This is a genomic window from Pseudoalteromonas sp. SG44-1 (assembly GCF_014164315.1).
GTDB lineage: Bacteria > Pseudomonadota > Gammaproteobacteria > Enterobacterales > Alteromonadaceae > Pseudoalteromonas > Pseudoalteromonas rhizosphaerae.
In genome coordinates this window covers 115,344-164,946 of sequence record NZ_JACJEW010000005.1, presented here as the reverse complement: position 1 = coordinate 164,946, position 49,603 = coordinate 115,344, and the positions used below count along the sequence as shown (strand labels likewise).

50 protein-coding genes (1 of these 50 running past the window's edge) are annotated in these 49,603 nt (G+C 40.2%); 26 read left to right on the top strand and 24 right to left on the bottom strand.

Annotated features, from left to right (window positions below; genetic code table 11):
• The first annotated feature begins 147 nt into the window (after nt 1-147).
• Nucleotides 148-702 carry a cytochrome b gene (locus tag H5187_RS04120; RefSeq protein WP_149981004.1) on the top strand — a complete coding sequence of 185 codons (555 nt, stop codon included), beginning with the start codon at nt 148-150 and terminating at the stop codon, nt 700-702.
• Between the two features lie 3 nt (nt 703-705).
• The gene (locus tag H5187_RS04115; RefSeq protein WP_145233661.1) at nt 706-1,284 is read left to right on the top strand and encodes a YceI family protein; all 579 of its coding nucleotides are present in this window, start codon (nt 706-708) and stop codon (nt 1,282-1,284) included.
• Nucleotides 1,285-1,303: 19 nt separating this feature from the next.
• Here the strand turns inward: H5187_RS04115 and H5187_RS04110 are convergent, their stop codons facing one another.
• A complete protein-coding gene (locus tag H5187_RS04110) occupies nt 1,304-2,191 on the bottom strand; it encodes a TIGR02285 family protein (RefSeq protein ID WP_182717919.1) in 888 nt (295 codons plus the stop codon).
• Nucleotides 2,192-2,317: 126 nt separating this feature from the next.
• Nucleotides 2,318-2,461, bottom strand: a complete 144-nt coding sequence (locus H5187_RS04105; protein ID WP_182717921.1) for a hypothetical protein — start codon at nt 2,459-2,461, stop codon at nt 2,318-2,320.
• A 449-nt stretch (nt 2,462-2,910) separates the two neighbouring features.
• Here H5187_RS04105 and H5187_RS04100 point away from each other — a divergent pair, with 449 nt between their 5' ends.
• The 5 genes from H5187_RS04100 to H5187_RS04080 all read left to right on the top strand — a co-directional run bounded on the left by H5187_RS04100 (nt 2,911) and on the right by H5187_RS04080 (nt 11,853).
• The gene (locus H5187_RS04100; RefSeq protein WP_149981006.1) at nt 2,911-3,462 is read left to right on the top strand and encodes a dienelactone hydrolase family protein; all 552 of its coding nucleotides are present in this window, start codon (nt 2,911-2,913) and stop codon (nt 3,460-3,462) included.
• Nucleotides 3,463-3,530: 68 nt separating this feature from the next.
• Nucleotides 3,531-4,487 (top strand): acetoacetate decarboxylase family protein, encoded by a 957-nt coding sequence (locus H5187_RS04095; RefSeq protein WP_182717918.1) that lies wholly within the window; start codon nt 3,531-3,533, stop codon nt 4,485-4,487.
• A gap of 9 nt (nt 4,488-4,496) precedes the next feature.
• A complete protein-coding gene (locus tag H5187_RS04090; protein WP_182797563.1) occupies nt 4,497-6,743 on the top strand; it encodes an NAD(P)-binding protein in 2,247 nt (748 codons plus the stop codon).
• Nucleotides 6,744-6,849: 106 nt separating this feature from the next.
• Nucleotides 6,850-9,120: a TonB-dependent receptor gene (locus H5187_RS04085; protein ID WP_182797562.1), complete on the top strand. Its 2,271-nt coding sequence runs from the start codon at nt 6,850-6,852 to the stop codon at nt 9,118-9,120.
• Between the two features lie 30 nt (nt 9,121-9,150).
• Entirely contained in the window at nt 9,151-11,853 is a 2,703-nt protein-coding gene (locus tag H5187_RS04080) for a 7TM diverse intracellular signaling domain-containing protein (RefSeq protein WP_182797561.1), read from the top strand.
• On the opposite strand, the gene H5187_RS04075 is transcribed toward H5187_RS04080, so the two are convergent.
• Nucleotides 11,842-12,654, bottom strand: a complete 813-nt coding sequence (locus H5187_RS04075; protein WP_149981011.1) for a hypothetical protein — start codon at nt 12,652-12,654, stop codon at nt 11,842-11,844. The genes H5187_RS04080 and H5187_RS04075 overlap by 12 nt on opposite strands.
• A 167-nt stretch (nt 12,655-12,821) precedes the next feature.
• On the opposite strand from H5187_RS04075, the gene icd reads away from it, so the two are divergent.
• Entirely contained in the window at nt 12,822-14,081 is a 1,260-nt protein-coding gene (gene icd / locus H5187_RS04070) for an NADP-dependent isocitrate dehydrogenase (protein WP_182739228.1), read from the top strand.
• A gap of 1 nt (nt 14,082) precedes the next feature.
• On the opposite strand, the gene H5187_RS04065 is transcribed toward icd, so the two are convergent.
• Nucleotides 14,083-14,532 (bottom strand): hypothetical protein, encoded by a 450-nt coding sequence (locus tag H5187_RS04065; RefSeq protein WP_149981184.1) that lies wholly within the window; start codon nt 14,530-14,532, stop codon nt 14,083-14,085.
• Nucleotides 14,533-14,681: 149 nt separating this feature from the next.
• Nucleotides 14,682-15,629 carry a LysR family transcriptional regulator gene (locus H5187_RS04060; protein WP_145233680.1) on the bottom strand — a complete coding sequence of 316 codons (948 nt, stop codon included), beginning with the start codon at nt 15,627-15,629 and terminating at the stop codon, nt 14,682-14,684.
• Nucleotides 15,630-15,733: 104 nt separating this feature from the next.
• Between H5187_RS04060 and aceK the strand changes: the two genes are divergently transcribed.
• From aceK to H5187_RS04040, 4 genes are all read left to right on the top strand, one after another.
• Nucleotides 15,734-17,521 (top strand): bifunctional isocitrate dehydrogenase kinase/phosphatase, encoded by a 1,788-nt coding sequence (gene aceK / locus H5187_RS04055; RefSeq protein WP_149981013.1) that lies wholly within the window; start codon nt 15,734-15,736, stop codon nt 17,519-17,521.
• A gap of 82 nt (nt 17,522-17,603) precedes the next feature.
• Complete coding sequence (locus H5187_RS04050) at nt 17,604-17,996, top strand: hypothetical protein (protein WP_182717912.1); 393 nt, start codon at nt 17,604-17,606, stop codon at nt 17,994-17,996.
• A gap of 21 nt (nt 17,997-18,017) precedes the next feature.
• The gene (locus H5187_RS04045) at nt 18,018-18,980 is read left to right on the top strand and encodes a zinc-binding dehydrogenase (protein ID WP_182717911.1); all 963 of its coding nucleotides are present in this window, start codon (nt 18,018-18,020) and stop codon (nt 18,978-18,980) included.
• A gap of 62 nt (nt 18,981-19,042) precedes the next feature.
• Nucleotides 19,043-19,297: a DUF2999 family protein gene (locus H5187_RS04040; protein ID WP_149981015.1), complete on the top strand. Its 255-nt coding sequence runs from the start codon at nt 19,043-19,045 to the stop codon at nt 19,295-19,297.
• A 54-nt stretch (nt 19,298-19,351) separates the two neighbouring features.
• Here the strand turns inward: H5187_RS04040 and H5187_RS04035 are convergent, their stop codons facing one another.
• The gene (locus H5187_RS04035; RefSeq protein ID WP_257325865.1) at nt 19,352-20,077 is read right to left on the bottom strand and encodes a flagellar brake protein; all 726 of its coding nucleotides are present in this window, start codon (nt 20,075-20,077) and stop codon (nt 19,352-19,354) included.
• Between the two features lie 163 nt (nt 20,078-20,240).
• Here H5187_RS04035 and lepB point away from each other — a divergent pair, with 163 nt between their 5' ends.
• The 3 genes from lepB (at nt 20,241) to H5187_RS04020 (ending at nt 22,172) form a co-directional block, all read left to right on the top strand.
• Nucleotides 20,241-20,891, top strand: coding sequence for a signal peptidase I (lepB, locus tag H5187_RS04030; RefSeq protein WP_182717909.1), 651 nt, complete (start codon nt 20,241-20,243; stop codon nt 20,889-20,891).
• 347 nt (nt 20,892-21,238) lie between these two features.
• Nucleotides 21,239-21,667 carry a hypothetical protein gene (locus H5187_RS04025; protein ID WP_182717908.1) on the top strand — a complete coding sequence of 143 codons (429 nt, stop codon included), beginning with the start codon at nt 21,239-21,241 and terminating at the stop codon, nt 21,665-21,667.
• Nucleotides 21,668-21,782: 115 nt separating this feature from the next.
• A complete protein-coding gene (locus H5187_RS04020; protein ID WP_182739230.1) occupies nt 21,783-22,172 on the top strand; it encodes a hypothetical protein in 390 nt (129 codons plus the stop codon).
• Between the two features lie 133 nt (nt 22,173-22,305).
• On the opposite strand, the gene metG is transcribed toward H5187_RS04020, so the two are convergent.
• Complete coding sequence (gene metG / locus H5187_RS04015; protein WP_149981018.1) at nt 22,306-24,330, bottom strand: methionine--tRNA ligase; 2,025 nt, start codon at nt 24,328-24,330, stop codon at nt 22,306-22,308.
• A gap of 176 nt (nt 24,331-24,506) precedes the next feature.
• On the opposite strand from metG, the gene apbC reads away from it, so the two are divergent.
• From apbC to H5187_RS25025, 3 genes are all read left to right on the top strand, one after another.
• Nucleotides 24,507-25,586, top strand: coding sequence for an iron-sulfur cluster carrier protein ApbC (gene apbC / locus H5187_RS04010; protein ID WP_182717906.1), 1,080 nt, complete (start codon nt 24,507-24,509; stop codon nt 25,584-25,586).
• A gap of 3 nt (nt 25,587-25,589) precedes the next feature.
• Complete coding sequence (gene dcd / locus H5187_RS04005; RefSeq protein ID WP_145233702.1) at nt 25,590-26,177, top strand: dCTP deaminase; 588 nt, start codon at nt 25,590-25,592, stop codon at nt 26,175-26,177.
• A gap of 217 nt (nt 26,178-26,394) precedes the next feature.
• Nucleotides 26,395-28,914, top strand: a complete 2,520-nt coding sequence (locus H5187_RS25025; protein ID WP_182794438.1) for a bifunctional diguanylate cyclase/phosphodiesterase — start codon at nt 26,395-26,397, stop codon at nt 28,912-28,914.
• Here the strand turns inward: H5187_RS25025 and H5187_RS03995 are convergent.
• Nucleotides 28,865-29,644: a CLCA_X family protein gene (locus tag H5187_RS03995; RefSeq protein ID WP_182717904.1), complete on the bottom strand. Its 780-nt coding sequence runs from the start codon at nt 29,642-29,644 to the stop codon at nt 28,865-28,867. The two genes, H5187_RS25025 and H5187_RS03995, sit on opposite strands and share 50 nt — an antisense overlap.
• A complete protein-coding gene (locus tag H5187_RS03990) occupies nt 29,641-30,246 on the bottom strand; it encodes a tRNA-uridine aminocarboxypropyltransferase (protein WP_182783626.1) in 606 nt (201 codons plus the stop codon). The genes H5187_RS03995 and H5187_RS03990 overlap by 4 nt, the downstream gene beginning before the upstream one ends.
• A gap of 150 nt (nt 30,247-30,396) precedes the next feature.
• Here H5187_RS03990 and H5187_RS03985 point away from each other — a divergent pair, with 150 nt between their 5' ends.
• Together H5187_RS03985 and H5187_RS03980 are read left to right on the top strand one after the other, a co-directional pair.
• Complete coding sequence (locus H5187_RS03985; protein ID WP_145233710.1) at nt 30,397-30,741, top strand: Hpt domain-containing protein; 345 nt, start codon at nt 30,397-30,399, stop codon at nt 30,739-30,741.
• Nucleotides 30,742-30,847: 106 nt separating this feature from the next.
• Nucleotides 30,848-32,065: a pyridoxal phosphate-dependent aminotransferase gene (locus H5187_RS03980; protein WP_145233714.1), complete on the top strand. Its 1,218-nt coding sequence runs from the start codon at nt 30,848-30,850 to the stop codon at nt 32,063-32,065.
• 71 nt (nt 32,066-32,136) lie between these two features.
• Here the strand turns inward: H5187_RS03980 and H5187_RS03975 are convergent, their stop codons facing one another.
• From H5187_RS03975 to H5187_RS03960, 4 genes are read right to left on the bottom strand one after another with little or no spacing between them, the layout of a single operon-like run.
• Entirely contained in the window at nt 32,137-32,604 is a 468-nt protein-coding gene (locus H5187_RS03975; RefSeq protein ID WP_149981188.1) for a glycine zipper 2TM domain-containing protein, read from the bottom strand.
• Nucleotides 32,605-32,624: 20 nt separating this feature from the next.
• The gene (lpoB, locus tag H5187_RS03970) at nt 32,625-33,260 is read right to left on the bottom strand and encodes a penicillin-binding protein activator LpoB (protein ID WP_145233716.1); all 636 of its coding nucleotides are present in this window, start codon (nt 33,258-33,260) and stop codon (nt 32,625-32,627) included.
• A gap of 11 nt (nt 33,261-33,271) precedes the next feature.
• The gene (locus H5187_RS03965; protein WP_145233718.1) at nt 33,272-33,697 is read right to left on the bottom strand and encodes a YcfL family protein; all 426 of its coding nucleotides are present in this window, start codon (nt 33,695-33,697) and stop codon (nt 33,272-33,274) included.
• Between the two features lie 8 nt (nt 33,698-33,705).
• Nucleotides 33,706-35,070, bottom strand: coding sequence for a tetratricopeptide repeat protein (locus H5187_RS03960; protein WP_182739234.1), 1,365 nt, complete (start codon nt 35,068-35,070; stop codon nt 33,706-33,708).
• Between the two features lie 341 nt (nt 35,071-35,411).
• On the opposite strand from H5187_RS03960, the gene H5187_RS03955 reads away from it, so the two are divergent.
• The gene (locus H5187_RS03955) at nt 35,412-36,293 is read left to right on the top strand and encodes a DMT family transporter (RefSeq protein ID WP_182739235.1); all 882 of its coding nucleotides are present in this window, start codon (nt 35,412-35,414) and stop codon (nt 36,291-36,293) included.
• On the opposite strand, the gene H5187_RS03950 is transcribed toward H5187_RS03955, so the two are convergent.
• From H5187_RS03950 to H5187_RS03920, 7 genes are all read right to left on the bottom strand, one after another.
• Entirely contained in the window at nt 36,274-36,975 is a 702-nt protein-coding gene (locus H5187_RS03950; protein ID WP_182717898.1) for a M15 family metallopeptidase, read from the bottom strand. The genes H5187_RS03955 and H5187_RS03950 overlap by 20 nt on opposite strands.
• Nucleotides 36,972-38,102 (bottom strand): succinyl-diaminopimelate desuccinylase, encoded by a 1,131-nt coding sequence (gene dapE / locus H5187_RS03945; protein WP_182717897.1) that lies wholly within the window; start codon nt 38,100-38,102, stop codon nt 36,972-36,974. The genes H5187_RS03950 and dapE overlap by 4 nt, the downstream gene beginning before the upstream one ends.
• Nucleotides 38,099-38,446, bottom strand: a complete 348-nt coding sequence (locus H5187_RS03940) for an ArsC family reductase (protein ID WP_182717896.1) — start codon at nt 38,444-38,446, stop codon at nt 38,099-38,101. The genes dapE and H5187_RS03940 overlap by 4 nt, the downstream gene beginning before the upstream one ends.
• Nucleotides 38,447-38,451: 5 nt before the next feature.
• The gene (locus tag H5187_RS03935) at nt 38,452-38,946 is read right to left on the bottom strand and encodes a PTS glucose transporter subunit IIA (protein WP_145233732.1); all 495 of its coding nucleotides are present in this window, start codon (nt 38,944-38,946) and stop codon (nt 38,452-38,454) included.
• On the bottom strand, nt 38,946-39,344 hold the full coding sequence (locus H5187_RS03930; RefSeq protein ID WP_145233734.1) for an ACT domain-containing protein: 399 nt from the start codon (nt 39,342-39,344) through the stop codon (nt 38,946-38,948). Before H5187_RS03930 ends, H5187_RS03935 begins: the two co-directional genes overlap by 1 nt.
• A 224-nt stretch (nt 39,345-39,568) precedes the next feature.
• Entirely contained in the window at nt 39,569-41,719 is a 2,151-nt protein-coding gene (pta, locus tag H5187_RS03925) for a phosphate acetyltransferase (RefSeq protein ID WP_182759802.1), read from the bottom strand.
• 2 nt (nt 41,720-41,721) lie between these two features.
• Nucleotides 41,722-42,933 (bottom strand): acetate kinase, encoded by a 1,212-nt coding sequence (locus tag H5187_RS03920; RefSeq protein ID WP_182794439.1) that lies wholly within the window; start codon nt 42,931-42,933, stop codon nt 41,722-41,724.
• A 318-nt stretch (nt 42,934-43,251) separates the two neighbouring features.
• Here H5187_RS03920 and yfbV point away from each other — a divergent pair, with 318 nt between their 5' ends.
• Nucleotides 43,252-43,698: a terminus macrodomain insulation protein YfbV gene (gene yfbV / locus H5187_RS03915; protein WP_145234096.1), complete on the top strand. Its 447-nt coding sequence runs from the start codon at nt 43,252-43,254 to the stop codon at nt 43,696-43,698.
• On the opposite strand, the gene rlmA is transcribed toward yfbV, so the two are convergent.
• The 3 genes from rlmA to xthA are packed head-to-tail and all read right to left on the bottom strand — an operon-like array spanning nt 43,679 to nt 45,971.
• A complete protein-coding gene (rlmA, locus tag H5187_RS03910) occupies nt 43,679-44,491 on the bottom strand; it encodes a 23S rRNA (guanine(745)-N(1))-methyltransferase (protein ID WP_182794440.1) in 813 nt (270 codons plus the stop codon). The genes yfbV and rlmA overlap by 20 nt on opposite strands.
• Nucleotides 44,488-45,135: an energy-coupling factor ABC transporter permease gene (locus H5187_RS03905; RefSeq protein WP_182730992.1), complete on the bottom strand. Its 648-nt coding sequence runs from the start codon at nt 45,133-45,135 to the stop codon at nt 44,488-44,490. Before H5187_RS03905 ends, rlmA begins: the two co-directional genes overlap by 4 nt.
• A 29-nt stretch (nt 45,136-45,164) precedes the next feature.
• A complete protein-coding gene (xthA, locus tag H5187_RS03900; RefSeq protein ID WP_182734793.1) occupies nt 45,165-45,971 on the bottom strand; it encodes an exodeoxyribonuclease III in 807 nt (268 codons plus the stop codon).
• Between the two features lie 248 nt (nt 45,972-46,219).
• On the opposite strand from xthA, the gene H5187_RS03895 reads away from it, so the two are divergent.
• From H5187_RS03895 to rluB, 3 genes are all read left to right on the top strand, one after another.
• Entirely contained in the window at nt 46,220-46,651 is a 432-nt protein-coding gene (locus H5187_RS03895) for an exonuclease III (RefSeq protein WP_145233745.1), read from the top strand.
• Between the two features lie 169 nt (nt 46,652-46,820).
• On the top strand, nt 46,821-47,411 hold the full coding sequence (gene scpB / locus H5187_RS03890; RefSeq protein WP_149981032.1) for an SMC-Scp complex subunit ScpB: 591 nt from the start codon (nt 46,821-46,823) through the stop codon (nt 47,409-47,411).
• Complete coding sequence (gene rluB, locus H5187_RS03885; protein WP_145233749.1) at nt 47,408-48,277, top strand: 23S rRNA pseudouridine(2605) synthase RluB; 870 nt, start codon at nt 47,408-47,410, stop codon at nt 48,275-48,277. The genes scpB and rluB overlap by 4 nt, the downstream gene beginning before the upstream one ends.
• Nucleotides 48,278-48,498: 221 nt before the next feature.
• On the opposite strand, the gene H5187_RS03880 is transcribed toward rluB, so the two are convergent.
• Nucleotides 48,499-49,245 (bottom strand): YciK family oxidoreductase, encoded by a 747-nt coding sequence (locus tag H5187_RS03880; RefSeq protein ID WP_182734863.1) that lies wholly within the window; start codon nt 49,243-49,245, stop codon nt 48,499-48,501.
• A gap of 250 nt (nt 49,246-49,495) precedes the next feature.
• Between H5187_RS03880 and H5187_RS03875 the strand changes: the two genes are divergently transcribed.
• Nucleotides 49,496-49,603 carry the start of a VolA/Pla-1 family phospholipase gene (locus H5187_RS03875; RefSeq protein WP_182794441.1) on the top strand. The gene runs 2,364 nt beyond the window's last position, so 108 of the gene's 2,472 nt are visible here — the first part of the coding sequence; its start codon is at nt 49,496-49,498; its stop codon lies beyond the right edge, outside the window.

Here is a 49,603-nt window from a genome sequence, read left to right as displayed (position 1 = left end):
TGCTAACTTGCTAACTTGCTAACTTGCTAACTTGCTAAATTTAATCTTACTTGTGCATATACGCACATAACTTGTTTGTTATTAGCTATTTTCTTCTATCTAGGTACGCGCTATTCTGATGTCATTCGATAATGGAATTAATAACACATGCTTAAAAATACAAAATCTTCGTACGGTGTGGTTGCCATTTTATTACATTGGTTAATGGCGGTAATGGTGATTGGCTTATTTGGCCTTGGCTTGTACATGGTTGAACTTACTTATTACGATAGTTGGTATAAAGGTTCTTTGGATTTACATAAAAGCGTAGGGATCACCTTAGTTGCTTTATTAATTTTTAGATTTGCTTGGCGTGCATTGGGCACGCAGCCTGAGCCAGTAGCGGGCAGCAGTAAAGCGTTAAATAATGTAGCGCATACAGTACATATATTTTTATATCTACTGCTTAGCGTCATTGTGATTTCAGGGTATTTGATTTCTACTGCGGATGGTCGTGCAATTGAGGTGTTTACCTTATTTAGTATTCCCGCAATTGATTTTTCAGTAGCTAATCAAGCAGATATTGCAGGTAAAGTTCACTACTATGTGGCGTGTAGCCTCATAGGATTAGTGGTTTTACATGCTCTTGGGGCGTTAAAACATCACTTTATCGATAAAGATAAAACCTTAGTTAGAATGATAAAACCACAAAAGGATGATTAATAAATGAAAAAAATATTACTTTCAGCTGCAGTAGCAGCAACATTGTTTGGTGCTAATACTGCACACGCTGCAGATTATGTTATTGACACTCAAGGTGCCCATGCATTTGTAAACTTTAAAATTAAGCATTTAGGTTATAGCTGGTTACACGGTCGTTTTAATACTTTTGACGGCGGCTTTAGCTACGATGCAGCTAACCCAGACGCATCACAGATCATGGTTAATATTGATACTAAAAGTATCGATTCGAACCATGCTGAACGTGATAAGCATTTACGTGGTAAAGAGTTTTTAAATGTTGATAAGTTTCCAACAGCGACCTTCAAAAGTACGTCAATTAAGTTTGATGAAGAGGGTGATGAAGCTGATGTAACAGGTGAGTTTACCCTTCATGGTGTAACAAAAACGATTACCTTTGAAATCGATAAAATTGGTGAAGGTAAAGATCCATGGGGTGGTTACCGAGTTGGCTTTGAAGGTGAAACCAGTTTAAAGCTTGCTGATTTTGGTATTGATTACAACCTAGGTCCTGCATCTACACATGTTGATATTGGTTTGTATATTGAAGGTGTGCGTAAGTAAAACCTAACCTGAATTCAGGTTAAATAAATATGCTAATATTGATAAACGCCTCACTCAGTTGGGGCGTTTTTGTTTGCTTGTAACGTTGCTCTAGTAACGGTTTTAAATTATCTGGTAACCAACGTAATAACACTTCGTGGTAGGCTGGTTGTTGTTTTATTTCTTTCAGTGCTGCATTAAGCACTTCAACTTGCGCGATACCTTGCTCGGTATTAGTACAGCCAATATAGCCATAACTCAGATCGGGAGCTTCAGTCAGAGGCAATTGCATTAACTGATCTTCAAACCCCATCGATTTTGCTAAATAGTAATGCTCGCTTGGGTAGCCCAATAAAATATCAATGCGCTTTTTCTTTAACATGTAAGTCAAACTGGCAAGGGTATCGCGACCAGGTCGAATAATTATCGATGCGTCGGCACTATTATTAATTACTGCATCAATAGCATTACCGTATGATCGGCTCATAGAAATCCCCAGTGCAAGTTGGTATTGATTGAGTAGGGTTTTCAATGATGCAGGTGTACTTGTTTCAAGCTTGAGATGTTGCACAAGCTCTTGGTGAATAGCAATAGAAGGCGATAAGCCAACCGTCGAAGTCTGTTCACTAAAGCTGATGTGTTGTTTGCGGTGCGGGCTTTGGTATAGCGAGAGCATGCAGTAAGTATGATTTGGGTTAGACAGCTCCTGTATTGTGCGACTTGATGGAAAAATAGTACGGTTGAATGTATAGCTAGGAAGCTGTTGTTCTAATAAGGCGATAACACCTTCATCGCGGCCTGTTCCTGCGTATTGATCGTTAAAAATATAATAAGGGGCAAAGTCAGTGACTATCCAATCAATTGTTTTAGCATGCAAAGGAGTGCTAATTAACAATGATAAAAAAGCATAACGAAAGGCATAATGCATTAATTCAACCACAGATAAATTATTAATATACTAAGTGTAGCAGCTGTTAAATAGTTAGCTTAAAAAAAGCAAAACGCCAGCATTAGCTGGCGTCATTTAAATTGCGAGGAAGCAAATCAGTATCGATTAATTGGCTTTTAACCATTTAACAAATTGACGTGCGTCACTTGCTTTTGTAAATAAGGTATTTTTTAAACCTTGTGTATCAGAAAAAATAACACGTTGTTTATTTACTGAAATTGATTGCACTGGATGTGCGATTTGGATCATAGATCCGTTGTAACTATAAGACATAATAAAACTCACTTTTTTCTTGTTATCTTTAATGTGCGCTAATTTCTTTATTAGCTTTCAAAGCACAATTAGATAGACCGTGTTGTGTTTAGCTTCATTACAGTGTTGACGATCTTTATGACATTTATGCGACTATTTAAAAATATGCCGTAGTCTGAATTGGGGTTCTCGCCGTACAATAACTTAGCTCTATAATATACGTTTTGCGGGGATTACTGGATCAGGGTAAAGAGGTTAACCGCGAGGCTTTTTTAGGACCAAGAGGACAATTTACCCCAGAAATTTTATTTACGCAAGCATTATTTTAACTTTATTCTAGCCATTGTATTTTAACTGCTGTATTTTAATTAGCTAATCTGAAAAAGGCGTTTAGCGGTATTTTAACTGTTGTGCGGTAATTTAACTGTAAATAATAAGATTTGGCTATGGAATACATTATCGTTAGTGATATTTTTGGTAAAACCGCTCATTTGAGTCACTTTGCACGGCAATTTAACGCTAAAAGCATAATTGTCGATCCGTACGATGGGCAATTGCAGCCAGTGATTGATGAGCAATTACAGTATGATTTATTTATCACTGAGTGTGGTCACGATAACTATTTCAACAAGCTTAATACCATTCTTAGTAGAGTAACTAAACCAACTACGGTAATCGGTTTTAGTGCTGGTGGAGCCGCTGCGTGGCGAAGCCAAGCAACTGTGAAAAATTCACAGATAAAAAGATTAGTGGCATTTTATCCAAATCAAGTTCGTCATTATTTAGATTTGTCTGCCAGCGTGGCCTGCGAGTTTATTTTTGCGAAGCAAGAAGTGCACTTTGATATTCATCCTGTGCTCGCTTGTTTAGAGCAGCAAATCAAAGTGCAATGCCAGCGTGCAGACTACGGTCATGGGTTTATGAATCCCTTGTCAAAAGGCTTCGATAGCTTTGGTTATCAACAATATAGCCAATACTTGCTCACTGAAAATAATTAACTGAAATTACTACCTTGTAAAAAATCTTGGCTATACTTATTTTTTATCCAATAAAATAATTATAAATCATGACCGTACAACTACCTCCTTATAGTCACTTTTTATCAAACCCTGTTGCAAAGCCACCATGTCGAATGACTAATGCAAATATGTATGGTTTTTTTGCAAAAATAGATCAGGATAAAGTTCAACAGTATATCGATACAACGCTTAATATTGTTGCAACGGATGAGTTATATTTTAAAGGCATAGGCGAATATGCATTATTAACTTTTACCGACATAGAAAAAATTGCCTCATTAACGCCGCCTTTTAGTGAGCACGGTTGGATGCAAGAGACTGATATTATTATTTGGTTACCAGTTGCAAAGGTAGAAAAGCAAGGCAATGATGAAGATATTACTCATCTTTATTGGTATCCGGCGTTTATTTGCGTAAATAATGTTTATGCATTAATAAACGGCAGAGAAACATGGGGTTACAATAAATATTTATGTGATTACCAGATGCCCAGTTCGGTAAGTGATATAACCGACTTTTCAGTTTCATTGGATTGTTTTAAGCATTTTTCGCCAACGTCAAAATTACAATCACAGCATTTATTTTCAGTCACCAAAAACGTCAAGACGCAAAGCGATGGCTTATTATCTGTATTAGAGGACTTTGGCGAGCATGTCGCCAATTTGTTTGATGGGGATCATATTGGTATTGATTTTTCGCTATTAAAGCAGCTGTTACAGGGTTTTGTGAATCCACAGATGGATCAAATACTATTTAAGCAATTACCTGACGGGCAAGGCGATAAGGCTGTTTTTCAAGCGGTTATGCACTCTCCTTCAGAAATAAAGAAAATCCATCAATTTAAGCTACTCAGTGGTGCTTATCAGCTACATTTACAGCAACTAGATAGTTTTCCTTTAGCGCAAATGTTTGGTTTACAGCTAGGAGCGCAAGCTGTGTATTTGCCGTTTTATATCAAGATGGATTTTGACCAACTTCAAGCTACACAAATACTCCCTAAGTAAGGATCCATTATGGAGCAAGAAAAAATAGTTATTATAGGGGGTGGTGTTGCCGCAATGACGGCTGCTTTATACCTGACTGAACAACCTAATTGGCAGCAAAAAAGACATATTACAGTGTACCAACAAGGTTGGCGTTTAGGAGGAAAAGGAGCCAGTGGCCGTAATGCTGTTATGGGGCAGCGCATAGAAGAGCATGGTTTACATGTCTGGTTTGGTGCCTATGTTAATAGTTTTAAAACCATTGAAACTGTATACGACAAGCTACAGCGTCCGCCAACGAGTGCACTGAGTACCTGGCAACAAGCACTTAAACCGCATAGTTTTATTGCCCTTGAGGAGCACATTGATGAACAGTGGCAAACGTGGCCTATAGAGTTTCCTGTTTTACCTGGCAATCCAGCGAATGGGAGTTTAGATATTACCGTGTGGGACTTTGTAAAAATGACCCTTGCATGGCTAAAAAAATGGATACCACAATTTGAACTGGCCGCCAGAGTCCAAGCTAAGAGCACACAATTAACGACAAAAAAACCACGAGATAGATACCTACTACGCCATTTTCATCAACAAATTCAGACCTTGGTTTCTGATGGCAGTGATGCATGGCAAACCTTTACCAACGATATACAAAATCTCAATCAAGAAATCACTTCAACACCTAGCTTACTTGTTGATAAATTAAATAGCTTTGTGCAAAGTAACAACACACTGCAGCCACAAATTTCTGAGAAGAAAGATAGTTTAGTGATTTGGTATATTGTCAGAAAACTAAAACGCTGGATTAACCAAGAGTTAACCGAGTTACTGGATGACAATGCAGAGTTGAGGCGTATTTATATTTGTGCCGATTTAGCGATAGCGATGCTGGTTGGATTGATTAAAGATAAAGTTTATCGCGATGGTTTTGGGGTCATTAACAAGTATGATTTTCGTCAATGGTTATTAAAAAATGGTGCGAATAAACAATACAGTGTCGATTCTGCGCCCGTGCGTGGTTTTTATGATTTAGTGTTTGCCTACCCACAAGGTGATTTTAAAAAACCAAATGTAGAAGCTGGAGTTGCTGCACTTGCCATGCTTAGAATCGCATTGTGTTATCGCGGTGGGGTAATGTGGAAAATGCAGGCGGGAATGGGCGATGTTATTTTTGCGCCATTGTATGAACTATTAAAACAAAGAGGCGTTAACTTTGAATTCTTCCATCAACTACAGCAACTTACACCTGGGATTGATGAAAGTGGCCAAAACTGTGTTGCTTCTGTGTTATTACAACAGCAAGTGAGTTTAAATAACTCATCAGAGTATCAGCCATTAATTGATGTGAAAAACTTAGCTTGCTGGCCAAGTGAGCCTCTTTATCAGCAGATAAACCACGAGCAGGCCCTGTTACTAAAGCAGAATAATATTAATTTAGAATCATTTTGGAGTGATTGGCCCAGCTGTTACCAAGCACATTTTGGCGCACAACTACCAACTAAAACACTGCAGTTTAAAGATGATTTTGACCGGCTGATCCTTGGGGTCTCAGTTGCTTCATTAGAGCATGTTTGCCCACAATTATTAGCAATAGACGACAACTTTGCTGCTCAGGCTAAAAATGTTCTTTCGGTAGCTACACAAGCCAGTCAGATTTGGTTAAATAAAACAGATCAACAGTTAGGTTGGCAGTATATGCCGCCAAGTGAAGAAGGGCCTATTTTGAGTGGTTTTAGCGAACCGTTTGATACTTGGGCTGCAATGCAAAACTTAATTGATAAAGAGCAGTGGCCTGCAAGCAATAGTCCGCAGAATATTGCCTATTTTTGTAGTGCATTTCCTTGTCAAGAGTATCCACCACAGAGTGATCATGGTTTCCCTGCACGGGCAAAAGCACAAGTAAAAACTAACTTAACACAACTATTAACAACTAATATGCAGCCATTATGGCCGTTAGCTTATAACGATAATGACTTTGATTGGTCCATTTTATATACACAGCATGACGTGCCAGAATCAGCGCGCTTAGATCAACAGTACTGGCGAGTGAATGTTGATCCAAGTGAGCGTTATGTACTGTCGGTTTCAGATTCCAGTCAATATCGTTTAGCAACTGATGGCACGCAATTTAGTAATTTATTTATTACCGGCGATTGGATCAAAACAGGTGTTAATGCAGGTTGTGTTGAAGCTGCGGTTATGGCTGGAATGCAAACAGCACGAGCACTGTGTGGGTATCCGCAGCAGATCAGTGGTGAAAATGCCTTTGAAGCGCAGTAAAACTAGCTAATTAATGGATAACTTGGCGACTTTAATCAATAAATTAGTCTATAATCGTAAATAATTACAATATCTTTACATTGTCGGTATTAAGGTTCACCATCTAATGAAAAGCCAACGTTATCCTTTTTCAAATCATATATTGCTGCTGTGCTCGTCGAGCCTCGTTTTTGCTGTGGCTGCACAGGCAAAAAATGACGATTCGAGTGGCTCTAGCCAAAGCCTCGAAGTCATTGAGGTGTTCGCCCAAAAACGCGCGCAGGCAATTGAAGATGTTAGTATTGCCATTAGTCAGGTCAAAGGTGATAGCCTTAAAAATCAACATTATAAAGATTCAACAGAGTTATCGGTATTCGCGCCTAATTTAAAAATCAGCCAAAATGCGGCTGAAGGTACGCCACCGGCGGTAAATATCCGGGGGGTTGGTTTAGTTGACTACAATACGGCGAACACCTCGCCTGTGGCTATTTATGTAGACGACATTGCCGTAGGATCTGCAAGTAATCAGATCGTTAACTTCTTTGATATTGAGCAAGTGGATATTTTGCGTGGTCCGCAGGGGACTTTATTTGGCCGCAATTCAACTGGCGGAGCAATTTTAATTCGCACTAAACGCCCTGAATTTAACGAGTCGGGGTATTTAACAGCGGGTATAGCAAATAATAACGCGTTTAGTATTGATGCTATGTATAACAATCAATTAAGTGATAACAGCGCGTTTCGTGTTGCTTTAAATCATCAAGACTATGACTATTCAACCACCAATACTTTTGCACAATCACCTACCGCTGGAATGCAACAAACCAATGCACGGCTATCACTATTAAGTGAGTTTGATACTGTACAGGTATTGTTACAAGCGCACCTCGAAGATTGGCAGGGTATTGTGCAGCCTGTCGGTAATATCGGTGTAGTGGCGGATCCATTAACAGGTCAGTTATGTAGTCCTAGCGAAGCTGGTTCGACAAATTGCTATGATAACTTTGGCTTCAATGATGCCAGTGATGACTTTTACACGGTTAAAGTTAATAACGATTCTCCGCATAAAACGGATGGTAAAGGGTTTAGTGCACATATTGATTGGCAATTAAATGAGTTTAACGAAATTATTTCGATTAGTAGTTATAACCAATTAGAGCGCGATCATGCATTTAATTGTGATGGCTCACCAGCGCGATTATGCGAAGGAAATCTAGGTTTAGATACTCACTTATTTAGCCAAGAGTTACGCTTGCAAACGCAATGGAACAAACATACTTTAACCAGTGGTTTATATTACGCAGATGAATCAATCAAACAAGATAATATTAACGATATTTTAAGAGATTATCGCGGTATATTAGCCACCGACTTAACCGCAACCTTCTTCTATGATAACCAAATTGACACGCAAAATATTGCCGCTTTCAGCCAGTTAGACTATCAACTTAATTCAGATTGGTTGCTAAGTGTTGGACTACGTTATTCCTATGAGTCACTTGATTATGACTCAGTGGCACAATTAAATATGGTAGTTGATCCGATTGATTTAGCAGGGGTTTTAGTGCCATTTTATCATGTGCAAGGCGAGCAATCCGATAATGGTTTTTCTGGCCAGTTTGCTGTGAACTACCTTATTAACGATACAACCCATGGCTATTACCGTTTTGCAAATGGGATTAAAAGTGGTGGTTATAATGGCGGGTTTTTATCTTCCCCAGAGCAAGCCGAATTAGCTGACTATGGCAAAGAGCGTCTCAATGCGCATGAAATTGGTACTAAATCATGGTGGCCTGAGCAAGGTGTGCGGTTTAATTGGGCTGCTTTTTATTATGATTATAATGATCAGCAAGTGTTTATGAACCAACCATCAGACTCACCACAAAAGCCACCCGTGCAATTATTAGAAAACGTTGGTGATTCAGTGATCTATGGCCTTGAAGCTGAACTCGATTATCAAGCGACTAAAGCACTTTCAATGCGTTTTGCGATGGGTTACATTCCCCATGCGGAATTTGAAGAATTTGTTGATCCTTTGGGTAACAGTTTGACTCATAATCGGCTGCCATTTACATCAAAGTGGAATGTGAGTGCAGGCGTAGAATATCGTTTAGAGCTTGCTGGTAATCCCTTAACAACACAATTACTAGTGGATTATCAATCAGACTATTATTTTGATCAAAACCAAAATCCGTATGCTATGCAAGATGGTTACAGTTTAGTCAATGGTAATATTCGTTATCAATTAGATAACCTAGGTTTTGTACTGTGGGGGAAAAATTTATTTGCCAGTGAGTACAGTAATTTGAAGTTTGATTTGAGCTCTTTCCTTGGCATGTTGGAAGATTTTAAAGGGGAAGGTCGTCGCTATGGTTTGGATATTAGTTATCAGTTCTAATCTTTTTGTCATTAAACTGAGGCGTATTGTATGCTGTTAAAAGCAATACAAGGTTTTTGCTATGTAGTCTTTTTAGGCTTGCTAACAATATATGTCTGCGAAGTGCGAGCAACACAGTCAGCGGATGTGTTTGTTTATACAGAGCAACAACAAGATATAAATTTGTTTCAAGTTGGTACCTTATTAGCGGCAAGTTATGAAGGGTTTCCTGATAACAGTACTCAGATTGCGACGTGGCTTGACAATAAAAAACCACAAACAAGTACCACATATTATGGCGGAAGTTATTGGTTAGTTGTCGAACTTGAAAATCAGACTCAGCTAGCTGAATTAGTGTTGTTCCCTTACAACACCTTAGTATCGCGTATTGAAACACGTGTATATGATATGGCCGATCCCACATCTGAGGCCGCGCGTTACGTAACAGGGGGGATTGAAAAAAACGAATTTGCTTTTCATTACGGCAATAAAATAGCCCTTACACCAGGCAAGCGTTACTTTTTGATCACCAAGTATGAAAGTGACTACTTTTACACTCCTCCTAAACTGGTATTAAAACCCTATGCAGACTTCTTTACCCAGGTCACCATCGAAAATATGGTGATGATGTTGTGCTTTGGAGTAGGCATTGCGCTGGGTTTGTATAACTTATTAATATATTTTGGCGCACGGGATGTAACCCACCTTTATTACGCCTTATTTACAGCATGCTGGGTATTTGCCTGGAGCCAGTTTTTCCATATTCCAGATCAACTATTTGGTTTTTATAATGCCCATTTTCATTGGCTAGGGTTTGTTTTAATACCATTAACTAACATATTATTTTTCAATAATTTGCTTAAGCTAAAAGACAGTTTTCCACAATTAGCCAAAGCATCAATTATATTAGCTGTGGTGGCAACCGCAGGTTTGCCTTTCGCTGCTATGTGGCCAGGTTTTGGGTTTATTTGGGCAACAATAGTAACGGGGTGCACCTTATGCTTAGGCATGTACATAGGGGGTCGCAGTTGGATGAGTGGTTTTAAACCCGCGCGATACTTTGTCTTTGCTTACCTAGCGATGGCAATTCCTAATATGGTGGGAAATTTAACTAATTTAGGTGTACTGACGCCGATTGCAATCGATTTGTACCTATTAGGTTTGATTGGCACCGCCTTAGATGCGATGTTACTCGCGTTTGCAGTGGCAAATAAATTTAGTATTTTACATGATGAGAATGTTGAGCTTACTAAAAACCTCGAGCAAAAAGTGCAATTGCGTACGCAGGAGTTACAACAATTGGCGTCAGAACTCACTGATGCCAGTGAAGCTAAGAGCCGTTTTTTAGCAAATATGAGTCATGAAATACGTACGCCAATGACCTCTATTATAGGCTACGCAGATGGTATTATTTTAGGCGATATTAAGCCTCACGAACGAAATCATGGTATTCGGGTTATTTTACAAAACAGCCGCCATGTTTTAGGACTCATAAACGACATACTTGATATGTCAAAAATTGAGGCCAATCGCCTTGAAATTGATTTAGTCGAGACTGACTTATTTGCAACCATTGCGCATATAGAATCGCTATTAGGCAAACAAATTCGTGATAAAGGTCTTAAATTTAAAGTTGATTACCAATTCCCACTGCCTGATTGGATTATTTCTGATCCAACCCGATTACGACAAATATTGTTAAACTTAACAGCTAATGCATTAAAATTTACCACGGTAGGGCATATTCAATTAGTGGTGAGTTGCACTAAAGAGCAGCTTATCATTAAAGTTAAAGACACCGGCATTGGGATGACAGAGGCTGAGCAACAAGACTTGTTCACGCCGTTTTATCAGGCTGACTCATCGATCTCACGTAAATATGGCGGTACAGGACTCGGTTTAAATATTTCAAAAAGTTTAGCCGAAAAGTTAGATGGTAATATCACCGCTCATTCCCATGTTGGCAGTGGCAGTGAGTTTAGCCTCAATATCGCGCTATATATGCCTGAACGAGTGCGTTGGATCAATAGTTTTGATGAGATCTCTATAAGCAAAGAAAAAGAGCTGCCAAGTCAAGATCAGCGAAATCTCGTGGGTGAAGTGCTGGTAGCGGAAGATCATCCTGAAAACCGTGAACTGATCAAACGTATTTTAGAGCGAATGGGGTTAACGGTTACTGCGGTAGAAAATGGCAAAGATGCAGTGCAAGCTACGCTAGATCATCAATTTGATTTGATTTTATTAGATATTCAAATGCCAGTAATGGATGGTGAACAAGCGATTCATATTATGCAGGCAACAGGATTAACGACACCCATTGTTGCCCTTACAGCAAATACTATGAAGCATGAAGTTGATCGCTATCTAAAACAAGGGTTTATTGATCATATAGGCAAACCAATTGACCGCAGTGAATTTAGTCATAAAATTGCTAGTTATTTAGATATCGAAATGCTTGAAGATGTAAAATTGCCAGAGCATGAATTTGAGGTGCTTAAACAGGTGTACATAGAAGGGCTTAAAAAGCAGCGAGAAACAATAACCAAGCAATATACAGATGGCGATATGACAGGGTTTGCACAAAGTGTTCATATGCTAAAAGGAACTGCTGGAATGTTTGAGTGCGAAACATTGTACCAACATGCAATCAAGTTAGACAAAGCCCTTAAAGCCGATAGCGTGATGTTAGATAGCCATTTAGTTTATCAAGTGTTTGATGAAATTGATGATATTTTATGTCACTCACCTCAGTAAAATAAGCTGCTCACGGGTAATGTCCGGAAAATCAGTACGCTGTGTATAACGGGCATATAAGGTTGAAAAAATGGCGCTGCGTGAAAGCTGATCAAATGTTGTGATCAGTTTTTTTGCTGTTGTTTTTGAGCTATAACAACACTCGCGATAGCGTTTTATTAATTGTGTCAAGCTTTGTCCTTGTTGCTGTAAAGCCAGCTCTGCTTCAATAAAAAATGCGCTACCACTCCAATAAACTCTTTGTTGTGCACCTTGTTGCCACATATCGTCGGCAAGTTCACTTAATGGCTGTTGCTTTGTTCGAGTTTGCTGACGTCCGCGTTCAAGCCCTGCAGATAGTCGTTGTATAAATTGCTTCCTAGTGATCACTTTACTATCACGCATTATTATATTTTGCATATAGGTTGCAAATCCTTCACTTAACCAGAAGCCCGAATAGGGTAGTAACGGTAAGTAAAGGTGTGCCATTTCATGGTAGAGGGTCCAGTCATCGCGTAATTGTGTAAAACTGGCAAAGCGATCAAAATGTAACTCTATGCCATCTGGATCACCACGGCGCACACTTCCCCAAGGCACGGGTTCAAATGCAATATACCGAGGGTGTAAATAAATGGGTAAATTAGAGTATGGCAGTGGGCCTAAAGTTGCCTGAGTTTGCTCAAGACTAAAATTCAGCCATTGCAGTATTATCTGCTGCTTGCTTTTTGACAGCTCGGTTAATCCTTGAGGATCAAGCTGGGCTGCGAAAACAGATGTACTCGCTAAACAAGTAACGAATAAAATTCGATTAAACAGTTTCATATCTGGTACTTAATGGTTTTTAATTGCTCACAAAAGACCGAGTAAAGGATAAAATCCGTTCACTATTTTATTGTTGAATGATAAGTATAGATGCTAAAACCACGACACTCACTGCCAACCATGGTTTAATGTTTATATGATATTTTATAATAAAAATATGGCAGGTTATGGGTTATCAACACATTGAAATCCCACCTCAGGGTGAACAAATTAGCATTGATAATAAAGGCGTGTGGCATATTCCGTCGCAGCCGATCATTGCTTATATTGATGGTGATGGAGTAGGGCAGGATATCTCCCCTTGTATGCGTGACATTGTGAACCATGCTGTGCAGTTATGTTATCAAGGAGTGCGAAAAATTCACTGGATGGAAGTCTTTAACGGTGAAAAAGCTGCGCAGCTATATGATGGGGATTGGTTTCCGCAAGAGACGATTCATGCGGTTCGGCAATTTAAAATAGCGATTAAAGGGCCTTTAACCACGCCGATTGGCGGAGGTTTTCGTTCACTCAATGTTGCTCTTCGTCATGAAATGGATTTATTTGTAAATATGCGGCCGATTAAAGGCTATTGCGCATTACCGTCACCGTTAAAAAAACCTGAAAATACCAATATTGTTGTGATCCGCGATAGCTCTGAAGATGTGTACTCTGGAATTGAATGGCAAGCTGGCAGTGTCGAAGCCGAAAAAATGCTGGATTTTTTATGCCAAGAAATGGGCGTAACCCGTCTGCGCTTTGATCAACAATGTGGTATTGGCATTAAAAATATTTCTAAAGAAGGGTCAGAGCGGCTAGTGCGCTATGCAATAGCGTATGCGCTTGAACAAAATAGTGACTCGGTAACGGTTGTGCATAAAGGCAATGTACTTAAATTTACTGATGGTGCGTTTAAGCGTTGGGGGTTTGCCGTAGCGCAAACTGAGTTCTCAGCAATACCACACAGTAATGGCCGTTGGCTAGAAATACCGCGTGAGGGCTTGGCACCGTTAGTTATTAAAGAAGTGATTGCAGATAACATGCTCCAGCAAGCGTTAATGAATCCTGAGCAATTTGATGTAGTGGTAACAACCAACCAAAATGGCGATTATCTAGCAGATATGTTGACTGCACAAGTGGGTGGTATTGGTATTATGCCCGCAGCAAATTTAAATAATGAAGTGGCTTTTTTTGAACCAACTCATGGTACGTTTGAGCGTATTGCTGGACAAAATAGTGCAAATCCTACCAGTAGTATTTTAAGTGCGGTGATGATGCTACAGTTTATGAATTGGCACGAAGCGGCCAACAGTATAGAGCTGGCTTTGCAACAGACATTTATAGCCGGTGAAGTGACCTTTGATTTACAGGCAGAGCAGCAAAACTCGACCATCCTCAGTTGCAGTGATTTTACACAAAGGATAATCGAGCGTTTAAAAGTTTCATGAACTACGCTGCATTGGCGTTGTAGAGCTTTGCACGATACATGCAAGGGCGATTAGTCAGTGTTGCAGCACGTTGATAAATTGCTTTTGCATTGTGTTCATCGCTTGGTGTACCGCTTAATGTATCCATTAAAGCAACAACAATAATAGCTGGCACCTGACAGCAATATTCATCTAATACCGCAGTTGTTGTTTGTGCATCAACATGACAATGCGGGTGATTATGCTCAACTTGATACGCATGCAATAACGTTTGTACATCTAAACTGTCATTGTCAAAATGTTTGTTTTTACGACATTGACAGCCAAATTCATCAACCAGAGTCGCCAATGCTTGGTAAACATCATTACACTCAAGGGTGGTTTGCTTACAAAGTTGTTGTTCGATGAACGCATGTAAATGGCCGTCGATAAATAATCCGTCTTGTTGGGTGAAGCTTGCTGTAGTTTGCATCATAATGTTGTCTCTCAGTGTTAGTGGTTAACTCATTTGGTATGACTTCACTGTAGCCCTAAGCACACTATTTATGAAATTGTTGTTTTCAATAACTGATATTGATTTAATCAATAATAACGAGAGAGCTCCATTTTAATTAGAGCTTTCTAGCGATCAGCAATCGTATTAGCGAACGCTTGCAGTTCGCGGCGTAACCATTGGTGTGGGCTGGCATGATGCAGTAATGGGCTCCACAGCATTTTTACTTCAATTGGGACAATTTGAAACGGCACAGGACTAATCACTAACTCGGTATGTTTAGTTAGCAGCATTGCTTGTCGTCTTGGTAGTGTGGCGATCAGTTGTGGCGATTGGCATAGTAAACTTGCCACCATGTAATGACGAGTAAACACCCGAATATGACGGGTTTGTTCAAGCTGCCAAAGAGCTTCGTCTACCCATCCCAGCTTTTGGCTACCTGATTTATTCGTGACGGCAGCTTCAGCCCCCCAGCCTGCACGATTTACCCAAATATGCTCTGACGCTAAGTATTGCTCTAGATCAGGCTGTTTTAAGTATGGGTTAGCTGGATGCATTAAACAGCAATAGTTATCTCGCCAGACACTGGCCTGATGAAAAGACCGTGGTAGGCCGTTGAAGCGATTGATGGCTAAGTCAATGCTGCCCTTTTCCATATCTTGCAGGCTAACATCGCTGGGGCTAAGCACATCAAAATTAAGTCCTGGATGTTTATTGAGTTGCTGGGTAATAAAAGGCGCGACTAGCGTTGATTCTAAATAATCATTCGCCATAATTCTAAAGGTGAGTTCGCCAGTGGTTGGATCAAACATATCACTGGGTTGGGTTATTGCCTCAGCCATTTTTAACAGCGCTTCTATTTCAGGTTTTAAACTCAGCGCTTTTGCAGTAGGAGTCATAGAGCCTGCGGCACGAACTAGGAGCGGATCGTCAAATAAATCACGTAAACGTTTTAGTGCATTACTCATTGCAGGTTGGGTTAATGCTAATTTATTTGCCGCTTTCGAGACATTTCGCTCATCTATCAGTACATTTAAGTACACAAGCAAGTTGAGATCGACATTTCTTATATTCATTTGATCAATCTTATTCATTCGCTGTATTAATTATCTAAATTAAAGCGTGCTTGCTAAGGTGTGTAAACCACTAAATAGACATAGTCATCATAAGTGATAGAAATATGCTAGAGCTAAAAACAGCAAATACGTTATCGACTCAAACTAGCAACGCAATTGAGCAAGTCATTGCGACCAAATTAGCGCGTGCCGTATTCGCAGGCTTTGAAGCGATGTTTGCTGAGTTTTTAAATATTACCTTAGGTGCACAAAGTCGTTTTGAGCAACGGCAATGGCAAAATGTACAATCGGCAATGCGTGAGCGTTTACAAGTATATGAAAGGCAAGTTAAAAATGTTAGTGAAGCGGTGCGAGTCATTGCATTTAAAGAGCTCAACGATCCGCGACTGTGGCAGCAGGCAAAGCATATTTATGGCCAAATGGTGCAAGATCATGAAAACCAACCGATTGCGCATACATTTTTTAATTCAACTTTTGGCTCGATTTGGGATGATAAAAAAATTCGCACCGTGCACTTATTTGTTTTAAAAGCCAAATACCGCGCTAAATCTCGGCCATTTGATAATTTAGTAAGTCGTATTTCATTGCAAAATGGCTTTAGCCAGGCGGTGGAGCAACTTATTTATCGACAAGCTTTTCGGGTTGGATTTACAGATTTAGCTCATGATGTTGATATTTTGCAGCGTACTTTGGCGTTAGGTGCGCAGCAGCAATGTCGTCAAGTGTATGAGCTGATGAATTTAAACGATGGCTATATTGAATACGCTAATTCACTGTTTTTTAGAAATAAAGCCTGCTACTTAATAGGTCGTTGTATCGCTAAAAATGGCGATAACATGCCCTTTGCTGTCGCTATTTTACATACCCAAAGCGGTTTAAAGCTTGATGCGGTGATGATGGGTGCAGATCAACTGAGTTTATTATTCGGCTTTGCTCGCACCTACTTTATGGTTGATACCGACCAACCCGCGCGCTACGTAGATTACTTATCAGTGCTAATGCCACATAAGCAACGATTTGAATTATTCAATGCCATTGGCTTTATTAAACATGCCAAAACAGAGTTTTATCGCTATAAGGTCGACACCACCAACAATAGTCCAATAGATGATAAGTACATTATTGCCCCCGGCACGCCAGGCATGGTAATGCTAGTATTTACCACTGCTGGCTCAGATTATGTTTATAAGGTAATAAAAGATAAATTTAGCGCGCCTAAAACATCAACCAAAGCACAGGTGATGGCAAAATACGACTTTGTAAAACAAGCGGATAGAGTCGGCCGTTTAGTCGACACTCATGAATTTCGCTATTTAGCATTTGATTTAAATCGTTTTAGCGATGAATTGCTTACCCATATGCGAGCGAGTATCGGCTCAAGTATGGCTATTGCAAATAAAGCCTTAGTGCTTAAGCATGTATACGTTGAGCGCAAAATGACACCACTTAATTTATACATCAATCAATGTGACGATAAACAACTGAATAATGTAATGCTTGATTACGGCAAGGCGATTAAAGAGTTAGCCGGGGCTAATATTTTCCCCGGTGATATGTTGATGAAAAACTTTGGTGTGACCCGTTGGGGGCGCGTGGTATTTTATGATTATGATGAAATTTGCCCATTAACGGATTGTAACTTTAGAGACTTACCGAGCAGTGAAAATAGTTTTGATGAACTAAGCAGCGAAAGCTACTTTGATGTTGCCGAAAATGATGTATTCCCGAGTCAGTTTAAAGTGTTTTTTAGTGCTGATCAGCAAGCATTTAGTCATTTTTGCCAGCAACATCAAGACTTATTTAGTCCTGATTTTTGGCTGCAGTGCCAAGCTGATATCAATGCTGGGCAATTGGCTGATGTGTATCCATACAAACAAAGTTGGCGATTTTAGCCGGGGGTTATTACCCATAAGTCTGATTAATTTTGGGCGTGTAAAAAGGTAAAGTTTCATAAAACAAAAACCAAGGAAAATCATGAAATCTCTATTATTAGCAAGTTTACTCATCACCTCACCGCTGGTTTTAGCTAACCCGCTATTAGGTAGTTGGGAGTTTGTGGAAGGGAAATATGCAGTTGAACAAGGTTATGTGACTGCCAAAGCACCAGAGTTGACCTCAGTTAAACTAATAACCGCCACTCATTTTAATTACATCACCCAAAAAAATGGCCAGTTTCATTATGCAGGTGGCGGGCAGTACACCTTAAAAAACCAACAATTTGTAGAGACTTTTGTTTACGGTAACATTGAATCGTTGCTTGGCAAAACCATGGCTTTTGATTACAAAATTGAAGGAGATTTGTGGCATCATTCTTTAACAGAAAATGGTAAGTTAGTTGAAGCCGAAGTGTGGCGTAAAATCGATTAACTCATCAATTCAGGAGCTGCAATGCAATTTATTTCTCATCAAGATCAGCATTTAACATTAAGCGACACCGCTAAACCGCAATTAAAAACTAATGAAGTGTTAATTAAAGTTGCTGCTATCGGCGTGAACCGCGCTGATTGTATGCAACGTCAAGGTAAGTATCCAGCGCCACAGGGCGACAGCCCCATTCTAGGGCTTGAATGCGCAGGCACTGTGATTGAGCTTGGCACCGAGGTTGATCAAAGCTGGCTTAATAAAGCGGTATTTACTTTGTGTGCAGGCGGTGCATATAGCGAATATGTGGCGGTCGATGCCGCACAATTAATGGCTTTACCAAGTGATTTAACTATGGCGCAAGGTGCAGCGATCAGCGAAGTATATTTAACCGCGTTTGGTGCGTTATTTCAACTTGGTAAGTTACAAGCAGGGCAAACAGCACTGATCCATGCAGGCGCAAGTGGCGTGGGTGGGGCAGCTATACAAATGGCTAAACGTATTGGGGCAACGGTTGTTATTACCGCAGGTAGCGATGAAAAGTGCGAACATGCCAAAGCGCTTGGTGCCGATCATGTAATCAACTACAAAACCGACGATTTTGTTGCTTACATGCAAAACCATGGTTTAACGGCGAACGTGATTGTTGATCCGGTATCTGGGCGCTATTTAAGTAAAAATGCAGCAATCGCTGCAATGGATTGCCAAATAATTATGCTGGCATTTTTAGATGGTCGCTTCGCAGAAGTAGATTTTGCACTCTTGTTACAAAAGCGTATTTCGTTTCATGGCTCAACACTGCGCAATCGCAGTCAAGCGTTTAAACGCCAACTACGCGATGAGTTTGTAGCAAAATTTTATGACGATATAGCAAATCAACAGTTTGATTTTAATATTTATAAAACGTTGCCTTGGCAAGACGCTGGTGAGGCACACGCGATTCTTGAACGAAACGAAAATGCCGGAAAAGTTGTATTATTAGTTCAGTAGTTTAAAAACCAATATTTGCCCATATAACTATGGGCAACTATAAAGCGATTTAAGGCAAAAACATGAACCCAATTATAGCAACATTAAAAGAGCACAATGTTAGCGATGAAAAAGTACACGAACTTTTTCAAGCATTTACTCAAAACCCAATGATGGCAATGGCACTTGTGCAGCAACTCGGTATTCCACCAGAGAAGTTACAAGCACTAATGGGCTTGGTAATGACTCAGCCTCATTTAATCAAAGAAGCCGCTGATTCACTTGGTATTGGTGAAGGTGAGCTTGAAAAAGCTAAGCAGCAGTTGAAAAACCAATAACGAGCTATCAATGAGAGTACATTTAGTTACTCTCATTTGTTAAGCATGCAATTATTAAGCAATGTCTATCGTGTAAGCGGCCAATAAGTTTTGCATTTTTTGTTGTTCATGTGCGGCAAACTCGATGCCCACACTTAAACGATCTCCCTGCATTTGATTGTTGCGCACATGCGCACTGATCACCACGGCACTGTTGTCGATAGGCGATAGAACATGCACAAACACGGGGCGTTTTTTAAGCGCTAAAAACCCTGAATTAACATGCACAGTAAAGCGACAACCAGTCGGTGAAATATCGATGATCAAACCTTGCAATAGATTTTCACTGTCATAAGTATGCGATTTATTAATGCTAATCTTTGCTGGTATATGGGTTTGTAAACGGCTGACTTCACGCAGTTGCCTACTCTCAATATTCTTAGGGTAAGCAAGGTAAAGTAATTTTTCTGGTCGAAAAGAAATAGCTAATATAGTGGTCGAAAAAGCGACGCACTCCCCACGTTCACCTTCGACTATATAGCGTACAATTGCGCCATTGCCTTCTTTTAACACATCAGCATATTGGCTTTTTTTTGCTTGGACAGGGTACTTTAAAATTAAATACTTACCAGCTTCATAGCCAACTAAAGAGAGTTTAAATCTGACACTTAATGGGTTGGTGAACTGAATGTCGATTAATTTACCTGGCAGTAAGTCTAAGCAAAACTTAGCTTTGCTAGCTTGCGCTGGTCTGTCTTGTGTAATTTCCATATATACGTAGTTATTATTATTTGTTTCCAAATAGTATCCATCAAAAGAACTAAAAAATCACTACGAAAAACGACTGGTATTAGTTTATAAGCCTTAATTAATAAAAGTAATACACGCCTTGTTACAAAGTTGATTGAACTGATAAATATCTGCTTTGTCTATTAAATAACATACTAACTTATGGAACAAAACTGTGAAATACCTTTATAAAATATGGAAAAATAACCGCTCGTTAATCGTATTTATCTCGCTGATGTGTGTTTTTAGAAGTGCAGTGGCTGACTGGTACGAAGTACCCACAGGTTCAATGCAGCCAACCATTGTTGAGGGCGACCGTATATTGACAGATAAAATGGCGTATGACCTACGAGTGCCTTTTACTAAAATTTCGCTGGTTAAACTAGCCGAGCCACAGGCCGGTGATATTATTGTATTTGATTCTGTTGCGGCACAAAATCGCCTAATAAAAAGAGTAATAGGTGTACCGGGCGACACTGTTGCTTTAGTTAATAATCAACTTGTTATTAATGGTGAAAAGCTTAATTACGAAACTGTAGCTGAAACCGCCATAAACCGAGTGGAAATAGAGAATTTGCATGGCATAAAACATACCGTAAAACTCGCTAAGCAGCGCTCTTATATGCAAAATTTTGATCCTCTTATCATCCCTACAGATATGTATTTAGCAATGGGGGATAACCGTGATAACAGTGCTGATTCACGAGTAATAGGCTTAGTACCAAGAGCTGAATTGCTCGGAAGGGCAAAGCGGGTGATAGTTTCACTGGATTACGATGACTATTATTTACCACGTAAAAACAGGCTTCTAAAAGAATTACAGTAATAGTAAGCGCTGTTATAGTCTGGTAAAGGATAGCACTGATAAAAGATAGTAGTGCAAAAAATAACAGCGCTAAAACTTAAAATAGCTTAGCGATTAAATTTAGCGTTGTTGACTCTCACCTAACAATAAACTGTATATAAAAATAGTGTTTATGATTTTGTCAGATATTACTGATCTCTAGCATTTTTGTATATTGCTGCATTTGTAAAAAATGAGGTGAAGTTAACTAGTTGTTTACAGGTATCTGTTTGATAGCTAAGATAAATGCATTATAATATATGGATATTTTTCTGTTTGTAAAAAGATAAATGTCGTAGATAAAATTGTTATACCTTCAAGGAAGCTCAGTGAAACTTTTAGTTTTGTTATTTTTATTTACTTCAATATCAACTTTTTCTTGTGATAAAAAAAGCGAAATAAAGAAAGTAGCGGCGTTTATAACTCAAGATAATTTCGCTGATTTATCAGAAATAACGGTTTATTACCCTGTTAATTATGGTGTTGCTGAGGCTGTAAGAGCTGTAATCTCTCTAGGTGAAATTGATAGGGTAACCTTGTATGTTCCTACAATTATTTCTGAACCACATGCTTTTGAAAGCAATCATGAGCTAGCTGATTATAAAGTATCAACCTTTACAATTAAGACTGATACGATAAATGAGGCTTATATTACTGTGAATTACCGAGCTCCGAAGAAAAATGATGGCTTAATCACTTTTTGTATGGGACCTTTTCGAGTCTATAAAATAAGTGAATTACCGATAAAGAAGGTATAATAAACGCATCAGAAATGACTTCAAACGCTTGGCTGGCGCTCATTCTTCGCTAATTATAGCCAAGCATTTTCCGCAATTTATGCGCGTGTTAACTTAACTAAACATGGTGCCCATATTGAGAGTTTCTGAAAGGCTGAAATATGCAGTCATCTTATCTTTCGCCAGTTGGCCACTATTCATTTGGCTGGGCACAGATCTCGTCGGTAGCTTTTGCGCACTTTCAGGGTTTATAGTTGGCTATTACTTTGCTCCAATAACTCACAGACAAACCAAAAAGTACCAAGTACAGCTTTTAGGTTTGGGCATGGGCTTTCTAGCTCTGTATTTATCGAGCTTTTTAAGAAGTATATTTGAGTTAATTTCAGGTGAGCCTTTTAAAGGTGTAGGTTACTACTTAATATCAGCACTAACAGGGCCTTATTTTGGTCTAATGTTTTTCGGTATGCCACTTATAATTTTTTCTTTTACCAATTATATGATTTGGCTATGGTCATCCAAACTTTAAGTTAACCGGGTAGCCGCAGGTCGCTAACTTCAGCACCTACAATTTTATGTGCTGGAAAAACAATTTGTTGTGGCAATTAAAAAAGCCGTTGTTTAAAACAACGGCTTTTTAGTGTTAACTAGTTAAAGTCGAATTACATTACACGCATACCTGGCTCTGAGCCGTCGTCTGGGTTTAAAATATAGATTTCTTTACCGCCAGGGCCTGCTGCTAGTACCATGCCTTCTGACATGCCAAAGCGCATCTTACGTGGCTTCAGGTTGGCAACCATAACCGTTAGTTTGCCTTCAATATCTTCTGGCGCATAAGCTGATTTAATACCAGCAAATACTTGGCGTGTTTCGCCGCCTAAGTCGAGCGTTAGTTTAAGTAGCTTATCAGCGCCTTCAACGTGCTCTGCTTTGGCTATTTTAGCTACACGTAAATCTACTTTGGCAAAATCGTCAAATTCGATTTCAGCTGCAATAGGCTCTTTTGCCAAAGGGCTGTTTGGATCGATTTTGTCTTTTGCAGCGAGTAAGCTTTCTTTTGATTCTTCGACCATTTTATTTACTTTATCCATTTCTACACGTTGCATTAACGGTTTAAATTTATTGATCGGGTGGCTAACAAGCGCAGTTTGCGCGCCTTGCCAAGATAGATCATCATTTAAGAAGTCTTCTACGTTTGCCGCCATACCCGGTAATACTGGTTTTAAGTAAGTCATTAGCACGCGGAATAAGTTAAGCCCAAGCGAACACACTTGGTGAGCTTGTTCTTGTTTCGTTTCGTCTTTGATTAATACCCATGGTGCTGAGGTATCAATAAATTGGTTTGCTTTATCAGCAAGCGCCATTATTTCACGAATAGCACGGCTATAATCACGGTTTTCATAGTGCTGAGCAACGGTATCGGTAGCTGCTTGGAATTCAGCTAATAATTGCGGCTCCATGACAGTGTCACTTAATTTACCGTCAAACTTTTTAGTAATAAAACCGGCGCAACGGCTGGCAATGTTAACCACTTTACCAACTAAGTCTGAATTTACACGTAGTGCAAAGTCTTCTAAGTTTAAGTCAAGATCGGTGATGCCGCTGTTAAGTTTAGCAGCGTAGTAATAACGTAAAAACTCAGGGTCGAGGTTGTCTAAATATGTACGCGCTTTAATAAACGTGCCTTTCGATTTAGACATTTTAGCGCCATTAACCGTTACAAAACCATGCGCGAATACATTGGTTGGCTTTCTGAATTTTGCGCCTTCAAGCATTGCTGGCCAAAATAAGCTGTGAAAGTAGATAATATCTTTACCGATAAAGTGGTAAAGCTCAGCGTCAGAGCCTTCTTGCCAAAATGCATCAAAGTCGATGCCTTGTTTGTCGCATAAGTTTTTAAAGCTGGCCATGTAACCAATTGGCGCATCAAGCCAGACATAAAAATATTTACCAGGCGCACCAGGGATTTCAAAGCCAAAGTAGGGCGCATCGCGGCTGATATCCCACTGTTGCAGGCCATCGGCAAACCATTCGTCTAGTTTGTTAGCCATTTCTTGCTGAATAGTGCCGGAGTGAAGCCACTCTTTTAACATGCCTTCAAATGCTGGCAGGTCAAAAAAGTAATGCTCAGAGTCTTTAAGTACTGGCTCAGCACCTGACATCACAGAGCGCGGGTTGATAAGCTCTGTTGGGCTATATGTTGCGCCACATGCGTCACAGCTGTCGCCATTTTGGTCTTCAGACTTACAAGTTGGGCACGTACCAGTTACAAAGCGATCGGGTAAGAAAATGCCTTTTTCAGGGTCAAATAACTGTGAAATAGTATGCTTTTTGATATGACCGGCATCGTTTAAGCGATTATAAATAAGCTCGCTGAATTCTTTGTTTTCTTGGCTGTGGGTGCTGTGGTAGTTATCAAATTTAATATTGAAGTCTGCAAAGTCACGTTGACGTTCAATGCTGACATTTTTTACCATTTCTTCCGGCGTGATCCCTTGCTTTTGTGCATTGAGCATAATTGGCGTGCCATGGGCATCGTCGGCGCAAACATAATAAGCTTCGTGGCCTTGTAGTTTTTGAAAACGTGACCAGATATCAGTCTGAATATATTCCAATAAATGGCCTAAATGTGTTGGGCCGTTGGCATAAGGTAATGCACTGGTAATGAGGATCTTTCGCTGTGCCATAATCATTCCGAATTGACGGTTCCTGTTAAGGAACGGATGAAAATCATAATATTATCAGCAAACCTAAAGGAAACACCTTCGTGGTTGGCCGATTTTCATTAATTGACTGGTGTTAATGCCCTGAATGTTACATAATTCCGAGGCAATTTTCATCAAAGAAACACTATTTTATTGTTATGTTTGGATTGTCGAAACTATTCTCCTCTAAATCGGTGCAAAAACAACCGATTCTTACTGCCTTAGCAGGGTATCGCAGTGCCGCTTTTGCTGTCGGCATTGATGAAAAATTCATTAAAAGCATTGAATCAAAAAATGATAAATCAATATTGCTTCATTTAACGCTGCCATTTGCTGCGTTATCTGAAATGCCAAAGGTAGCAGCGTTTGTAAGCCAACAACTTAATCAAGCAGTGACAATTAACGCAAGCATTGAGCTGACTGAAGCATGTAAGTTCAAAGCGATAAAACATATTGTGTTGATTGCATCAGGCAAAGGTGGTGTGGGTAAATCAACCACCGCGGTAAATTTAGCGGGCGCACTCAAAGCTGAAGGCGCGAAAGTGGGGATTTTAGATGCGGATATTTATGGCCCGTCTATTCCAATGTTGCTAGGCCTTGAAGGAGCAACACCCACGGCTAAAAATGACAAGCAATTGCTACCATTTGACGCTAATGGCATCAAAGCACAATCAATTGGCTTTTTAGTGCCTAGTGATGATGCCACAGTTTGGCGCGGACCGATGGCGTCGGGCGCATTAACGCAACTGTTAAATGAAACTGCATGGGGTGAGCTTGATTACCTGATTGTAGATATGCCACCAGGAACTGGGGATATTCAACTTACTATGAGTCAGAAAGTACCTGCCAGTGGCACGGTGATTGTGACGACTCCGCAAGATTTAGCACTTGCTGATGCGCAAAAAGGCATTGCCATGTTTAATAAAGTGAATGTGCCAGTATTGGGCTTGATTGAAAATATGAGTCATTTTTTGTGCTCACACTGCGGCGAACCAAACCATGTATTTGGAAAGGATGGCGCAATAAAATTAGCTCAGCGTCATGGTGTGCCAGTGTTGTCGCAAATTCCTTTGGCGATTGATATTCGCGAATACTCAGAGCAAGGCAAATTAATCGCCATGGATAATCAGGCTGCGGTGAGTGAAACTTATGCTGACGCTGCGCGGCTGATTGCCAGTATGCTTTACTATCAACAACCCCATCATAATTCAGTCGAAATTGTGATTACGGATGATTAACTAATGAGATTATCAGATACCCATATTAAAGAATATATTGCCCAACAGCGTATTATTATTGAGCCAAGTCCGACCGATGAAATGATTTCTGGGGTAACGGCAGATTTACGTTTAGGTAATAAGTTTCGTGTATTTCAAGATCATACAGCAGCTTATGTTGATTTAAGTGGTCCAAAAGATCAGCTTAATAAAGCAATGGAATCAATAATGAGCGATGAAATAGTGTTAAAAGAGGGCGATGCATTCTTTTTACACCCAGGTGAATTAGCCCTTGCGATGACCTATGAAAAAGTCACGTTGCCGGCAGATATCGTTGGCTGGCTTGACGGCCGTTCATCTTTGGCACGTCTAGGTTTAATGGTGCATGTGACGGCCCATCGGATTGATCCCGGTTGGTCTGGTAATATCGTGTTAGAGTTTTATAACTCCGGTAAATTGCCGTTGGCATTACGACCAATGATGAAAATCGGCGCTATGAGCTTTGAGACCATGTCAGGTCCTGCTGAAAATCCGTACAATACACGCAAAGATGCCAAATATAAAGATCAAACCAGCGCAGTTGCAAGTCGTATTAGTGATGATAGTAACTAATTAAAATATATTTTTAAAATAAAGGCTTATCACTTGATAGGCCTTTTTTATTGCTTGGAAATACACTCACTCGATTTTACTACCATAAAAACTGCTTAAGCATTTTATTGATATATTATCCACGGTTCAGGTTATTTACTGGCTATTTCATTTAATACCTCCATACTTTAATTATCTTTTTATAATTTACTATTTATTCAATGCACATGGAGTGACAGTGGATCAGGCAAGCATATTAGCGCGAGCATATTGTATAAAGATTTTTTTAATACTGTTAAGCATTACTGCTACAGCGTCTGTGATGGCTGATGAAGTGTCTGCCAGTGGCTGGTTAGTGCCAGCAAATACGCCCTTTCAAACTACCAAACCCTTACTAGAACAAGTTGTCACTACCGATTCAAAAACAGATTTATCACATGTTCGTATCAAGGCAGAGCAAGGTTATTGGTTTATTGTTGATTTAAATAAACGGTCGCAATCAAAAGTTGAGGTGATTTATGCAGACAATTCCCATTTAGCGCAGCTTAATTTTTATATTCTTGATGAGAGTTTCAACCCGTTAGTTGAAGTAAAAAATGATGCATACCGTTATGTTGATAAAGTACTGCCACACGCACTGTTACCTAAAGATGAGGCTCGTTGGGCTGTAATTTACGCTCGCCATAGTGAAGATGACAGGCTGAGCATTGGCCTTGCAACTGGTAATGAATTTGCCAATTTGATAAACAAGAAACTGCGAAATTTCTTTTTAATTACCGGGCTATTACTGCTGTGTCTTGCCGTTGTTGGCACTGTATACGGTTTATCTCATCAAGCAAAATCGCTTTATTTACTTGCTTACCTAGTGTGTGTATTAAGTGAGTTTTTAATAGCAAAAGGGGTGTTGAATTACTTTAATATTGAATTTGCGTCTTTATGGTACACAAAGTTACAGTTTTCATTTCAAGTTATAGCCTTAGGGGTGGTCAACTTTTACTTTATTCATTATTTACAGTCGCAAAATCATTTAAACGCTCGACAAGATAAGTTAACAGTTTATATAAGCTTATTTTGTGTTGCAGCACTATTTAGCTGTTTTATGAAGCAATCAGTGCAGTTTGCTGTAGTGACCGTGTGTTTGGGTTCTATGTTGGTGGTGATGAGTTATTTATTTTTTTATTGGCTTAGTAATACCAAAAAAGCGATGCAATTTAAGTTTGTACTGGTTTGGTTTGCAGTGGCTTTACAAACTTTATGTTGGCAAGCAACGCTGGTGGCTGGTGCACAGATACAGCAACTTAATGATATGTTACTGGTGCTAAATGTAATTACTTTTGTGATGGTGTTACTCATTCACGAGCGTAAGTGTGTTATGCAATATAGCTACAGCCTCACTCACGACGATGATACAAAACTACCTAATAAACAGTTACTAATAGAGCGTCTTGATAGTCAGGTGAAATTATCAACAGAGCATTCTTTACTGTTATTTAGGCCTGCTGTACTGATTAATGCTCGAGCAAATTTTGGCTATGAACATGTAAATGAGCAGATAAAATTAACCATGGGCAAATTAGCCCAGCAATTAGCCTCAATGAATGTACTGTGTGTTGAAGCTAACCATCAGCATAGCCGTTGTATTGCCAGGTTAGATGACAGCACCTATGGGGTTGTAATAGTCGGCAAGTTAGAATTAAGCCAAGTAGAGCAGTTTGTATGTGTGATCAATAGCGTTTTTGCTGAGGGTCTCACTCATCAACGCATTCACTTAATTGATAAAGTTGAAATCGGTGTAGCAAATTATCCCTTACATGCCAGTACCTCATTACAACTAGTCCAGCGAGGGCTGCAAGCACTGGCGGTTAAACCCCTTCATGGTGAACGCTGGCATATGTTTAATATAGAGAATGTGACGTTATCGCAACGGCGCATTGCGATTGCATCAGCTCTAAAAGAAGCCATTGAATGCGATCAGCTTAGTTTATTTTTTCAACCACAGATATATCTAAACACCGGTAAAGTGTACGGCGCGGAAGCTTTATTACGTTGGGAGCATCCACAATTGGGTAATGTTCCCCCTGATTTATTTATCCCTATTGCTGAATCATCAGGGATAATTTCAGATTTAACCGAATGGGTTATTACGCAAGCACTGCAATATCAAAAGAAAATGATTGTATTATTGCCTGAGCATATTGTATCTATCAATATTTCGGCTAAAGATTTGCTGCGTAAAGATTTACCCGTGTTATTTATAACGTTGTTGAATGAGCATCAACTCAACCCGGCTAATGTAATGTTAGAACTAACGGAATCGGCAACACTCTTTGAGGGGGTTGATATAAAAAATGCCCTGAATGATTACCGTTTAATTGGCGTTAAAATAGCAATTGATGACTTTGGCACGGGGTATTCGTCACTCGCGTATTTGAGCAAAATGGGCTTTGATGAAATAAAAATAGATAAGCAATTTGTAATGAATATTGAATACTCTAAAAATGATCAAACAATTTGTCGTGCTACCTGTGATATTGCCAAATCACTGGGTTCATACGTAGTGGCTGAAGGGATAGAAGATAGCCAAAGTATGGCTAAATTACAAAGCTATGGCTGTGAAGTTGGTCAGGGATACTTTTTTTCACGGCCATTACCGTTTGACGATTACATGCAGTGGCTTGAAGAAAATCTTGAAACCACCACCGTATTTGTCAATGATCTTGAAAAAGTAGTTGACCTAATTGGGAAAAATAATCATTGAGCGCGTTATTACAAATTTTTAAGCTATCGCGCTTAGGGTAAATTAGCGCTGAGTTATTGAGCCCAGAGACTAAAAAGTGATTAACGATCTGCTCATTACAAGCAATACAAGCTTCAAAACTACGTGCAGCTAACTCTTCAGGCATACTCATATAAAACTGCTGATGGCGTTTATCAAATTCTATACAATCTAATACATACTGATTAGCGTGTTGACCGGTTGGTTCTAGAAATACCCCTTGGTAAAACTTATTTAATGCTAAGTTTAGTGGGTGACTTTGCCCAATCGTGTGCTCCAGCCAAAGTTTAGAGGCAAAATGCTGTGGCGAATGCTGGGGAAATATGTGTTTAGTTATGTGATGATCAAACGCATGAAACCATTCATGCGCCAGCGCGCCACCGCCTGCATTTTTTGCCAGCGCAAGGGTACGAGTACGGCTATTATAATGTGCTTGGACGTGTTGTTGCCCGCCATGGCCAAAAGCAAAATTGAGTTTCCCCCTCAGACCAATGGTCTTTGGCGGCACTTGCAGTATTTGCGCTAAATCGGCTAGTGCGTCGTAAATTAAATTAGCACTAATAAAGCGTTCTTCTTTGGTGACCCATTTACCCACCACCATAGTACGAAAACCAAATGTATCGCGGATATCACTAAAGTCAACTTGGTCATCAAATCGGTAATCCGGTCCTTGGCGGTAAAACCCGCGCTTTAAGCGATTGCTGGCACTCATTTGGCTTGATAACGCGCTTTAATATGCTCAGGCATAAACTGGGTTTGTTTGCTGTTGAGCGCTTCCAGTGCCTGATATAAAGGCTCAGGGTTAATATGTTCAATCAAGGCTAAACTATGTGCAACCGCTTCTAATGTGGAGAGGCTATCTGCACGGGGAGCTTTGCGAATACGATATCGGTTTTGTGGGATCGTCGTAAAGCTGACCTTTTTAAAAGCCGCAAGGGCTGGGGTAAGTTGCATGATCTTAAATGCTTTTTTCCAGGTGCCATCGATTACAATTAGATGACTTAACCGGCTTTTAAATTGTGGTGCTGCGGTACTTTCATCATCCAGTAAGATGGCATTATCATCAGGGTAGAGTAATGCAGTTGTGGCAACGGGTAGTGTGTTTAGTTGTGCAAAATCAGCCTGCGTTTCTCCTACCATGATGTCGTATTGCGTTAGGCACAATGTGAGTAAACGGGCGGTGTTTTTAGTGATCTTTACTTCGCTAGGATGCTGCAAAATTATAACTTTGAGTTTATTTTCCAGTACCGACAAATCTTCACAAAGACACGTTTGTAGACTAAATTTACAATTAACACACAAAGAACGGGACATAAAAGAATCTTGTTTAGTAGCAATAAGTTGAAAAACCCGCTAATTATACGCTTAATGAGACAATTAGTTGGTTTTTTTTCTATAGAACGATAAAGTATAAAAATAGTATAAGTTACTGGTTTAGTGTTGCTAAATACAAAAGGATGAATAATGAATACAATAGTCATTGATGAAAGCGCATTGGAAAGTATGGAATCGTTATTAGGCGAGCAATTTAGCGATACGCTGACTTTTTGTTGTGCTGAATTTGAACGATTAGGCTCTGAAGTATTGGCTACAATACATAGTGATATCCAAGTCGCAAGTCGCCATGCTCATAGTTTAAAATCAAATGCCGCGCAGTTTGGTGCCAGCAGTCTATCTCAGGTGGCCAGAGAAATTGAACAAAGCTTAAATAATAATGATGTTTCTCAGGCGCTTGCGGCAGCTCAGCAGCTTGACAACCAAGTTGCCGGATCAGCCGCTAAGTTAACTGATTGGTTACAAAGCCGTTAGTTAGCTATACCCAGACGTGAATTTATTTCAGTTTTGAGGTATTAAATCCACTGGTATTTAGCCCCTCTACTAGGTTAATCTAGCTGTTCCACTAGTAGAGGTAAAAATGTCAGAAATTAAAAAGAGTCATAAATTACAAGGCGTTTGTTATGACATTCGTGGGCCGGTGTTAGTTCAGGCTCGCAAAATGGAAGATGAAGGCCAAAAAGTTTTAAAATTGAATATTGGTAATCCTGCGGCATTTGGGTTTGATATGCCTGAAGATATGCACCGCGATATTATTCGTAACTTGTATTCAGCCCAAGGTTATTGTGACTCCAAAGGCCTCTACTCAGCCCGTGTGGCTATTTATCAGCACTACCAACAACGTGGTTTATATAACCTAGACGTCGATAATATTTATATTGGTAATGGGGTCAGTGAATTAATTCAAATGACGACCCAAGCTTTGCTGAATAATGATGATGAGGTGTTGATCCCAGCACCTGATTATCCATTGTGGACCGCTTCAGTCAAACTTGCGGGTGGTAATCCAGTCCATTACCTATGTGATGAAGAGCAAGATTGGTTCCCTGATATTGCTGATATTCGCAGTAAAATCACGTCAAAAACTAAAGCATTAGTGCTGATCAACCCTAATAATCCGACGGGTGCAGTATACGACGACGCACTTTTACAGCAGTTAATTGATATTGCACGTGAACATAAATTATTGTTATTGAGTGATGAAATCTATGAGAAGATTTTATACGATGGGATCACGCACAGCTCCATTGGTGCACTGTGTGATGATGTGCCGATAATTACTTTTAATGGCTTAGCAAAAACCTATCGCGCAGCGGGTTTGCGTATGGGCTGGATGGTATTAAGTGGCCGTACTGCATTGATGGATGATTTACGTAAAGGTTTAGATATTTTAGCCTCTATGCGTTTATGTGCCAATGTGCCGGCACAATATGCGATCCAGCAAGCATTAGGTGGCGTACAGTCGATTGATGATTTAATAAATCCCGGTGGGCGTTTATACGAACAACGTGATATTGCATGGCGTGGTTTAAATGCGATAGAAGGTATTTCGTGTGCAAAACCAAAAGGAGCATTGTACGCATTTGCCAAAGTAGATACTGAGCGTTTTAATATCAAAAATGATGAAAAAATGATTTTAGATTTACTCAAAGCAGAAAAGATCTTACTGGTTCACGGAAGAGCATTTAACTGGCCAAATCCAGATCATTTCAGATTGGTATTTTTACCTAACAAAGATGATTTAACGACTGCTATGAGTAAGATGCAACGCTTTTTCAGCGATTACAGACAAAGCTAACGTAGTAATAAAGTTATAAATACTAAAAAGCGAGCATTAATACTGCTCGCTTTTTAGTTTAATGTAATAGCTTAATAGGCTTTATCAACGCGGACTGTATTATCTGATAAATATACTAAGCGCACGCTGTCGCCAGTTCTAAATATCATTTGATTGTCTTTGTCTTGTACCACCATAAATTGTTCACCGTTTTCAACTTTGATCATTAACTCGACTAAGTGGTATTGATTATAATGGCTGCTTTGTTGCCTGTTGTTCGCCACACTGCCACCGATGACCGAGCCTAGAATAGTCGCTGCGGTGCGACCACTGCCGCCGCCAAATTGGTTACCAATAACGCCACCAAGTAATGCACCGCCAAAGGTTTTCCAGCCACTATTTTTGTCTTGAACAAGTTCTTGCTCGGTAATATTACGTACAGATTGAACACTGCCAAATAGTACTTGCTGGACAGGAACGGCTTTATTGCGTTCGTATGCGGCAAAGCTTGGATTACTGATGAGCAGGGCTGTACACAGCCCAAGTATGAGTTTATTCATCATTTACCTCCTCAGCTGAATTACCAGCCAAAGGTTGATTTTTCGCGGGTTTTACGAATTTCTGTTTCGTCCGCCCATTCTACTAAGCCACTTTTTAAATCCATTAAGCGCATTGTGAATTTATAGTATACGTCGGCTTTATCAGCATTCGATTTTACGATGCTCGACAGGTTGCCATAGAGCATATACTGCGCGCCAACTTGTTGGCCAAATGCAATCGCTTTAGTTGGGTCTACTAGGGCATCATCATTTTGAAAGTTCAATTGTTCTCGAGCGGCTTCTACGCGGCCCATATCAACAAAACGAAATTTACCACTGCGCAATAATTGTGTTGAAATTGAATCGGTAATTGATTCAGTATCAATGTGTTCACTGGTTTTGTTTTTTATACGTTCAACAAATACGATTGGTCGAGTATTAGCTGTTAATGTGCCGACCACAGGTGATGCCAGCAGTGAATCCGTCATTTGGCTGGCGACTTTTTGTAAGTCAGTTGAACCGAAGTTAATATCAGTTGTTTCTACAGCTTGTGCGTCTCCGTAGCTGACTACGGCTTTATTGGCACAGCCACTAAGGGCAAGCGCACTCAAACCTAACAACGCAAAACCCGAGAGTGTTTTAAGCGTTGGTTTTTTAGTTGTGTTTACTGTATTCATAATGGTGTCCTTTAATCTTTAAATTCTTGTGCTTGTGTCGATACTTCGCGTACCGCTAATGAAAATGTAACCGCATCAGATGTAGGTGCAAGGCCTGGCAGTTGCACGTTAGCAAAACCAAATAAAGTCAATGATTGCCAAGGAGAATGATTGCCTTTGATCACAAAACCATCGCCGTCATACCAGGTAAATTGATACTGTAAATATTGTGATTTTTTATACTGACTCGAAAGTGTGACAACAACATCAGTTAATTGATTCGTTTGGCGAGTTTTTACATCACTAATGGCCAGCTTTTTACCTAGTGCAGGATTATCGACTTTTAGCTGTTGTTGGTATTGCGCTGAAGCTTGTTCAACACTTATACCTGATGTAGTCGGTCTACTGGTACAGGCAGCAAGTAGACAGACCGTTAATAATGGCACTAAATATTTCATGATAGCTCCTAAAGTTGCACTACATGGGAATTAAAATAGTTGTTAATAGAGGTTAGATAAATCAAGGTTAACCCTTGCTTACTAACCGTAAAGTTTATGTCTTTCTGATTGGCAAGTTTTAAAACATGGTCTCCTGCTGTTAACTGGGTGCGCGCAACACTTATTTGATTAGGTAAAGTTAACCAACTGCGGGTATCTGCTTGCTCAGAGGCTAGGTTGTATAGATTAGCGAGTATATTACCCACATCGCCGCCACTTCTAGCCAGCTCTGCCCGTACTTTTTCTTTAGCGACTAACCGCAGTATTTGCCTCGATACTCTTGCAGGTGTTTGCTCTTCAAGTGTTTTAGCCGCTAACGCTTCTATTCTTACCAATGGACTCAAAGGTAAAATCTGTGTTCCGATACTAATATCACTAACCGCTGGTATATAAGCTCTATCTTTATAAACGGGCATCGCTAAGCTATAAAAACGGGCATCACCACCGGATGTATAAATAGGCAGACGCAACACAAATTCATCTTTTTCTGGCACTAAACCTTGTTCGATCAAGACCACAACATCACCGCTGTTGGCGACTTGTTTTGGTAATTCAGCAAAGCGTTTTTTATACTCGGAAAAATCTTGATCAAACCCTTGCTGTTTTGCTAATTGCAGCACAACCTGCTGCAAATAGGTGTTTTCAGGGTTGATCTCTAGTGCCTTTTTATAATCTATATATGCATCATCGTATTGTTTATTACTTTGATAGAGCAAACCTGACAGATAAAATGTAAACGCATTTTGATAGCCATTTTTTACGTTTTTGATCACCTCATCCATACTTGGGTAATGTTTTTGTGCTGCTTTCACGCTAGCATCTATGTCGTCTTGATTAGCCGTTAACGCATCTGTTTGTACTTTATTTGCACGGCGAACTTCGACTAATGCGCCTTCGATATTATGTTGATATATATAATTAAGTGCTTGGTAACTGTGCAGCATACTCATTTCATAAGCCGCTGGCGTATAGCTAATGACTGAATCATTGGTTAAAAGGGCGTTACTTTGTTCAAGCCCTGCGCTTACTTGTATTTTTGCTGCTTGGCGTTTTATTTCCATTTGCTGATATACCGCTTCGTACTGTGGTTTTGCAGCCTCATTTTGATTATTTAAATTGCTTAAACGGGCCTGCTCTAATTGATTGAGCAAGTAGTTACTATGTGACTGCCCATTAGTCGGCAAAAGCTGTTGGGCTTGGTCGATATTGTTGGTCTTAATAGCTTGGCGTACAGGCTTCATTTGGGTAGCGTAATCTGAAAACAGATCACTAAACCCAATGGTGCTGCATCCACTTAGCATGACACAAAAGCCAAAAATAACACTGCGTTGCACATGGCACTCCTTTTATAAGCGTTAATACAGATTAGCATAATCTAATCCAGAGGAGATGTTAAACAATGTAAAAAAGCGTAGTAATCACCGTGTTTATAAGAAATAGTTACGCGATCATTGGTCACTGAGTTGTTGCACGATACATTCGAATGATCAAAACAATAGGTAAGCTTTGCGCTATTATGGCAATCCTGTATAAATAGATACTTCAGGCAAACAGGTAGCTGATTTTCTTATTATGTTGATTAAATTAATGGCTCGAGTGGTTGCCGACTACTAAACGATAGAATAACTCACCTCATAGGGTTTAATGCTTAGCAAGATTAAAACTAAGGATCACTTTGAAAGCAACATTGTTTACGGTACTCGCCCTAGTGGCATTTGCAGCTAATTCTCTTTTATGTCGTATGGCATTAGCACAAAATTACATTGATCCATGGAATTTCACAGCTTTGCGGCTATTCAGTGGCGCATTGTGTTTAGGATTTATTTTCCTTATACAAGCAGTACCAACAGAGTCTTTAGCTAGGGAAGATAACAATCTTAATAATGCAGAGCATGAACGTGGTAGTTGGCGCAGCAGTGTTAGCTTACTGGTTTATGCGTTATGTTTTTCAATTGCCTATGTAGAATTGGACACTGGAACTGGCGCGTTGATTTTATTTTCTGCTGTTCAATTGACTATGATTGGCTGGGGGATTTTCAACAAGGAGCGACTCACAACTGTACAGTGGTGTGCATTTATTATCGCTGTCCTTGGTTTTGTGTATTTAATGCTGCCATCGGCAACGATGCCGTCAATGAGCCCTGCATTATTAATGACTATTAGCGGTATTGCGTGGGGGATATACAGTATTCGCGGAAAAGTGTGCCTATCCCCACTGAAAACCACAACGTTTAATTTTGTGCGTAGTTTATTTGCATTACCGATATTGTTGATCGTGGGTTTTGGTTATTTATCGGGGATCAGTTGGCAGGGGATCGTGCTTGCATGTGCATCTGGTGCTCTTGCGTCGGGTATTGGCTATAGTGTTTGGTATGTTGCCGTACCCTTATTAAAAAGCAGTCAAGCCGCAGTGGTTCAGCTTTGTGTGCCAGTGATAGCTGCACTGGCAGGGATGTTATTTTTAGCGGAAGAACTAAGCATTCAGTTTGTTATTGCCAGCGCAGTTATTCTTGGCGCTGTGCTGGTTTTTTTACTGGCTAAACAACCGCAGGGCTGACATTCAGCACGTAACGCTGATACAGTTGCGGCAAATTCGCCAAAATAGCAGCTTTGCCGGCAAGCTGACTGTTATTTATAGTATCAGCTAATACGGTTAAACTCTGATGTTGTAGTAAAATGTCAGATTGCACTATGTGGCTAATATGCCAAGGTTCAGGCGCAACGCCGCCTAAATCATGTTGATAAGGGCGATAAAAGCCATACTTTTCTATATGACTATCAAGCCACTTGGTCAGCGCTGCAAAAGGGCCATTGTCTTGGTATTCGTGCGGCTCTAACTGCAGCTGATAGTCATCAGAAACACTGGCTTTGTCAAAAATATCCAGATCAGTACCAAAGTGATGGCGACTGCTTCCCGGTAGGGCTGAATAAAGCATAATGGCATGGCATTTTTCAATGTCTGTCATGGAGGCTAAATCAACTGGCTGTTGCTGCTTATTGAGCACAGGTCGATGACCATTAAATTTAGCATTCCAAATCAATGCTTGACGTTCAAAGTTACGAAAGCTTGATGCAATAGTCAGTGCAAAGCCTGCATCGCGAGCTGCATTTTGCAACTGCATAAAGTCATCAATAATGTCTTTATGCAGTTTATGAGCTTGATAATCAACAAGCAGTAGCTCGTCTTTACCACAGGCACACTCAGCCAACTGTTGCGATGTGAGCTTAGCAGGGATCATGTTAAAAGTTGCTCTAGAATTTGCTCGTAAATATCAGCAAGTGCAATGAGATCATCACAATTAACGCACTCATTCACTTTATGAATGGTGTCGTTACGTGGTCCAAGTTCAATAACCTTAGCGCCGGTTTGTGCTATAAAACGTCCATCTGAAGTACCGCCAGTGGTTTCAAGTGCGGTATTTAAGCCAGTTATTGATTTGATGGCTGCAACCGTCGCATCAATAAGCGGGCCGCCTTCGGTGATAAATGGCTGACCGTTAACAATCCAACTCAGCTCGTATGCAAAATCATATTCAGCCAGAATGTCGTTAACTCGTTGCTGGAGTTGCTGATGAGTTACTTCGGTACTAAAGCGAAAATTAAATTGCACTTCAAGCTCGCCTGGGATCACATTGCCAGCTCCCGTACCGCCATTAATATTTGAAATCTGAAAACTAGTAGCAGGGAAAAATTCATTGCCGTTGTCCCATACCGTTTGACTCAACTGGGCAAGCATTGGCGCTGCAATATGAATCGGGTTTAGAGCAAGTTGCGGATAAGCCACATGACCTTGTATGCCTTTAACATTTAAAAAGCCAGTCAGTGAGCCTCGGCGGCCATTTTTAACGACATCACCCAGTACATCACGCGATGAAGGCTCGCCAACCAAACACATATCTATTTTTTCACCTCGGGCCTCCAGCGTATCGATTACTCGCGTGGTGCCGTTGATAAAAGGGCCTTCTTCATCAGAGGTAATTAAAAAAGAAATTGAGCCTTTATGATCGGGGTGTTTAGTTACAAATCGCTCGGTTGCTACCACCATGGCAGCTAAAGAGCCTTTCATATCAGCCGCACCACGGCCATGCAACATGCCATCGGCTAGAAAGCCAGAGAAAGGCGGGTGCTGCCAGTTCTTTTCTGGTCCAGTTGGTACTACATCAGTGTGACCTGCAAAGCAAAAGTGCGGTGAGCTGTCGCCTTTTCGCGCCCATGTATTTTGGGTGTCAGTAAAAAACAGTGATTCAATATTAAAACCAAGCTGTGCCAATCGCTCATTCATTATAGTTTGGCAATCTGCATCTTCAGGGGTGACTGAGCGACGCTGTATTAAGGCTTGCGCAAGTTCGATGACGGGATGATTCATGATGCAAAAATCTCATCGTATTGCGCTGGTTTAAAACCTAAATGATAGCTGTTGTTGCGAATAAGCACTGGGCGCTTGATCATTGCCGGTTGTGCTACCAAAATTGCCAAGGCAGTGTCTTTATCAAGGTTCTGTTTTTGCTCATCTGATAATTGGCGATAGGTTGTGCCACGTTTATTGACCAGATCTTGCCAGTCGATGTGCGTTGCAAACTCAGTGATCATATCAAGGCTTATGCCGTCTTTACGGTAATCATGAAAATTAAAGTCAATGTTGTTATCGGTTAAATATTTTTTGGCTTTTTTTATAGTGTCGCAGTTACTAATGCCGTAAAGAGTCGTCATATTAATTACTTCTTAGTTAGTGTTAAAAGAGTATCTACCCCAGCTGTAACCTGAGATAAAGAATAATGTATTGGTTTAAGTTGATGCCCGTTAAGTAAAATAAGGCTGGCAAGTAAGGGGCTATTGAGATCTCTAAGATCAAAATAAGCGAGCCGTTGCCCTTTGGTTATTTTACTGCCGTTGAGTTGGGCTATATGAGTGTGTTTAATGTGTTGCTGTTGGTCTAAATATAAATTTAGAAGCACTTTTAAGCCATTGTTGGCTTGTAAAATAAATTCAGTACCGGCATTTTTTACTTGCATTAATGTACCATCAAAGGGCGCTAATATTTTATGATTGCTCAGGGCAACCATAATCCCTGGGCCAAGTGTGCCGTAGCTAAAGAAGGGTTCTGGGTGCTCACTTAATGGGGCAACTTTACCACTAAAAGGGCTACAAATTGCAATACTGTTAGCCGCTAACTGACGTTGTGGTAAATAACTAATATCCGTGTATTTCATTATGTTAATTTGGGCTCATTGAGAAACTGATAGCCATCTTTTTTTAACGCGCTGATGGCATCTTTAATACGCTGTTGTTTTACTAAAACGTAATCGGTGTCGTAGGTTGAAATAGCAAAAATAGAGATATTTGCTCTGGCTAAAACTCCAGAAATATTTGCCATTATTCCGGTTAATGAAAAACCAAGTGGACCGATCACTTCTAACGCGCGCCAATCGTGCTCAGCATCAAGGCTTTCAATGGCGAACTGGCTAGGGCAAACAATAGATAACTCATCGTTGGTTTTGGCGATAATAAACATTGATTGTTTGAATAAAGCAGCGGGGATCTCGCTATCAACATCAAGGCTATGAATGGTAAAGGCCGTACTATGCAGTTGTAACGTTTGCTTAGACATTGCTACCCCTTTTTTAATTGTGAGACTTCCCATCTGTGTATACTGATCAATAGTATAGATTATCTTACTTAAATAAAAGAGCAATGTTGTCCACAATTTCTGTGGATAAGGTTGGGAATAGGGAGGTATAACAACGCTAAGTTATTTATTTTATTTATAATTATTATTAGCTAAAGAAATGCTCAGGGTAAAGTGATCACCACGCAATCACTTTACCCATGGTATTAAATATTTTCGGCTTGTGCCGCTTGAATGGCAGTAAGCGCAATGGTATAGACAATATCATCAACCAAAGCACCGCGGCTTAAGTCATTGACGGGTTTGCGCATACCTTGCAACATTGGGCCGATACTTATCAAATCAGCACTTCGTTGCACCGCTTTATAAGTGGTATTCCCGGTATTTAAGTCTGGAAATATAAACACCGTCGCTTTACCAGCCACTGGACTATTTGGTGCTTTTTTAAGTGCGACATTTTCCATAATCGCTGCATCATATTGTAATGGACCATCGATGATCAGATCAGGGCGCTTTTGTTGCGCTAACTTTGTTGCTAGACGGACTTTTTCTACATCAGCCCCAGTGCCTGACGTGCCGGTGCTGTAGCTTATCATCGCTACTCGTGGCTCAATACCAAATGCGGCGGCTGAGTCTGCGGATTGAATGGCAATATCGGCTAATTGCTCAGCGGTTGGATCAGGATTAATAGCACAATCTCCGTATACCAGTACTTGATCAGGCAGCAACATAAAAAACACCGACGAGACTAATGATGACCCTGGTGCGGTTTTTATTAATTGCAGCGGCGGACGAATGGTGTTGGCAGTTGTATTTACTGCACCCGAAACCAGACCATCAACTTGACCACGCTCTAACATCATAGTGCCAAGCACAACGTTGTCTTGGAGCTGTTCAAGGGCAACCACTTCAGTCAGGCCTTTGCTTTTACGAATTTCAACCATAGGCGCAACATAGTCGTTGATCACATCATGAGGTTCGATAATGGTTACATTTTCGTTTAGCTCAACACCTTGTTGTATAGCGATACGTTCAATTTCTTCTCGATCGCCCAATAGAATGGTCTTCGCAATACCACGTTGACCGCAAATAGCGGCGGCTTTTATTGTGCGAGGCTCATTGCCTTCAGGTAACACTATAGTTTTTGCCGCTTGGCGGGCTTTATCCGTGAGTAAATAACGAAATGCTGGAGGTGACATTTTACGAGTTTTGCCGACACTTTTAGCAAGCGTATCTAACCAGTCAGAATCAATATGGCTGGCATTATGATGCTTTACTTTATCAATTCGTTGTACGTCATCGCACGGTACTTCCATATTAAAGTTATGCAGTAGCAATGAAGTACGCCAGGTGTCAGCATCTGTACTGAGGATTGGCAGGCCGGTGGCCATCGCTTGTTCGCACAAGGTCATGATCCGTGGCTCAGGTTTAAAACCACCAGTTAATAAGATAGCTCCTAATTTAGTGCCATTCATGGCTGATAAACAGGCCGCAACTAACACATCTGAACGATCGCCTGGGGTCACCAGCAGTGCGCCTGGGGTGAAATGATTTAAGATATTTGACACTGTTCTGGCACAAAATGTTACGCGGCGAAGACGACGATGAGCCATATCACCTTCGTTGATCACGTCAGCTTTTAAATACGCACATAAATCTTTAACGCGCGGCGCAACCAGCTCAAAATCCCATGGGATCGAGCCAAGTAACATAAACGGATGTTTTCTAAAAATAGGTAAAGATGCTAAGCGATTGAGCTCATTGTCAAGCTCGTCGGGTTTATGTGCTTCCACGAGATCGGCGCGTGCTCTGCCTTCATCATCCAGTGGTGCATTTACTTTATTAAAAATACAGCCTAATACGCGGGCATGGTCAACACTGCCATAATACCCGGCTGCAATTTCTAGGCGGTCTTCAATTTGATCGTTACTGTCATTACCAGGAGTGAGCACAAACACAATGTCAGCGCCGAGAGTTTGTGCTATTTCGCGGTTTACTCTACCTGCATAAGGTTGGCGGCGAGTAGGGACCATACCTTCGATAATTGCGACCACATCGTTGCCTATGGCATTTTCAAAGCGCTCAACAATTTCTTCAAGTAAATCATCACCTTTACCATCCCCGATCATTTGCTCTGCATAATTTAGTGCAAAGGGAGTAGGTGGTGTAATAGGCGAACCTTGGGTGACAATTTGTGTTGATTTTTCAGGGCCCGTTTCACCTGAGCGAGGCTGGGCTATGGGCTTGAAAAAATTAACTTTGACCGCTTTTTGTTCTAATGCACGCACTAACCCGACTGAGACCGATGTTAAACCAACCCCAGTAGAGATAGGTACTAGCATAATTCGACGTGCCATAATTATAACTCCTGTGCAATTGAGGCGGCATCAAGAGCAATGATCCACTCTTCATTTGTTGGCATTACTACTGCTTTTGTTTTTGCATTATTACTGCTGATAACCCCTGGTGTGCCAAATCGGGCTGCAAGGTTAGCTGTACTGTCGCAATCAAGGCCAAGATAGCTCAGTTGTGTTATTACTTTGCCACGAATAATATCGGAGTTTTCACCAATACCACCGGTAAAAATTAACGCATCAAGGCGTTGCAATGGCACCATAAATGCGGCTATTTGTTTTGCTAAACGATAACAAAACATCTCCAGTGCTAAAATGGCTTTTTCATTTCCTGCAACAGCAGCTTCTTCTATTGTACGACAGTCATTAGAAAGTTCACTGATACCCAGTAAGCCACTTTGTTGGTTTAATAAGTCATCAATTTGTTGTGCATCGTAGTTAAGTTGGGTGGTTAAAAAGTTAAATAAACCAGGATCAATATCTCCGCTGCGGGTGCCCATCATTAAGCCTTCTAGTGGAGTTAAGCCCATGCTGGTATCAACACTTTTGCCATTTTTAATAGCACACACAGAGCAGCCATTACCTAAGTGAGCGCTGATAAAATTACTTTGCTCAATAGGCTGGTTTAAAAGGACTGCTGTTTGACCTGCAACATAATAATGGCTGGTACCATGAAAGCCGTAACGTCTAACACCATAATCAGTATAAAGTTTATAAGGGAGGGCATATAAATAGGCAACATTGCCCATGGTTTGATGAAACGCGGTATCAAACACTGCTACTTGCGGTAGTCCCTTGAATGATGCTTGCGCAGCAGCAATGCCTAATAAATTAGCGTGCCCATGTAATGGCGCAAGCGTAGCGGCTTGAGTGATTCCTTTAATTACATCGTCGTCAATCAGTACCGATTTAGTAAAGTGCTCGCCGCCGTGAACCACGCGATGACCTACTGCAATAAGGTTTTCAGCTAAATGGTGTTCGTTGATAAGGCTAACTAAGGTATCGATTGCTGCACTGTGAGCTTGATTAGGCGCAAGTTCAATCAGTTGTTTTTTGCCAAGGTACTTGTATTTCACAGATGGCGACGATGAGCCTAGGCGTTCAGCAAGACCTGAAATGATTTCTTCAGATGTGGTGGCATCTAAAATAGCGAATTTTAAACTCGAACTTCCACAGTTCAGTACAAGAACATGTTGAGGTGATGATTGCGAAGACATAACAGGATCCCATTTTTTGACAATTGCGCATTAAGCTTAGTTGTTATATAACCAAGTACTCGAGCATAGTGATTAAAGTAAAAGAGTCATTGGTCGATAAATTGCTATGGATATCTGTAATGACTATACTAAAGTCTAGTTGACTTAACGTGCGCTTATTTTAACTCATTAATTGTTTTAAGGTAAGTTTAAACCATGATCAAAAACACGTTTTGGACGAAAAAGGTGGAAGGGATTTTACACAGGAATGTTACCGTGAATATGATACACTCATTGCGGTAACATTAATAAATATACCAGCGACACCTAGGAGTCATGATGCAAAAAAGTGTGATGTCACAAGTCCAAACTGGTCGTGAATATGCAAAAAAATGGCCTATGCGTAAAGAATTAGCGCCTCTGTTCACGGAGTTTAGAGTGATCAAAGCCACCGAGCTGGCAATTACAGTAATGCCGATTTTGGCAATGCTCACTTTATTTATGCAAATTAATTATTTAGGCAGCAGTTTTTTACCTCAAGCAGTCGCTATCGCGTTGTTTTTTTTATCTCTACCGCTACAGGGATTGCTGTGGTTAGGCAAGCGTGCAGATACTGTACTTGAGCCTGCGATGGAGCATTGGTATAAAGAGCTTCATACAAAAATGGTAGCCAATGGCTACCAAGGGCATGTCCCTAAAGATAAACCACGTTATGCAGAGTTGGCCCATTTACTCAATGATATGTTTGATAAAATGGACCGCGCGTTTACCCGAGAGAATCTGTAACACGTTTAAATTGACTAACATAAAATGACAGGGTGACGACTTGCTCACCTTGTTGTTCTAGTTGTTGCCAATGTTCAGGACGAAACTTCCAAGCAAAGGGAGTCATAGTGATCAAGTTCTTCACATCTTTAAATGGCAAGCTTATCTGTTGTTCTAATAATGCTTGCTCTATAAGCTCAAACCCTACAGGCGCAGCAATCGGTGTGTGCGCATTGACGTCTCGGTAAATATAGTGCTTGAGTTCTTTTAAATGCCAAGGGCCAGGGCTTGCAACTACCAATGTAGCGTCTGGTTTTGCTAATCGAGCCAATTCAGCATCAAATAATGGGGCAAAAATACTCACTAATACATCTGCTGAGCCATCATTAAATGGAGCTTGGCTGATTGATGCAACGCTAAAATTACAATTACTGTATCGCTTTGCAGCATATTTAACTGCTGATTTTGATATATCGACGCCATAAACGTGTGCAGTACATGCATTGGCAATCGCATGAGTATAAAAACCTTCCCCGCACCCTAAATCAATTACCTGTTGTGGTGCTTGCAGAGCAACTCGCTGTGCAACGGCATGTTGTAAAAACTGGTAGTGCCCAGTGGTTAAAAAAGCACGCCTTGCTTGTACCATGTCAAGATTATCGCCAGGTTGCTTAGAGTTCTTTTGTTGCACAGGTAATAAATTCACATAGCCTTCTTTTGCAGTGTCAAAGCTATGGTTGTTAATACATTTTAGCACTTTGGTATGCAACTCAAGCGATTGTTGGCAGAGCGGGCATTGGTAATCGAGACTCATGGATCTAGGTAATCCTTATCATAAAATGTTTTTACCCAATGTGGGCGATAGGTGATCAATAGGGTAATGGCCATGCCGTTTAACATCGCTTCAGGAAAGCAAATAATGACACATAAATAGAGATAATTTTCACTTAATTCAAACCAATTGTAATTGCCGGTTAAATAATAAAATAAGCTAATGGTGATAATCTTAAAGCAGGCGATGAAAGCGGCGCAAATAAAAGTACATACAAAAATGTAAATGAAAAAATGCCGTGGTAATAGGTTATAACACAGTATAAATACCCCATAACTGACTAAAATGGGTAAGTAAGCGGTTAACAATAAGTGGATAGGTAATTGCGCAATGCTTATTTGATTGAAAGCCGTTAATAGCAGACTTGCTAGGGTGGCGCTCAATAATGCAAAGCGCCAGCCTAAAATAAGCGTTATGGCAGTTACACCTAAAATATGCAGTTCAAGACCGGGTAATATGCCGGCTTTAATTCGCCACAATAAGGCAAATGCTAACGCACAGACAAATAGGCCTGTTTGACGGGCTGGCGTGGTTATTAAATGTTGGTAGTGTGACTTATTGACACTCGACCAAAAAATACAGCCGATAACAAGCCAAGCAATTGCCTGAAGTTCAATGCTTATTATCGGGATTGTCGTTAGCTTATCCATTAGCGTTAACTAAAGGTTGACCATATTGGCGCATGATCTGATGGCTTTTCAATACCACGTAATTCATAGTCAATTCCCGCTTCAATACAACGAGCAGCCAAAGTTGGAGTCGCTAGGATAACGTCAATGCGTAGACCACGATTATCATCAAAGCCTCGAGAGCGATAATCAAACCAAGAGTACTGTTCGCTTGTGTCTGGGTGAAGTTCACGGAAGGTGTCTGTAAAGCCCCAATCTAGCAAGGTTGCAAGCCATTGACGTTCTTCAGGCTGGAATGAACATTTGCCAGTTTTTAACCAACGCTTGCGATTAACCTCACCAATGCCAATATCAAGATCAGTAGGAGAAATATTGATGTCGCCCATGACAATGACATCCTCGTCGTTACTGTGGTGGCTTTGTAAGTGAGTCATTAGATCACGGTAGAACTGTCGCTTATACGGAAATTTTGTTTCATGAGTAATGTTATCGCCTTGTGGAAAATAGCCATTCATTACGGTTAGATCACGGCCATTTTCTTGGCTAACAGTGACGCTGATCATGCGCTTTTGTGATTCATCAGTATCTGTTGCGAATCCTTTAACCACAGACTTAGGTTCAGTTTTGCATAACATAGCTACGCCATAATGTGCTTTTTGACCATGAAAATAAACGTGGTAACCCATATTTTGAACATCTTCAAGTGGGAAAGCTTCATCATGTACTTTTATTTCTTGTAAGCCGATAATATCAGGCTGATGTTTATCTATGATTGCTTGTAATTGGTGCAGACGAGCTCTCAGCCCGTTAATGTTAAATGAAATTACTTTCATGGCTTGACCTTTAATTAGAGTTATCTTTTTGCAGATTATGGCAAATTCTACCATCAATTGGCGTATGGTACATGCGCTTATTTATAATAATAAGCCGCTCAATTGTTGAACAAAGTATGAATTTTGATTAAACATTGTTAACGCTTTTTTAAATAAAAAATTAAATAGATAATTCGGTTGATTTGTAAACTTCGGTCTATATAATGCGCAAAAATTGCTCACAATATAACTCCACTTAAAGGTAAATCATGAAACTACAATTATTAGCATTATTCGTCGCAGCGACTGCTTTCTCTGAGACTGCCAGTGCAGCACATTATTATAATGCTGATCATAAAATTGAATCTAAATTATGCTCAATTAGTGCTAACGAAGGATTTACTGCAGCACGCAAAGTTGCAGCCCAGCACGGGGTGTATTTATCACGTTATTCAAAAAGTATTTTGTGTAATGGTGATGATATTCGTGATATTGCAAAAAAAGTGGATGATAAAGTTCGCCAAGAAAAAGTAATTGAAGTGTTTGCTAAAAACTCACAGGCAGAAACACAGCTATGTATTACTGCCTTGAAGCAAGGTTTGGCTCCAGTGAAAGAAAAAATAGCAAACTTAAACTCATTGATCTGTAATGGTGAAGTGGTTACTGAGTTTGTGAAACGATATCAAGGTGCGACAATTTGATTAAAAATGTAACGCACTAGCTCGTTTATCTAAAATAGCAGCGCTTTAATCGCTGCTATTTTACATTTTTATAGAATAACTTTTCCAACCTTTGCATTGATCTGGCATAATAGCGCGCTGAATATACCGCAACGTCTTGGTGCCTATGGTGACAAAATCTGCTACGAAAATGGCTACGAAACGAATCAGTGATGAGCAGCTTGTTGAGATCATTGAAGCGGCGATTTTTGTTGCGGGAAAACCAGTCAGTAAACGGCATTTAAAAGACACCGTATTAACTGAGTTAAGTGTGTCTATGACACGTATTAACCTCGCGATTGAACAGATCCAAATTCATTATCAAACCCGTGGTATTCGCTTAGTTGAAGTCGGTAGTGGATTTAGATTTCAGGCGTGTGCCAGCTTAGCCCCTTGGTTAAATAATCTTTGGCAAGAACGGGCGCCTAAATATTCCCGTGCACTATTAGAAACTCTTTCGCTTATTGCTTATCGTCAGCCGATAACTCGGGGCGAGATAGAGCAAGTACGTGGAGTGACCGTAGGCTCAACTATTATTAAAAGTCTGCTCGAGCGTGAGTGGATACATGTTGTTGGTCATAAAGAGGTGCCAGGTAGGCCCGCTTTATATGCCACAACCAAACAATTTTTAGATTATTTTTCGTTAACAGGTTTAGATAACTTACCGCCACTGCCAAAACAGCAGCAAAGTAAAATTGACCAGTTATTGAGTGATCCTTCTGTGAGAGAACTATCCGAATGAGTATACAAGGTGAAAAGTTACAAAAAGTCTTAGCAAGAGCGGGCGTAGGTTCGCGACGTGAGATGGAAAAATACATTGATGCAAATCGTGTCAGTGTTAATGGTAAAGTAGCAAAGCTGGGTGATCGTGTTGAAGAAACCGACCAGATCCGTGTTGATGGCCATACGGTAAAAATTGAAGAAAAAGCTGAACGTATCTGTCGCGTTGTTATGTATAACAAACCTGAAGGTGAGTTATGTACACGTAAAGATCCTGAAGGACGTAGAACAGTATTTGACCGCCTGCCGCGCGTTGATGGTGAACGTTGGATTGCTGTTGGTCGTTTAGATATAAATACCGCAGGTTTAATGTTGTTCACCAATGATGGTGAGCTTGCTAACCGCTTAATGCACCCAAGTTACGAAGTAGAGCGTGAATATTCAGCACGTGTATTTGGTGAAGTAACAGCAGAAACTATCAAAAATTTAACCAAAGGGGTTGAGCTTGAAGATGGTATGGCAAAATTTCTTACTATTAAACCACTGGGCGGCGAAGGTATTAACCGCTGGTATAATGTAACGCTGACAGAAGGGCGTAACCGTGAAGTTCGTCGTTTATGGCAGTCTCAAGACGTTGAGGTTTCTCGTCTTATTCGTATTCGTTATGGTAAGTTAGAGCTCGATAAACGTCTACCACAAGGTGGTTGGGCTGAGCTAGATTTAGAGACTGTAAATTACTTACGTAAAACAGTTAAGCTTGGCCGTGAAACGCAAACAAAATTATCTGTTATGCCTGAAAAACGCAAAGATAAACGCGCTAAAATTAATCAAATTCGTAAAGCAGTCAAAAAACATAATAATCGCGTTAAACAAACTAAACGCCGTTAATATCTGCCTTGCATTAAAAAAGCCGCTAATTAGCGGCTTTTTTATGTTTAGTACTTGGTTTATACCAATCGACTTAAATATTTAACCATTCTAGCAGGCTAAATAAAGTGCTAATTGCGTTAGGGATTTTTTATGTAGAGCAATACATGTCAAAATTCCTGCCTTGTTATCACTGTATTTATCTGTCGCTATAAATGGTCAGTAACTTAACACGACTGGTATTATTTTTTTGTTTGCGCGTCTAATGATTGACCATTGACGTCTTTTGAATCATCACTCATTAAGTATAAATAAGTTGGCATTAAGTCTTCAGGGCAGGCTAGTTTATCGCGATCTTCGCCTGGATAGACACTGGCACGCATAGCTGTGTGGGTGGCGCCGGGATTAATACAATTTATCCGGATATTCGTTTTACCTACTTCACATGCCCATGTTTGCATCATTCCTTCAACTGCAAATTTTGAAATGGCATACGCGCCCCAAAACTCACGGCCTTGGCGACCAACCCCAGAAGAGGTGAAAATAATTGAAGCACTTGGAGATTTACGTAAAACTGGAAACATATATTTTGTGATCATCGCTTGAGCGGTAACATTCACTTTCATGATGTTATCAAACGTTGATGAACAAAAATGCTCAAGTGGACCCAGTGAGCCAATTATTCCTGCATTATTGAGCAAGCCATCTAGTTTACCAAATTGCTGTTCAATGGTAGCGCCTAAATCACGAAAGTTTTGTTTGCTTGCACCTTTTAAATCCATCGGTACAATCGCAGGTTTTGGCCCGCCAACGGCAATGATTTCATCGTATACCGCTTCCAGTTTGCTGGTGGTTTTACCCAATAATATAACCGTTGCGCCATGTTTGGCATAAGTTATTGCAGCCACTCGGCCAATGCCGTCACCTGCACCAGTTACTAAGATCACTTTGTCTTGTAGGGCATTATCAGCCGCTTTATAGGTTTGCATAATAAAGGTCCAAAAAATCAATTTGATTGATTTTAACATAGCAAAACACCAAGTTATCGAATTTATTGCAAAATAAGGTGGCGAAATTTGAAACTTTACGTTAACTTTAACTGGTCTAATGTCTTATTAATAACCTAATTACATTATTTTAACTAAATATTACGCGAAAACTTAAAAGAATTAGTAACAAAATTAGCTACACTTATTTATCAACACACATAAAAAAAAGATTACGTGCGGAGCAAACAATATGAAAAAAATGCTACTCTCACTTGCAATTACAGCTGCTCTAGCTGGTTGCGGCGGCGGTGAAACGTTAGAAGATGTTAAAAATGATACACCACCAGTTATTCCATCA

Bases quoted from the DNA above. Each gene is read 5' to 3' on its own strand.
- scpB (WP_149981032.1), top strand. From the start codon at position 46,821: ATGGCTACGAAACGAATCAGTGATGAGCAGCTTGTTGAGATCATTGAA.
- H5187_RS04095 (WP_182717918.1), top strand. From the start codon at position 3,531: ATGACCGTACAACTACCTCCTTATAGTCACTTTTTATCAAACCCTGTT.
- dcd (WP_145233702.1), top strand. From the start codon at position 25,590: ATGAGATTATCAGATACCCATATTAAAGAATATATTGCCCAACAGCGT.
- H5187_RS03935 (WP_145233732.1), bottom strand. From the start codon at position 38,946: ATGAAATACACGGATATTAGTTATTTACCACAACGTCAGTTAGCGGCT.
- H5187_RS04100 (WP_149981006.1), top strand. From the start codon at position 2,911: ATGGAATACATTATCGTTAGTGATATTTTTGGTAAAACCGCTCATTTG.
- H5187_RS03920 (WP_182794439.1), bottom strand. From the start codon at position 42,933: ATGTCTTCGCAATCATCACCTCAACATGTTCTTGTACTGAACTGTGGA.
- H5187_RS04075 (WP_149981011.1), bottom strand. From the start codon at position 12,654: ATGAAACTGTTTAATCGAATTTTATTCGTTACTTGTTTAGCGAGTACA.
- H5187_RS03975 (WP_149981188.1), bottom strand. From the start codon at position 32,604: ATGAATAAACTCATACTTGGGCTGTGTACAGCCCTGCTCATCAGTAAT.
- H5187_RS04045 (WP_182717911.1), top strand. From the start codon at position 18,018: ATGCAATTTATTTCTCATCAAGATCAGCATTTAACATTAAGCGACACC.
- dapE (WP_182717897.1), bottom strand. From the start codon at position 38,102: ATGAATCATCCCGTCATCGAACTTGCGCAAGCCTTAATACAGCGTCGC.
- H5187_RS04090 (WP_182797563.1), top strand. From the start codon at position 4,497: ATGGAGCAAGAAAAAATAGTTATTATAGGGGGTGGTGTTGCCGCAATG.
- H5187_RS03995 (WP_182717904.1), bottom strand. From the start codon at position 29,644: ATGAGTGCCAGCAATCGCTTAAAGCGCGGGTTTTACCGCCAAGGACCG.
- H5187_RS04120 (WP_149981004.1), top strand. From the start codon at position 148: ATGCTTAAAAATACAAAATCTTCGTACGGTGTGGTTGCCATTTTATTA.
- H5187_RS03930 (WP_145233734.1), bottom strand. From the start codon at position 39,344: ATGTCTAAGCAAACGTTACAACTGCATAGTACGGCCTTTACCATTCAT.
- H5187_RS04105 (WP_182717921.1), bottom strand. From the start codon at position 2,461: ATGATCCAAATCGCACATCCAGTGCAATCAATTTCAGTAAATAAACAA.
- H5187_RS03950 (WP_182717898.1), bottom strand. From the start codon at position 36,975: ATGATCCCTGCTAAGCTCACATCGCAACAGTTGGCTGAGTGTGCCTGT.
- H5187_RS04040 (WP_149981015.1), top strand. From the start codon at position 19,043: ATGAACCCAATTATAGCAACATTAAAAGAGCACAATGTTAGCGATGAA.
- apbC (WP_182717906.1), top strand. From the start codon at position 24,507: ATGTTTGGATTGTCGAAACTATTCTCCTCTAAATCGGTGCAAAAACAA.
- metG (WP_149981018.1), bottom strand. From the start codon at position 24,330: ATGGCACAGCGAAAGATCCTCATTACCAGTGCATTACCTTATGCCAAC.
- H5187_RS04085 (WP_182797562.1), top strand. From the start codon at position 6,850: ATGAAAAGCCAACGTTATCCTTTTTCAAATCATATATTGCTGCTGTGC.
- xthA (WP_182734793.1), bottom strand. From the start codon at position 45,971: ATGAAAGTAATTTCATTTAACATTAACGGGCTGAGAGCTCGTCTGCAC.
- H5187_RS03990 (WP_182783626.1), bottom strand. From the start codon at position 30,246: ATGTCCCGTTCTTTGTGTGTTAATTGTAAATTTAGTCTACAAACGTGT.
- lpoB (WP_145233716.1), bottom strand. From the start codon at position 33,260: ATGAATACAGTAAACACAACTAAAAAACCAACGCTTAAAACACTCTCG.
- H5187_RS04065 (WP_149981184.1), bottom strand. From the start codon at position 14,532: ATGCAAACTACAGCAAGCTTCACCCAACAAGACGGATTATTTATCGAC.
- H5187_RS03880 (WP_182734863.1), bottom strand. From the start codon at position 49,245: ATGCAAACCTATAAAGCGGCTGATAATGCCCTACAAGACAAAGTGATC.
- H5187_RS04060 (WP_145233680.1), bottom strand. From the start codon at position 15,629: ATGAATATAAGAAATGTCGATCTCAACTTGCTTGTGTACTTAAATGTA.
- icd (WP_182739228.1), top strand. From the start codon at position 12,822: ATGGGTTATCAACACATTGAAATCCCACCTCAGGGTGAACAAATTAGC.
- H5187_RS03965 (WP_145233718.1), bottom strand. From the start codon at position 33,697: ATGAAATATTTAGTGCCATTATTAACGGTCTGTCTACTTGCTGCCTGT.
- yfbV (WP_145234096.1), top strand. From the start codon at position 43,252: ATGCAAAAAAGTGTGATGTCACAAGTCCAAACTGGTCGTGAATATGCA.
- H5187_RS03980 (WP_145233714.1), top strand. From the start codon at position 30,848: ATGTCAGAAATTAAAAAGAGTCATAAATTACAAGGCGTTTGTTATGAC.
- H5187_RS04115 (WP_145233661.1), top strand. From the start codon at position 706: ATGAAAAAAATATTACTTTCAGCTGCAGTAGCAGCAACATTGTTTGGT.
- rlmA (WP_182794440.1), bottom strand. From the start codon at position 44,491: ATGAGTCTCGATTACCAATGCCCGCTCTGCCAACAATCGCTTGAGTTG.
- rluB (WP_145233749.1), top strand. From the start codon at position 47,408: ATGAGTATACAAGGTGAAAAGTTACAAAAAGTCTTAGCAAGAGCGGGC.
- aceK (WP_149981013.1), top strand. From the start codon at position 15,734: ATGCTAGAGCTAAAAACAGCAAATACGTTATCGACTCAAACTAGCAAC.
- H5187_RS04080 (WP_182797561.1), top strand. From the start codon at position 9,151: ATGCTGTTAAAAGCAATACAAGGTTTTTGCTATGTAGTCTTTTTAGGC.
- H5187_RS03985 (WP_145233710.1), top strand. From the start codon at position 30,397: ATGAATACAATAGTCATTGATGAAAGCGCATTGGAAAGTATGGAATCG.
- H5187_RS03895 (WP_145233745.1), top strand. From the start codon at position 46,220: ATGAAACTACAATTATTAGCATTATTCGTCGCAGCGACTGCTTTCTCT.
- H5187_RS04050 (WP_182717912.1), top strand. From the start codon at position 17,604: ATGAAATCTCTATTATTAGCAAGTTTACTCATCACCTCACCGCTGGTT.
- pta (WP_182759802.1), bottom strand. From the start codon at position 41,719: ATGGCACGTCGAATTATGCTAGTACCTATCTCTACTGGGGTTGGTTTA.
- H5187_RS04110 (WP_182717919.1), bottom strand. From the start codon at position 2,191: ATGCATTATGCCTTTCGTTATGCTTTTTTATCATTGTTAATTAGCACT.
- H5187_RS03940 (WP_182717896.1), bottom strand. From the start codon at position 38,446: ATGACGACTCTTTACGGCATTAGTAACTGCGACACTATAAAAAAAGCC.